The sequence below is a fragment of the Pseudomonas sp. S2_C11 genome (genome assembly GCF_054668395.1).
In genome coordinates, this window is record NZ_CP162765.1 from 452,501 (window position 1) to 508,395 (window position 55,895).

The window sequence follows — 55,895 nt, forward strand, 5'->3', positions numbered from 1 at the left end:
ATCCATGGGCAGGTTGAAGGTTAGGTAACACTGACTGGAGGACCGAACCGACTACCGTTGAAAAGTTAGCGGATGACCTGTGGATCGGAGTGAAAGGCTAATCAAGCTCGGAGATAGCTGGTTCTCCTCGAAAGCTATTTAGGTAGCGCCTCATGTATCACTGTAGGGGGTAGAGCACTGTTTCGGCTAGGGGGTCATCCCGACTTACCAAACCGATGCAAACTCCGAATACCTACAAGTGCCGAGCATGGGAGACACACGGCGGGTGCTAACGTCCGTCGTGAAAAGGGAAACAACCCAGACCGTCAGCTAAGGTCCCAAAGTTATGGTTAAGTGGGAAACGATGTGGGAAGGCTTAGACAGCTAGGAGGTTGGCTTAGAAGCAGCCACCCTTTAAAGAAAGCGTAATAGCTCACTAGTCGAGTCGGCCTGCGCGGAAGATGTAACGGGGCTCAAACCATACACCGAAGCTACGGGTATCACCTTCGGGTGATGCGGTAGAGGAGCGTTCTGTAAGCCTGTGAAGGTGAGTTGAGAAGCTTGCTGGAGGTATCAGAAGTGCGAATGCTGACATGAGTAACGACAATGGGTGTGAAAAACACCCACGCCGAAAGACCAAGGTTTCCTGCGCAACGTTAATCGACGCAGGGTTAGTCGGTCCCTAAGGCGAGGCTGAAAAGCGTAGTCGATGGAAAACAGGTTAATATTCCTGTACTTCTGGTTATTGCGATGGAGGGACGGAGAAGGCTAGGCCAGCTTGGCGTTGGTTGTCCAAGTTTAAGGTGGTAGGCTGAGATCTTAGGTAAATCCGGGATCTTAAGGCCGAGAGCTGATGACGAGTGTTCTTTTAGAACACGAAGTGGTTGATGCCATGCTTCCAAGAAAAGCTTCTAAGCTTCAGGTAACCAGGAACCGTACCCCAAACCGACACAGGTGGTTGGGTAGAGAATACCAAGGCGCTTGAGAGAACTCGGGTGAAGGAACTAGGCAAAATGGCACCGTAACTTCGGGAGAAGGTGCGCCGGTGAGGGTGAAGGACTTGCTCCGTAAGCTCATGCCGGTCGAAGATACCAGGCCGCTGCGACTGTTTATTAAAAACACAGCACTCTGCAAACACGAAAGTGGACGTATAGGGTGTGACGCCTGCCCGGTGCCGGAAGGTTAATTGATGGGGTTAGCTAACGCGAAGCTCTTGATCGAAGCCCCGGTAAACGGCGGCCGTAACTATAACGGTCCTAAGGTAGCGAAATTCCTTGTCGGGTAAGTTCCGACCTGCACGAATGGCGTAACGATGGCGGCGCTGTCTCCACCCGAGACTCAGTGAAATTGAAATCGCTGTGAAGATGCAGTGTATCCGCGGCTAGACGGAAAGACCCCGTGAACCTTTACTATAGCTTTGCACTGGACTTTGAATTTGCTTGTGTAGGATAGGTGGGAGGCTTTGAAGCGTGGACGCCAGTTCGCGTGGAGCCATCCTTGAAATACCACCCTGGCAACTTTGAGGTTCTAACTCAGGTCCGTTATCCGGATCGAGGACAGTGTATGGTGGGTAGTTTGACTGGGGCGGTCTCCTCCTAAAGAGTAACGGAGGAGTACGAAGGTGCGCTCAGACCGGTCGGAAATCGGTCGTAGAGTATAAAGGCAAAAGCGCGCTTGACTGCGAGACAGACACGTCGAGCAGGTACGAAAGTAGGTCTTAGTGATCCGGTGGTTCTGTATGGAAGGGCCATCGCTCAACGGATAAAAGGTACTCCGGGGATAACAGGCTGATACCGCCCAAGAGTTCATATCGACGGCGGTGTTTGGCACCTCGATGTCGGCTCATCACATCCTGGGGCTGAAGCCGGTCCCAAGGGTATGGCTGTTCGCCATTTAAAGTGGTACGCGAGCTGGGTTTAGAACGTCGTGAGACAGTTCGGTCCCTATCTGCCGTGGACGTTTGAGATTTGAGAGGGGCTGCTCCTAGTACGAGAGGACCGGAGTGGACGAACCTCTGGTGTTCCGGTTGTCACGCCAGTGGCATTGCCGGGTAGCTATGTTCGGGAAAGATAACCGCTGAAAGCATCTAAGCGGGAAACTTGCCTCAAGATGAGATCTCACTGGAACCTTGAGTTCCCTGAAGGGCCGTCGAAGACTACGACGTTGATAGGTTGGGTGTGTAAGCGCTGTGAGGCGTTGAGCTAACCAATACTAATTGCCCGTGAGGCTTGACCATATAACACCCAAGCAATTTGCTGACCTGAAAAGGCACCAGATTGCGGTGTGTGAAGACGAAACGAACCGAAAGTTCGAAACTCACAAACACCTAGCTGTCACATACCCAATTTGCTGAAGCGAGGCCATCCGGTCCCGAGTCAGTACCCGAATTTCTTGACGACCATAGAGCGTTGGAACCACCTGATCCCATCCCGAACTCAGCAGTGAAACGATGCATCGCCGATGGTAGTGTGGGGTTTCCCCATGTGAGAGTAGGTCATCGTCAAGATTAAATTCCGAAACCCCAATTGCGAAAGCAGTTGGGGTTTTGTTTTGCCTGCGAGAAAGTTTTTCAGAGCTATGGCGAACAAAATTGCACAGTTATTTTCGAAGCAGAACACTAGAATAGCCCCATCTTTATCGGAGCCAGAGCCTGTATGTCAGAATCGGTTGACGCCCCCGGGCTGTCAGATTTACCGCTGGAAGACTTGATAGCCTGCCACGAGTGCGACCTGCTGATGCGCAAGCCGACACTTGCCCATGGTGAGAAAGCGCTCTGCCCGCGCTGCGGTTACGAACTGTATGCCCATCGCCATAACGTGGTGCAGCGTAGCCTCGCCCTGGTAATTGCCGCGTTATTACTTTACGTGCCGGCAAACTTTTTACCCATCATGCAACTCAATATCCTCGGGCAATCCTCGCAGGATACGGTCTGGAGTGGCGTAGTCGGCCTGTTCAGCACCGACATGCAAGGTGTGTCGATCGTCGTCTTCCTTTGCAGCATGGCCATACCGTTACTGAAGTTGTTGTGCCAGCTGTTTGTCCTACTGACGATCCGCTTCAATGTCGGCCGCAGTTATGGCTTGTTGCTCTATCGTATTTACCACCACCTCAGAGACTGGGGCATGCTCGAGGTCTACCTCATGGGCGTGCTTGTCGCGATCGTGAAGCTGGCGGATATGGCAGCAATCACCGTCGGCCTCGGGCTGGCATGTTTCATTGGCTTGTTATTGGTGCAAGTCTGGCTGGAGGTGGTGATGTCACCGCATCAGATCTGGCAGGCATTATCAGGAGAGGATGCCCATGCGGGCGATTGATGCGGGCATTCTGGTGTGCACCGAATGCCACGAACTGAACAAGCAGGAAGCTGACGTCGATGAGCAGAGCTGTACCCGCTGCGGCGCGCAGGTTCACGCTCGCCGCCCCAACAGCCTGACCCGCACCTGGGCGCTGTTGATCACGGCAGCCATTATCTATGTTCCGGCGAATGTCTTGCCGATCATGACGGTCAGTTCTCTGGGCCAGGGTGAACCGAGCACCATCATGTCCGGCGTGATTGAACTGGTTCAGCACGGCATGATCCCGATCGCCACCGTGGTGTTCATCGCCAGCATTCTGGTGCCCACGTTCAAGCTGGTCGGCATCGCGCTGCTGCTGTTTTCCGTGCAGCGTCGGCAGCCATTGTCGGCCCGTCAGCGTATCTGGATGTACCGTTTCATCGAGTTCATCGGCCGCTGGTCGATGCTCGATATTTTTGTGATCGCCATTCTCGTGGCGGTCGTCAACTTCGGCCGGATAGCCAGTGTCGAAGCAAATCTGGGCGCCGTCGCCTTCGCCACCGTGGTGATTCTGACGATGCTCGCCGCAGTAACTTTCGATCCCCGACTGATTTGGGATAACACGGAGTCGGACGACGACCATGACTGATTTGCCTGTAGCGAAAACCCGACCGGCTTCGAACTGGTCGGCCATTTGGGTGCTGCCTCTGATCGCGCTGATCATCGGCGGCTGGCTCGGCTGGCGTGCTTATTCCGAGACCGGTATCGAGATTCAGGTGCGCTTTGAAAGCGGCGAAGGCATCCAGGCCAACAAGACTGAAGTGGTCTACAAAGGCATGCCGGTCGGCAAGGTCAAGACGCTCAAGCTCGACGATGAGGGCAACTCGAAAGGGGTGATCGCCACCATCGAGATGAACAAGGATGTTGAGCAGTACCTGAAGACCAGCACGCGGTTCTGGCTGGTCAAACCGAGCGTGACCCTGGCCGGTATCACCGGTCTGGAAACATTGGTCTCGGGTAACTATGTCGCCATCAGTCCCGGTGAAGGCGAGCCGGTTCGCAAGTTTAAGGCTTTGGCCGAAGAGCCGCCGCTGTCCGACGCCAAGCCCGGTCTGCACCTGACCATCAAGGCCGATCGCCTCGGCTCGTTGAATCGCGGCAGCCCGGTGTTCTACAAGCAGATCAAGGTCGGTCAGGTCAAAAGCTACGTGCTGTCCGAGGATCAGAGCACCGTTGAACTGAAAGTGTTCATCGAGCCGACCTATGCCAAACTGGTGCGCAAACATACTCGTTTCTGGAACGCCAGCGGCATCAGCATCGACGCTAACCTGTCCGGCGTGAAAGTGCGCAGCGAATCCCTGGCTAGTATCGTCGCCGGTGGTATCGCGTTCGCGACGCCGGAGAATCGCAAGGACAGTCCGGCGACCGATCCGAGCCTGCCATTCCGTCTCTATGAAGACTTCGACGCTGCCGCTGCCGGGATTCGCGTGAAGGTCAAACTCAGCGATTTCGAGGGCCTGCAGGCCGGTCGCACGCCGGTGATGTACAAAGGTATTCAGGTCGGCAACCTGAAAGCGCTCAAAGTCGATCCGGACCTGAACAGCGCCACAGCCGAGCTGACCCTCGATCCGTTGGCCGAAGACTATCTGGTTGAGGGCACGCAGTTCTGGGTGGTCAAACCGTCGATATCCCTTGCCGGTATTACCGGCCTGGAAGCGCTGGTGAAAGGTAACTACATCGCCGTGCGTCCGGGCGACAAAGGCGCTGCGCCGAAACGCGAGTTCGAAGCGCGACCGAAAGCTCCGCCGCTGGATCTGCGTTCGCCGGGCCTGCATCTGGTGTTGTTTACCGATTCGCTGGGTTCGATCGATGTCGGCAGTCCGATTCTGTACAAGCAGGTCAAGGTCGGTTCGGTGCAGAGCTACCAGTTCTCCAGAACCAAGAAGCAGCTGGTCATCGGCGTGCACATCGAGAAGGAATATGAAAACCTGGTCAACGCTTCGACGCGCTTCTGGAATGTCAGCGGCATTACCCTCACGGGTGGCTTGACCGGCGGCATTCAGGTCAAAAGTGAATCTTTGCAAACCCTGATGGCCGGTGGTATTGCCTTCGAAACCCCACAAGCCAATGCGCCGTTGAAGAAACGTATCCCGCGCTTCCGTCTGTTCGCCGATCACGATGAGGCGAACAAGAAAGGTGCAGTCGTTACCATCAAAGTCGATCGCGCCGACGGTTTGAGCAGCGGTACGCCAGTGCGTTTCAAGGGGTTGGACGTAGGCAAGATTGAAAGCGTCGATCTGACCGACGACATGCAGTCGGTGATCCTCACCGCTCGCATCACCGAAGTGCCGGAGAAGATTGCGCGAGTCGGCAGTCAATTCTGGGTGGTCGAGCCGGAACTGGGTCTGATCAAGACGCAGAATCTGGAAACGCTGGTCACCGGCAAATACATCGAAGTCCAGCCGGCGGCGAAGAATCTCGGCCCGCAGAAGAACTTCGTTGCCTTGGCCGAAGCGCCGGAAGTCACCAGGCAGGAAGCGGGTCTGAGTCTGGTGTTGAGCGCCGCACGTCGCGGTTCCTTGAAGCCCGGCGTTCCAGTGACTTACCGTGAGATCACCGTCGGAAAGGTGACCGGTTATGAATTGGGCCAGACAGCTGACCGTGTGTTGGTGCACATCCTGATCGAGCCGAAGTACGCGCCACTGGTGCGTAGTGGCAGCCGCTTCTGGAACACCAGCGGCGTGGGCTTCGATTATGGGTTGTTCAAGGGCGTGACGGTGCGCACCGAGTCGCTGGAGACACTGATTCAGGGCGGGATTGCCTTCGCCACGCCGGATGGCGAGCGCATGGGCAATCCGGCGCGAGCCGAGCAGACGTTCCCGTTGTTCGACAAGTTCGAGGATGAATGGCTGACCTGGGCGCCGAAGATTCAGCTGGGTAAGTAGTGGCGCCTATTGAATAGCCTTCGCGAGCAGGCTCGCTCCCACAGGGGAACGCATTCCAATTGTGGGAGCGAGCCTGCTCGCGAAGGGGCCAGCCACATCAACACAAAATCCAGACCATAAAAAAGGGCCGCGATCTCATCAGATCGCGGCCCTTTTTTTGCTTCAGCTACCGCCGATCAAACCGCATCCAGCTCCGGCTCATCCGCCTGCACATTCAGCGTGGCCTTGACCACATCATGGCGGCGGATGTACTTCCAGTCCGCTTCATCGATGTAGATCCCGGCCGGGCCGCTGCCGCCTTCCAGGTCGATTGCGACACTGGCGCAGACCTGCGGCTTCACACTTGCGAGAATCGGCACGAAGCCCAGTTGCAGACTGGTTTCCAGCAGCGCCGCCTGGTTCTTCTCATCGATGTCCGCCGCCTCGTCGAGGTAGTACGGCAGACGCACGCGGCCGGCCAGATCGCGATCCATCAAGTGCAGCAACAAGTACATGTTGGTCAGCGCCTTGATGGTCATGGTCGTACCGTTGGAGGCCGCGCCGTCGATGTCGGTGTGGATGACTGGTTGACCGTTGACCTTGGTGATCTCGAAGGCCAGTTCGAACAAGTCCTTGAGGCCGAGCTGGTTGTGGTTCGCTGCCACCAGCCGCGCCAGATATTCCTTGGCCTCTTCGTTCTTGTTGTCCTGCTCGGCGCTCTGGCTGAGGTCGAACACCGACAGGGTTTCGCCTTCCTCATATTGCCCGGCGCTGTGGATGATCTGGTCGATGTGCTTGAGCGCTTCCTTGTTCGGTGCGAGGACGATGCGGAAGCTCTGCAGGTTGGAAACCTGCCGCTTGTTGATCTCGCGGTTGAACAGCGCCAGTTGATGCTCGAGGCTGTCGTAATCGCTGCGGATGTTGCGCAGAGTGCGGGCGATGTCGGTGACCGCCGCGCGCCGCGCCTTGCCGAGGGTCAGGGCTTCATCGGTGCGGTGCGCGTAAGCGTTGATCAGCAGCGATAGACGCCGCTCCATATCATCTTCGCTGTCGAACTTGGCCACACCTTTCAGACGCACCTGCGCATACAGCGCTTCGATCTGGCCATCGGCACGCAGGAGGCCCTGCCAGCTGTCCTGATAATCGTTGAGCAGCGGCAGCAGGTTGTCCATCGAATCATCGACCGGATCCATGAACGGCGTGCCGAACGGCAGATCCGCTGGCAGCAACTGACGACGACGTAGCGCGTCGTCGAGGGTGCGTTGCTTGGCCTCCATATCGGCGATCTGCCGGCCGACCAGTTGCAGCTTGGCCGACAGTTGCTGGACGCGCTCGGTGAACGCATCGCTGGAGCGCTTGAGTTCGTCCTGCGCGGCTTCCATCTGCGCCAGTTGCTCAAGCTTGTCGCTTTCTTCGGCGCTCAGCGTCTGGGTGCGACGGAAATCTTCCAGCGCCTTCTGTGCGTCCAGCACCTGCTGGTACAGCGCTTCGGTCTGGGTCTTGCTCGCGGCGCGGTCGGCGGCCACGGCCTGCTGGGTTTTCAGTTGCTTGAGCTCTTTTTCCAGACGCTCTTTCTGATCGCGCAACGCGGCGCGGTCAGCCAGAGCCTGCAAGGCAGGCGGCTCAATGTGCGAGATGTCGATCGACAGGCCCGGCACTTCGAAGCGCTCGCCCTTGAAGCCATCAAGAATCAGCTCGACCGATTTGACCCACTCACCGTTCTCGTCGAGGGTGATGCCGTGTTCACCCAGCGGCAGGCTGAAGAGCGCGCTGTTGAACAGGCGCATCAGGCGCTCGACGTCCTGCTGCGAGAACTCTTCGCGCAGGCGGGCGTAGCTGTTGTTGTCGGCGTGATCGAGTTGTTGCTTCACCGACTTCAGGCGTTTTTCCAGATCGCGCAGACGCTCTTCGAGATCTTCGGCGCTGAACTGACGCGACTGCGCCAAGGCACCGGCCAGTTCGTCGTGTGCATCCTTGGCCGCGAGCAATTGTTGCTCGAGCACTTTGACGTCATCGACCAGGGCGAAGCGGTTCTTCAGCACCGACAACTCGCCGAGCCAGCGCTGAATACCGGAAATTTCCCGTTCCAGACGCATCAGTTCCTGAGTACCACCGCGTTGATCGTTCTGCAGGTCGTCCTGCTCGCGACGGTAGTGCTCGGCCTGGATGGTCAGCTCTTCCTTGCGCGCCGTGGCGTAGTCCGACCAGGTGCCGAGCAAGGAGTCGAGCAGCGGCGACAGGCGATGCAGTTTGCCGCGCAGCACATCGCGCTGTTTCACGCCGTTGGCCAGCGCTTCAACCAACGGGCCGGCAGCGACCAGCGAGTTGTAGTCCTGCTCCATGCGCCGCACATCGCGGAAGGCTTCTTCGCAGGCAGCAATGTAGTCGACGCTGCCGGAACGCAAGCTGTGTTCGAAAGCATCGAGGAACAGTTGCTTGAGCTTGGCCGCGGTGATTTCGCGCATGTGCAGCAGGTTGATGAACAGCGCGCGGAAGGTCTTCAGGCTCTGCTCGCTGGTGGAGCGCAGCGGGATCAGCGTTAGGTCGAGCGGGATCGACGTATGGCCGCCAACCAGCAAGCGGCGCAGTTCATCCGGCTTGAGTTCGTAGGCTTTCAGGCCTTCTTTTTCGAGATTGCTGAACAGTTCTTTCTGGCGCAGGCAGGTGTCGTTTTTCTGGTAATGCGCCAGATCGAGCTTGCCGGCGTAAGCGAAGAACTGGTGACCGAAACCGCCGCCCGGGCCGCGACCGACCACGCCGATCACGTGCGGGCCGTGGGGCAGGTTGACTTCGACGAGGATGTAACTGGTGTCGGAGGCGAAGTAGAAGCGCCGCGATTGTTCGAGGCTGTACTTGCCGAAACTCATGTCCGACATGCGCGCCAGAATCGGGAACTGCAAGGCGTTGATCGACGCTGATTTACCGAGGTTGTTCGCGCCGTAAACCGACAACGGTTCTTCCAGCGGGAACAGACCGAGGCTGTAACCGGCGGTGTTCAAAAGGGCAAAGCGGCGGATGCCGTAGCGTTCCTGGCTCATGCATCGGACTCCTGTTCTTCGGCAATGGCGCGGGCCAGTGCGTCTTCTTCGCTTTCTTCTTCAAATTCGGAAAGATCGAGCGGATCGTCGGTTTCGAGGAATTTCGCTTCGGCTTCTTCGTCGATCAGCACCGGCGCCGGCAGCGGCAGAACGCTGTGGACGCTGGCTGCCAGGTCGCGGTCCTGCTGCACCGACAGGCACACGTCGAGGAAACGGTGCATCGGCGGCAGGAAGCGGTAGACGCCGTTTTCTTCGCCGGCAAAACCAAGCTGGGTCATGCGGCGCATGATTTTTTCTTCGAGTTCTTCAACAGTCTGCACTTCGGCCTGAATGAACAGGTCGCGGTACTTGTCGAGCAGCGACGGCAATTCTTCGCGGCCGAGGCTGCCGCCGTCGAGCACGGCAATCGGGTCGCGGCCCTGATCGGCCAGGTGCTCGACGAGGATGAAGGTGAACAGCGCCAGACGCTGGGCGGTCTTGTTCACCGCTGCGGCGGCCATGTCCGGCACGAAATAGTAGAAGCCACGGGTGTCGCAGACCAGTTCAAAGCCCAGCGCCTTGAACAGCGTGCGGTACTGATCCTGGAAGTTTGACAGTTGTGCGTACAGCTCAGGATCACGGCGGCTGACGTGGTAACCCTTGAACAACTCGCGGAAGATCGGCGCCAGTTGCGACAGTTCGGAAAGATCAAGATGCATTTGGGATGCTCGCAGAATCCTCGGCGGCGGTATCGCTGGCCGAGAGCAGGGCGAAGGAGCGCAGGCTGACCTGGTGCTCGTGAGTATGGTATTCGCGGCGTTCCAGACGCTCGCGCTTGAAACGTTTTTCCCGCGACAGGCGCGAGAACCAGTAAAGCAATTCGTCGGTGGCGCCGTCCGGTTCCTGCTCCAGCAGCCAGGTCATCAGGTCCGGCATCGGCAGGGACTCTTCGCAACGATCGACCATCTCGCGCACGGTGCGCGGCGCTCGTGGAGCGTCGCCCGCCTTCTGGGTTTTGTGCGCCTTGGGGAAGCGCGCCGGTTTCGGCTCGAAACGCGCCAGGGCATACACGTAGGCTTCGACCTGACTGGCGCTGCCGAGGAAGGTGCTCTGTGGGCGGGTGAACAGCGGCATCGCCGCTTGCGGCACGGCGTCGATGCCTTTACGCCGGATCGCCGCCAGCGCCAGTGCGGCGCCACGGGTCACGGCGTTATGCCGACGCGCTTCTTCACGCAATGGCAGCAGCAGTTCGCGGGCATGGCGCAGGGTCAGTTGCGCGCTGGTCTGCATTTCGAGGATGCGCGCGTGGGTGCGCAGGAGCATGTCGTCATCGACCAGATGGCCGAGGCGCTGCTGTTCGCTGAGCATCTTCAGCAGCACGGTTTCGACCTTGCGCACGCCTTGCTCGAAGGCACCATCGGCGTTGACCAGATCGATCATCGGCTCGACGTATTCGTCCCACGTCGCCAGGACTTCGGCGTAACGCTGACGCAGCGGAATCTGCCGGTCGCTGGTCTTCGCGCGCTCGGCCACGGCCACCAGCGCCTGTTCGTCGTTGTCGAGTTTCTTCAGTACGTCGCGCACGCGCATGTCGAGCAAGCGCAGCTGGCGCGCCAGATCGTTGCCGTCACGAACGTCGAAAGCGTCCTGGATATAACCGGCCAGACGCTCAAGGTGACGCAAATAGGCTTCGATTTCCAGGCACAGACCGAGGCGGTGTTCGCGGCGCAGGTAGGCGAGGAAGTCGTGGATCTGCGCGTTGAGCTCGAAACGGTTCGGGCTTTTCGCCACCGGAACCAGAATATCGAGGCGAATCCACACATCGAGCAGGCTGGTGATGTCCTGCGGCGTGCTGTCGAGTTGTTGGGCGGCCAGTTGCGTGCGCAGTTCGTTGAGGCTCAGGGTGCCTTGGTCGAAGTGCTCGCACAGTGGCTCCAGAAGTGCCCAGTGTTCAGCGAGGGCGCGCAAGACGCGCTTGGGTTCGATCATCGGAATGGCCGGCTGGTTGGCGATTAAAAGCGGCGATTGTACTGCATCACAGGCGCGGCGATTCACTCTCGGGACGGGCTGTCGCATTCTTTGCCCAAAGGGCAGCGGCGCAGCGCAGCGCGGGGTATCGATCAACAGCGAGCGATCTTGTGCGAAGGGCGGTAGAATCAGCGCACTTTCCGTTATCCACAAGTGGCCGACCTTTGCTTATCGAGTCCCGCCGCCGCGCCTATTTGAACGCCATGCAGGTGGTCAACTGGCTGCCGCGCACCGAACTGCCTTTCGCCGCACCGTCGCGGCCCGAGCTGCTGGAGATGCCCGAGCCTGAGCTTGAGGTGCCGGTTGCACCGGCGCCTCAGGCCGAAGCACCGGCGCAGCCTGCCGCGCGTCAGGTCGAGCGACCGAAAATCGAGGTGCCGCGTCCGTCGCTGGCCAGTACCCGCAACGGCGCCAAACCGGTGGAGGAAGTCGATGACACGCCGGTGGTGGTCAAGCCTGCGCCAGTGCCGCCGCCTCGGTTCGCCCTGCAACTGCTGCGCGCCGGGCGCTGCCTGCTGCTGGTCGAGTTACCCACAGGCGAAGCGTTTCAAAGTCGCGATCCGGCCTACCTGCTGCTCAAGGACATGCTGCGCGCCGCCGGTCTGCCGGATGCGCCGCAGATCGTCGGCGAGCCGGTGCGCTGGCCGTGGCTCAATCGCGGCACGCTGGATCAAGGCCCGGAAGCGGCGCGCGACTTCGTGCAAGGCTTCCTCTCAGTGCAGATGGAAGCAGCACCCTGCGCCTGTCTGTGGCTGATCGGCCTGCCGGCGCTGAAGTTTGCCGGGGAAGCGGACGCCGAAGCGTTCAATAGTGAATTGCAGATCGAAGGTCTGGGCCTGGCCTGGGCGATTCCCGGTCTGGAACTGTTAATGGAAGAGCCACAGCGCAAGGCCGCTGTGTGGCAAGCCATGCGTCGGCTGATGGCGCGCTGGAAACAATCCGATGAGTGAGGCTGTAACCTTTCGCCCGATGACCGAGGCGGACCTGGACGCTGTGTTGAAGATCGAATACGCCGCGTACAGCCATCCGTGGACCCGGGGGATTTTTCTCGATGGCCTGGGCAAATACCAGATCTGGCTGATGTTCGAAGGCCAGCAACAGGTTGGCCATGGCGTGGTGCAGATCATTCTTGATGAGGCGCACCTGCTCAATATCACCGTCAAGCCGGAAAATCAGGGGCGGGGGTTGGGCCTGACGTTGCTCGAGCATCTGATGTCGCGAGCGTACGCGGCTGAGGCTCGCGAGTGTTTTCTCGAAGTGCGCGACAGCAATACTGCTGCTTTCAAGTTGTATGAGCGGTATGGCTTCAACGAGATCGGCCGGCGTCGCGATTATTATCCGGCGGTGGGTGGGCGTGAAGATGCGGTGGTGATGGCCTGTACCTTGGTGGATTAGGCTCTGTAGGAGCTGCCGAAGGCTGCGATCTTTTGATCCTGTTTTTGTAAGATCCAAAGCAAAATCAAAAGATCGCAGCCTTCGGCAGCTCCTACAGGGGGCAAAATTTCAAGTCAGCGGGTCAGCGCTTGCCATCCAGCGGATCCAGATCCGCCAGTTCCGCTTCATCCAGCCCGTCACCGCCGCCGATGTCGGTTTCACTGACCTCGCTCAAATCCCAATCCGCCGGATTGCCCTCGCCGAGTTCATCGGCATCGCGCGCGCCATCCTCGCGAATCAACGTTTCCGGGCTCAGGTCATCGTCGGTCGGCTGATGATCATCCACCGAAGCCCCGGTCATACCCGCCTCACGCACTCGCTCAGCCGGCATCAATTTTTCGCGTTCACGCTCGGGCAGCTCATCTCCGATTTTCGCGCTGGGCTCTTCGTCGTCGAAATCCAGCTCGTGCACCGAGCCCATGCGGTCTTCGTTATCGTCGATGGGTTCCGGTTGCACCGCATCATAAGGGCGTCGTGAATCAGTCATGGCAATTCCTCATACTGTGGGCCTTACTGAGTGGACTCACCGGGCGCGCGAGAATTCCAACGAAAACACTTTGCGCTGGCGGCGTGACTTCGACGGGTGGTCGTCTATCAAACCTGCGCATCTTTCTTGAGGCCTTATCCATGCACGATCTACAAGACCTGATTGATAACAACGAGCGTTGGGCTGACGCGATCACCAAGGAAGACCCGGACTTCTTCGCCAAACTGGCGCGCCAGCAGACCCCGGAATATCTATGGATCGGCTGCTCCGACGCGCGCGTGCCGGCCAACGAAATCGTCGGCATGCTGCCGGGCGATCTGTTCGTACACCGCAACGTCGCCAACGTCGTGCTGCACACCGACCTCAACTGCCTCTCGGTGATCCAGTACGCGGTGGATGTGCTCAAGGTCAAACACATCCTCGTCACCGGCCACTACGGCTGCGGCGGCGTGCGCGCGTCGATGCAGGATCGCCAGTTCGGCCTGATCGATGGCTGGCTGCGGTCGATCCGCGATCTTTATTACGAAAAGCGCGAAGAGCTGGCCAAGCTGGCGACCGAAGAAGAGCAGGTCGATCGCATGTGCGAACTCAACGTGATCCAGCAAGTGGCCAACGTCGCGCATACCAGCATCATCCAGAACGCTTGGCATCGCGGACAGCCGCTGTCGATCCACGGCTGCATCTACGGGATCAAGGACGGCCGCTGGAAAAGTCTCAATACCACCATAAGCGGTTTCGAACAGTTGCCGCCGCAATACCGCTTACGTCCGGTCGGCGCCCCGTAACCACGGCGTTCAGTTACGGCCTGGATGCCGCCAGCGCTGTAAAAAGCGCTGGCCTTCAGGCGTGGGTGGATCGTCGTAACCGGTGATCCACCCACGGCAGCGCGACGAGCCGCAATCGCAGGCGAACTGGCGTAGCAGTTTGTCTTCGGTCGATGCGTAATCGATGCTCAGATGTTCGCCGCTATGGATATCTTTCAAGGCCCACAGCCACAACTCGCTCATGTCGAGAAATACATTCGGATCGCAGGCGTGCTCGAGCACACCGCAAAAGCGCGGATCGTAAACGTGGATGCCGGTTTGCAACTGACGGGTCTGTCGACAGCGATAGGGCAGCAATTGCCCGGAAACCCGGCACATTCGGCTAATGCGCAGAAACTCGCGGCGCGCGACCACCGCCGTGGCCATGCCACGTTCGTCGTGGATAATCTGAAAGTCCTGGCAGGATGGAAAGCCCAGTCGCACCGGAAGTCCGGCGAACGGATAGATGCCTTCTGTATCGCGTGGAAGGTGCCGGCCCATGGCTTGATTGTTCATAACGATCCTTGTTGTTGAGTGTTGCCTCCGGGTTGTGCCCATGCCCCGCCAGGCGAGGCATGATTGGATCCAAGCGTCGCGCAATTGAAGGTAGCGGTCTACTGTCAAACCTGACAGGCGCGATCACCGCTGGCCCGCGTCAGCATTGGCTGACACGGGGGACTCCAGTAGCGATTACAGAGTTGGTGCGGGCACGGCGGCCGCAGGCAGTGGCGCTTTCAGCTGTTGCAGCTGTGTCTTGATGCGTGGCGTGGCGCACTTGGCAGCCGCTTGTTCAGCGCTGAGGTTGCGGATCGAGGTATAGAACAACTCGCAGGTTTTGACCTTTTGCGTCACCTGCCATGTTTGCGTGCAACTGTTCAGCGTGGCCTGCGCATCGCTGCCCGGTTTGCTGCCCATTGCCGCCTGCCAGCAGGCAGCACTCAAATCCTGGCCCATGACTTTCAAGCCCGCCGCGTCTGCCTTCGCCTGGGCATCGTCGCCGGTATAGCTTTTCGGATCGGCGGCGTACCAGATATAGCTCGGATGATTCGAGCCGAGCACCGGCACATTCACTCCTTCGGCCGGACTGATGCTCGCCAGCCCCAGCACCCCCAAGGTCGGCCCGTATTGTTCCTTGATCCAGTTGCGCACCGGCGCCCCGAACGCAACCATCGGCAGCGTCGCGCCGCTGGCGGTCTGGCTGAACTGCTTGACCAGCGTGGTCTGGTAATCCTTGAAGTAGTCGTAGACATCCTCCAGATCCCCGCCGGCATTGGACGGCGCGGCGATCGGCGCGATGTCGATGATGGTCTGGTAAGCCGGCGTCTGCCCGGCGGGGATGCCGTTATCGGTCAGCAACGTCGCCCAGCGATCGGTGGTGTTCGAGCGCAGATAGTTCTGCGCCTGGGTCAGCGAGTAGTCAGGCGGGAAGTGCAGCAACTCGACGCTCTTGCGATTTTCCAAGGCCATGCCCAACGGCAGGAACAGATACCAGCTGTAGGCCCATTTGCCATCGGCATTCAGCTTGCTGGCGCCGGCATAAGCCAGGTCGCCGGCGTCGAGCAACGCCGACAGCGGCTTGTCATAGCCGTCCGGCACTCCGGTGATCTCGGCGTAAAGCTGATCGTTGTCGGTTTTCACCAGCACCTTGGCATCGGCGTAACCGTCGCGCTGGACGCTCTGGCTCAGGTAGTGAGCAACGGTCTGCTCCAGCGTCCAATTGCGAAAGCAGATCACGCTGCAATTGTTGGGGTAGGCGAAGAGGCGGGTGACGCGCTCGGTGCTGCCCAGTTTTACGTCGACATCGGCGTGGACGGCGGCGCTTAGCGTCAGTGCAACGAGGGTAAGTCCTGCGAGTTTGAACATGCTCAGATCCTTTTCAGCGTGGGTTCCCCTCGATTTGGGGGCGCTTCATAGTGGATCAGTGGTGTTTGACAGAAAAGCGGTTGAGTGTGGATTCTTGCCCGAATGCGGTATTACCCAAGCAGCGCACGTATTGTTACGGCTGTGCCAACAAGCACGCTGCCTGGTGCGCGTCCGCACTGCTAGACTGCAGCGACATCGAATTTTCCAAGGGTGAGTCATGAAGCCTTCTACTGCTCTCGACATGCAAAGGTCCGCCGTCCGCGAAGTGATCGGGCGCTTTCGCGTGGCCAACCCGCGTGTATTTGGTTCAGCATTGCTGGGGACGGATCTGGACGGCAGCGATCTCGATCTGCTGGTTGACCCACTGCCCGGCACGACGCTTTTTGATCTGGGCGGACTTCAGGTTGAGCTTGAAGACCTGCTGGGTGTTGCGGTCGAGGTGCTGACCCCCGGCGACCTGCCAGTGAAATTTCGTCAGCAGGTGCTTGATCAGGCGCGACCCGTCTAAAGCAGCGATCAAACCAAGTTTTGAGAGCACCTGCCCTTGAGCAGGTGCGTTTTTATCGACTTACGGCATCACCGGCGGCGTATACGCCAATGTCGTCCCCAGCGCCCACAACAACAGCAGCACCAGCGGCGTGTGCACCAGCAGTTGCACAAACGAGAAGCCTATCAAATCCCGCGCCTTCAACCCGAGCACGCCCAGCAGCGGCAGCATATAGAACGGATTGATCAGGTTCGGCAGGGCTTCGGCGGCGTTGTAGATCTGCACCGCCCAGCCGAGGTGGTACTGCAGGTCATTGGCGACTTGCATCACGTAGGGCGCTTCGATGATCCATTTGCCGCCGCCGGACGGGATGAAGAAACCGAGAATCGCCGAATACACGCCCATCAGCAGCGCATAGGTGTCGTGGGAGGCGATGCTGACAAAGAAAGTCGAGATGTGATGCGCGAGGGTTTGCGCGTCGGCGCCTTTGACCGTGGTCATCAGCGCGGCGATCGAGCCGTACAGCGGAAACTGGATCAACACGCCAGTGGTGGTCGGCACCGCACGGGCCACCGCATCGAGGAAGCTGCGCGGGCGCCAGTGCAGCAGCGCGCCGAGCATGATGAACAGGAAGTTATAGGTGTTCAGGCCGGAAATCGCAGTGATCGCCGGTTTGGTCGAAAACTCGTGGAATAGCCAGCCCGCCGCCAGAAGCACCAGCACAATGATCAGCAACGGGCTGTGTTCCAGCCATTCACCGGGGCGAGTGCGCGGTTGCAGCGGCGGCAGGTTGAACGCCGGGTCGATGCCGCAGGCCTTGGCGTCGCGTGCCGAGTTCGGCCCGGGCGCGGTGGCGTAGGCGATGATGATCGAGATCACGATCAGCGCCAGCAGCATGACCCCGGATTGCCAGAGAAAAATGGTTTCGGTGAACGGGATTACGCCAGTGATCGACAGGATCGACGGCGGCAGGCTGCCCGGGTTGGCCTGCAACTGTGCGGCCGACGATGACAAGCCCAGCGCCCACACCGCGCCGAGGCCCAGGTAAGCAGCGGCACCGGCGGCGCGGTAATCCATCTTCAGATCGGTGCGGCGGGCGAGGGCGCGTACCAGCAGCCCGCCAAATACCAGCGACAGACCCCAATTGAGCAGGGAGGCGACCATCGAGATCAATGCCACCCAGGCCACGGCGGAGCGGCCGTTTTTCGGGATGCGTGCCAGTTTGTCGATCAGTTTGACTGCGGGCGGAGAGCTGGCGACGACGTAGCCGCCGATCACCACGAAGGCCATCTGCATGGTGAACGGGATCAGGCTCCAGAAGCCGTCGCCGAAGGCCATCGCTGCAGCGGTGGGTTTGGCGCCCATGGCCAGGGTGGCCAGCGCAACGATGATCACGGCCAACGCGGCGAATACCCAGGAGTCGGGAAACCAGCGTTCGGCAAAACTGGAACAGCGCAGGGCAAAGCGCGCGGAGCGGCTATCTTCGATATCAACGGCCACGGGAAGTACCTCGGATTTTTTATGGTTATTTTGATCCGTGGGAGCAGTCGCCCGGCTCGACAGCCACAGAGACCCCTGTGGGAGCGAGCCTGCTCGCGAAGACGTCGGCACATTCAGCATCAGGTTGTCTGAACTGACGCTTTCGCGAGCAGGCTCGCTCCCATATGGGCGGCTGGTCGGTGTTGGCGTGGTCCCTTGGACAGGCGCTAACAGTAAATCAAGCGCCGCCCTTTTGTTGAGCAGGTTTTCGCAAACCGAGACTATGGTCTGACGGGTTGTCGATCCGCGCATTTGCGTAGACCATGAGCGCCTTGGTTTTTGCCGATGCCTGAGTTCTTTGTCATGACTGCCAACTCCCCAGCCCGACCGGCGCCGTTCAGCCGTGCCGACTACAAGACCCTCGGCCTTGCGGCGCTTGGCGGGGCGCTTGAAATCTACGATTTCATTATCTTCGTATTCTTCGCGCTGACCCTGAGTCAGTTGTTCTTCCCGCCGGAAATGCCGGAGTGGCTGCGTCTGCTGCAAAGCTTCGGCATCTTCGTCACCGGTTATCTGGCGCGGCCGTTGGGCGGGATTCTGATGGCGCATTTCGCCGATCGTCTGGGCCGCAAAAAGGTGTTCAGCCTGAGCATCCTGATGATGGCGCTGCCGTGTCTGCTGATCGGGATCATGCCGACCTACGCACAGATCGGCTATTTCGCGCCCTTGCTGTTGCTGGCGCTGCGCATCCTGCAAGGCGCTGCGGTGGGGGGAGGTGCCGAGTGCCTGGGTGTTCGTCGCCGAGCATGCGCCGACCGGCCATCGCGGTTACGCCTTGGGCTTTCTGCAGGCCGGCCTGACGTTCGGTTACTTGATCGGCGCACTCACTGCGACCTTCCTGGCACAGGTTTTCACGCCTGCCGAAATTCTCGATTACGCCTGGCGCTATCCGTTTCTGCTCGGCGGAGTGTTCGGCGTGGTGGGCGTTTACCTGCGCCGCTGGCTCAGCGAAACCCCGGTGTTCATGGCCATGGAAGCGCAGCGCGAGGCGCGGGTCGAACTGCCGTTGCGCACGGTGCTGCGTGAACATCGTCTGGCCATGCTGCCGGCCATGTTGCTCACGTGTGTGCTGACCTCGGCGGTGGTGGTGTTCGTGGTCATCACCCCGACGATGATGCAGAAAACCTTCGGCATGACCGCCAGCCACACTTTCGGCCTCAGTGCCTTGGGCATCGTTTTTCTGAATATCGGCTGCGTGATCGCTGGGCTGCTGGTCGACCGCATCGGCGCCTGGCGCACGGTCATGCTCTACAGCTTGTTGCTGCCGCTGGGCATTGGCGTGTTGTATGGCTGTCTGATCATGGGCGGCCATTGGATCGGCATGGCCTATGCGGTCGCCGGCCTGGCTTGTGGGGTAGTAGGTGCGGTGCCTTCGGTGATGGTCGGGTTGTTCCCGGCGCGGATTCGCGTGTCGGGCATTTCCTTCACCTACAACATTGCCTACGCCGCCTGGGCAAGTATCACACCGCTGTTGCTGATTGGTCTGATGCCGTGGAGTCCATGGATCTGCGTGATCTTTTGTGCCGTGATGGGCGCTGTGGGGATTGTGACGGCGGCGTATTTCGGTGCGCGCATGCCACGTACCGGACCGTGTCAGGCGGCCGGCGCTGCCTGATCCGCAAGCGCCGGATTATTTTCGACTGACGGGTCTGGAGCTGGCTTAAGAAAAGCTGCGCAAGGCCGATGGCTAGGTTGTATCCGCTAACTACCCTGCCATCGGTGCTTTCCCATGTTCAATAAACGCTTGAAGCAAGAGCTGGCCGCTCTCCGCGAAGAACTCTCCAGCCTTGTACAAGTGAAGGAAAGCCTGGAAAGCGAAATGCTCGCGCTGACCCTTGAGCCCGACGGGCGGATTCGTTCGGTCAACCAGAATTTTCTCGATGAAATGTTCTACAAGAGCCAGGACCTGATCGGCCGGGCAATCGAAGACATCGTCCCGGCCCACGTCAAAACCGACGAATTCCATCAGCGCTTCAAGAACTCGATGAGCCGTGGCGAGCATTTTGCCGGCGCCGTGCGCCTGTTGCGCGGCAATGGCGACGAGGCGTGGCTGCGTTCCATCGTGCAACCGGTACGCTCGTCCGATGGCCGGATCAGACACATTTCCTTCTACGCCAGCGACCTGACCCGCACCATCGAGGCCTCCCGCGAGCATGAGAACCTGATCGGTGCGCTGGTGCGTTCCACCGCCGTGATTGAATTCGACCTCAACGGCAATGTGCTCAGCGCCAATGATCGCTTCCTCAACGGCATGGGTTACAGCCTGGCGCAGATCAAGGGTAAACATCACCGCACGTTCTGCGCCCCGGAAGAGTACAACAGCGCCGAGTACCAGAACTTCTGGCGGCGCTTGAACAGTGGCGAATTCGTCGCAGGCCGCTTCAAGCGTATCGACAGCCATGGTCGTACGGTGTGGCTGGAAGCGTCCTACAACCCGGTGGTCGATGCCAACGACAAACTGTACAAAGTGGTGAAGTTCGCCACGGTGATTACCGATCAGGTCAACCGCGAGCAGGCGGTTGCCGACGCAGCGAGCATCGCTTACAGCACCTCGCAACAAACCGACAGCACCGCGCAACGGGGCACCACGGTGGTCACCGAAGCGGTCAACGTGATGCGTGATTTGTCGCGGCACATGCAAGCCGCTGGCGAAGGTATCGAGGCGCTGAACGAGCAGTCGCTGGTGATCGGCACGATCGTCAAAACCATCAGCGGCATTGCCGAACAGACCAACCTGCTGGCGCTCAACGCCGCGATCGAAGCCGCCCGGGCCGGCGAGCAGGGCCGTGGTTTTGCCGTGGTCGCGGACGAGGTCCGGCAACTGGCCTCGCGCACCAGCCAGGCGACGGACGAAATCGTCGGCGTGGTACGGCAGAACCAGGAAATGGCCCGCAATGCCGTGGCTCTGATGACCGACGGCAAGCTTCAGGCCGAACAGGGCCTGGCGCTGGCGGCGGAGGCGGGCACGGTGATCGTCGAGATTCAGGACGGTGCGCAGAAAGTGGTGGATGCGGTGGGGCAGTTTGCCAATCAGCTCTCTCACTGACACCGCACTGATCCCTCCCACGCTCTGCGTGGGAATGCCGCCCGGGACGCTCCGCGTTCCTTCGCTGGCGTGACGCAGAGCGTCACAGGATGCATTCCCGCGCAGAGCGTGGGAACGATCACCGAGGGGCAGCGCCGCATCTGCTCGCTCCCACAGGTTCTGTGATTCTCCAGTGACAGCGCTACAATCGGCTCCTTTTCCTCCGGAGCAGATCCCATGAGCGTTTCCCACCGCCGTCCGGTGCCTCTGAACAAAGCATACCGCCTGCTCAACCACGGGCCGACCGTGCTGGTCAGCGCCGCTCACGACGGCCAGCGCAACATCATGGCCGCCGCCTGGGCCATGCCGCTGGATTTCGAACCGCCGAAAGTCGCCGTCGTCCTCGACAAATCCACCTGGACCCGCCAGTTGCTTGAAGCCTCCGGGACCTTTGTGCTGAACGTGCCTTGCGTCAATCAGGCCGATATCGTGCAAACCGTCGGCAACACCTCCGGCCTGGAAATCACCCGCGACCAAGGTCAGGACAAGTTTCAGGCGTACGGTCTGCAAACCTTCGCTGGCGAACAGGTTGAAGCGCCGCTGCTCGAGGGCTGTGTCGCCTGGCTCGAATGCCGCCTGCTGCCGGAGCCGCGCAATCACGAGCAATACGACCTGTTCCTTGCCGAAGTCATCGCCGCCCAGGCCGACGAGCGTGTGTTCAGCGATGGGCGCTGGCATTTCGAAGGGCAGGATGGATTGCGTACCTTGCACCACGTGGCGGGGGGGCATTTCCTGAAGATTGGGGACGGGGTGGATGGCAAGACGTTGGCGGTCTGATTTACTCCCGGGAGAAGGCCTGCTGCTCGGCAGGCCTTTTTCAATGCGGTGTTTCAGTCCCCCAACGCTTCTCCCTCACGCCGAGGATCGGCACCCCCGTCAAGGTCGCTTTGCCCTGCGCATCCTTCACCCGCACGATCGCTTGGGTGCCGCTGGTCATGTCGATTTCACTGACCGTGTGGCCTTTGTCTTTCAACGCCTGAATCAGCACCGGGCTGAACTGTCCCTGTTCCAGTTCGGTGGGACCGTTGCGGCTGCCGAAGTTGGGCAGGTTGATTGCACTTTGTGCATCGAGGTTCCAGTCGAGCAGGCCGATGGTGGTTTTCGCCACGTATTCGATGATTTGCGAGCCGCCGGGCGAGCCGACCGTGGCGACAAATTCACCAGTGTTGCGATCAAAGATCAGCGTCGGCGCCATCGACGAACGTGGGCGTTTTCCGGGTTCGACGCGGTTGGCGACTTTCTGCCCGTTCTCTTCGGGGATGAACGAGAAGTCGGTCATCTGGTTGTTCAGCAGAAAACCCTGAACCATCAGGTGCGAGCCGAACGCGGCTTCGATGGTGGTGGTCATCGATACTGCGCCGCCGAGATCATCCACCGCCACCACTTGCGAGGTCGAGATGCGCAACGGCGAGCGGTCCGGTGCGTAGGCAACCTGCACGCCCGGCGGTGTGCCCGGTTTGGCGCTGCCCATGCTGCGCTCGCCGATCAGGCTGGCGCGGCTGGCCAGGTAGGCCGGATCGAGCAGACCTTTGACCGGTACCGGGACGAAGTCGGTGTCGGCCACGTATTGCGCACGATCGGCATAGGCCAGACGTTCAGCCTCGGCGATCAGGTGCACTGCTTGCGGCACCGGTTCCATGCCGGCCGGCCTATTGGTGTTCACTGGTTTGAGTGGAGTCAGCGACAGGCGGGGATCGCGAGTCTCCAGCGCCTGCAACGTGCCGAGAATCTGCGCCACGGCGATCCCGCCCGACGACGGTGGCGGCATGCCGCAGACCTGCCAACGCTTGTAGTCGGTACACAGCGGCGCGCGCTCCTTGGCCTGATAACGCTGCAAATCGTTCAGCGACAGGCTGCCGGGGTTGGCGTGCTGTTGAACCCTGGCGACGATCTCTTCGGCGATCGGACCTTTGTACAGCGCATCGGCACCTTCGCTGGCGATACGTTTGAACACGGCCGCCAACTTCGGGTTCTGCAGGCGCGTGCCGACAGCTTTGACGCTGCCATCGTCATTCAGGAAGTACGCAGCCATGTCTGGCGACTGGCGTATCAGTGGATCGGCAGTCAGCAGCGAATGCAGACGCGGGGAAATCGCAAAGCCTTGCTCGGCCAGTTTGATCGCTGGCTCAAACAGCTTCGCCCATGGCAAGCGACCGTGTTGTCGATGCGCCAGCTCCAGCGCCCGCAATACCCCGGGCGTACCGACCGAGCGCCCGCCGATCTGCGCTTGCGTAAAGGCCATCGGTTTACCGTCAGCCTTCAGGAACAGCTTCTCGGTGGCCCCGGCCGGCGCCGTTTCGCGGCCGTCATAGGTGCGCACCTGCTTGCCATCCCACAACACAATCATCGCCCCGCCACCGATCCCGGAAGACTGCGGCTCAACCAGCGTCAACACCGCCTGCATCGCAATCGCCGCATCAATCGCCGAACCACCCTGACGCAACATCTCCCGCCCGGCTTCGGCCGCGAGTGGATTGGCAGCAGCGGCCATGTGTTTATTGGCATGACGGGTTTGCAGATCAGTGCGATAACCGGAAGCGGCTTCCGGTGCCAGCGGCAACGAAGAAGAGGGCGGGGCGTTGCATGCGGTGAGGGTCAGAGCGCTGACAAGCAGTGTCAGGGCTGGCAGGCGAAAGCGCTTCAAGGGCTGGGCTGGAAACACGCGGGCTCTCCGTCCGTGGGGTAAAAGTCTTCGGGGACTTTATCGAGCGGGCCGGCGGGGTGCAAACTGCGTGAGGATTACAGCCCTCCCGCTCAGCGGCCGCGCCAATCGATTGGCCGAAAACGATGCCCTTGCGGGAGCGAGCCTGCTCGCGAAAGCGGTAGCTCAGGCGGTGCGATCTTCTTGAGAATGATGCTGGGTTAGTGAGTCAGAAACTTATTGCTTGAAGCCGGGTAGATCATGGGTAGAGCGCCACTTTTTCACGATTTCGGTAATGCTCTCGGCTGTTTGTTGTTTCATATCCTCGGGCCAATAGATAAGGTCAGTGCCCGCTGGGTGCTCACACAAACGTTCAAATTCAAACAACAGCGGATCGAGAATCTCGTCTGGGCTTGTGTTGGCTGCAAGAACAGATTGCACAAATTTCAAGAATTCTGCTTCGGTGTAGTCGGATATGTTAGTCATAACGTTCTCAAGTTGAAGTTCCACAGTTCAAATGAAACGGGCGGCAGGATTCATGTCTTGAACCCAGGTAGTCGATTCGCTTCGCGCCATGCCATGACTGTACGAGCTATTCCGGCAGATGTTGTATCTGCTCCGGGCTCGGGGTAGAAGATCAGGTCTGTTCCAGCGGGGTGGCCGGTCAAAGCCCTGAATTCCGCCAGCAATCTGCCAAGCTCCTTGTCAGACCCACTTCTGTTGACTGCTCTTATATTTTTCACGAAACAGATGAATTCTGATTCTGTGTAGTCAGCTATGCTTTGCTTGGTGCGTTTTCTTATCATTGCTTGAAGCCCGACAGCCCATGGTCACTACGCCATTTCTTCAATGACTCAATGATTCCCTGTGCCGAGTCATCGGCGCCATCTTCAGGGTAAAAAATCAAATCGGATCCTGTTGGGTGTCCACAAATCAAATTGAAGTGAAGAACGAGCTTGCTTTCTTCTTCTTCGCTCCCCTCATTTCCGATAATGCCCTCAAGGATGTTGATGAATTCTTGCTCGGTGTAATCTGACAAATCGTCTTTAATAAGGAATTCCGTTGCCATTGCCTATCTCATGCACGAATCTTGGATGTGTTGAGACGCAATAAATCGTGACAGCCAAAGTTAACTCGACGGCTCGAACCCTCAACGACACGATTTATCAAGAGCCTTTGAACCCCGGCAATCCCTGTGCTTCTCGCCAGTCCCTGACACTTTGCATTACCCCCACAGGGGAGTTATCAGCACCAGGCTCCGGGTAGTAGATCAAGTCCGATCCTGCTGGATGCTCGCTGATTGTCTCGAAGTGCGCCAACAGTAAATCAGCACGATCATCGTTTTCAGCTTCTTCATCCTCTTTCGCGAGCTCTTGTAGTAGCGCGACGAATTCGGCCTCTGTGTATTCAGAAATGCTGGCTTTTAATAAGGTGTCTTTCATATTTGCCTATTCACGCCGGTGTATATCGATATGGTTCCGAGGAGTATTTACTCGAAGGTTATCTAGGTCATATACGCCACCACCCTTGGATATTTTTTCGAGATGGTGAATTTCATAAGACTTTCTACCGCCGACTCTATCGGCTTTACGCACACGTGGCGCCTTACCCTTACGCATGCGACCAACATTCTGTTCAATCAACTCCCCCCCGATGTTGACTCTGCAACAGTTTTCCAAAAGGTTGCTCTGAATGAGTCGAAGTTTTTGAATTCTCGTCCTCGTAGAGAGTTGGCAACGTCTGTTGGAATCGGAACCCCCACGTCCGAATCAGCCCCCGCAAGCCATATCCCCGCCACATCCTCTCCCACCCCCGTAACGATCCCAGGCGTCTGCCTCGCCGGCCTTGAATAAACCACATACAACGACTTCAGCCCGGTGTCCGCCGGGAACACCAGAATACAATCCTCGGCCGTTACATCCTCGCCCGGCAGACCCTCAATCTGGCTATCGGTGTTGTCCGGGATCGGGTGGACGAGGATCGGGTCGAGTGCCTCACCGTGGTCGGGATAAACCAGCGGAGGCATCGACCCCAACGGCCCGCGTTGCGGCGTCCAGAGAATGGTGATGCCGTTGAGCTTGGCCTCCATGGCGGTCTTGTCGGCGTTCCACTTGACGTTCACCGTGCGTACGGCGTCGTCGCCAGAGGCGCCGGAGTGGATGCCGTAGACCCGCAGAACACCTTCGGCATCACGACGAAACTGGAAGCGCACGCGCGTGGTGGCGCGGCTCATGCGGCGTAGTTCTTCGTCGGTGTGAAGCGTGCCGTCGGCCATTTTGCTCGGCAGCATTCCCAGCACAAAGACGCTGGCCGGCCCGCCGGCGCCACGGATGGCCCAGTTCAGGCGCTGTTGCAAAATCCCGCCGCCGGCCAGACGCCCCAAAGCCAGGTCAGCACCTATCGCCGTCGCGACCGCGGTACTGGCGGAGGGCATGAGCATGGCGCCGGCGACCATGATCTTGCCGAAGTTGCTGGCTGGCTCCTCGGCAGTGCCAGCGTCCGTGCGACACCAGTTGTCCGGCGTGCAGGACTTGGCAAAGACCCTGTCTTCGCGTGGCTTGGGCGCAGGCCACTCATCCTTCTCGATGTACACCGGCTCCGGCGCTTTCGGTGGAAGCAAAGTAAACCAGGCCCTGCCACCGCTATACGGATTTAATAACCAGTCATCGTCGAGAAGGTATTTGTATTGAGGCATGCCAACTCCCTGTATGGCGCTGAATCGAGCCAGGGGAGCTTGTCGGTATAGGAGCGATTCGGGGAGAGAGCGACAGGTGGCTGATGCTACGAAAGATCCGTTTCGTACCAGAGATCTACTTTTTTCTTACGGAGGCATCTGAATTGCATGCAGGGAGCGGGAGGAAAAGGACTTTTCTCGAGGCATAAAAAAACGGCCTACCTTTCGGTAAGCCGTTTTTAGTACTTGGTGGCTACACAGGGACTTGAACCCCGGACCCCAGCATTATGAATGCTATGCTCTAACCAACTGAGCTATGTAGCCAAGTGGCGCGCATTATTCCCCTGAAATGGCAAAGCGTCAAGCGTAAATCGAAAATATTTCTTCCTGTTTTCAACTGCTTATCCTCCAGCCCCGAAAATCGGGGCCGGGGAGGGCGTCAGCGCAGTTGGAATCTGGCGGTATTGGCGCTCAGGGCCTCGCTACCCTGGCTCAAGGTGTCCGCCGCGAGGTTTACGGCGCGTGCGCCTTCGAGCAAACGCACCGCCGCTTGATCGACCTGCTGGATATTGCCGCTGACTTCGTCGGCAGTGCTGGCCTGTTCTTCAACCGCTGTGGCGATTTGCGCCAGGGTGTCGGTGACACTCTGTACGGCGCTGGCGATTTCTCCCAGGCGTTCGCCGAGTCCGGTGACTGCCTCGGCATCCGATTGCGCCTGACCACAGGCGGCTTCCATCAGGCTCACCGCTTCGTTGACCGTGGCGCGCAGGCTGTCGACGGTGCCGGCGATCTGCGCGGTGGACGATTGCGTGCGTTGCGAGAGGCTGCGCACCTCGTCGGCGACCACGGCAAAGCCGCGACCCTGTTCGCCGGCGCGGGCGGCCTCGATGGCGGCGTTGAGCGCGAGCAGGTTGGTCTGCTCGGCGACGCCGCGAATGGTGTCCACGACCAGTTGAATCTGCTGGCCTTGCTCGCTGACCCGGCCGAGCGCGGCGGCGGTGTCGTTCAGGCGCTGATTGAGCTGCTGAATGCTCGCCGTGGTGCGCTGGCTGTCGCGGCTGCTGTCGGCGGCGATGCGCCGGGTTTGCTGGGCGCTGCCGGAGGCCTGTTCGCAACTTTGCGCGACGCCTTGCGAGGTGGCGGCCAATTGCGTGGCGGCAGCGGCGATCTGGCTGATCTGCAACTGCTGCGCCTCGACTTCGCTCAGGGCGCCGCTGGAGTGTTGGTTGAGGCTGCGCACCGCGTTGCTCAACTGCGAGGTCTCGTGGTCGACGCCAAGCATGCTGCTGCGCAATTGCACCACAGCGACGTTGAGCGCGGTGCTGATCGCTGCCAGCTCATCGCGCCCCACCACCGGCACTTGCAGGCTCAGGTTACCGTCGCGCAAGGCTTCGGCGAGCAAGGTGATGCCGCTGGCGCTACGGCGGATCGAGGCTTGCAGGCAAACGAACAGGTATAACGCGGCCAACAGCAGGCAACCGAAGATTGCGGCGACAACAATGAACTGGCGGATCGCCGAGCTGTAATACGCATCGAGCCGCTGATCCAGCGCGACCAGGGATTGCTGGCGCAGGGAAGCGAGGTCGGTGAGCAGCGCGTCGAGGCTGCGTTCGAAGTCCTCTGGCTTGAGGTTGATGCTGCCGCCAAACACACCGTCGTCGAGGACTTTCAGGCCGCTGTCGAGGTGTTTCAGGCTGTCGTGATACTGGCCGGCCCAAGCTTGCAGCTCGGCTGGCAGACGCGCCTCCAGCAGGCCGGCGGTTTTCACCAGTTGCTCGCGGGCGTCACCAATGCGGCTGCGCAGGTCGCGCAACTGCAGGCGGCTCTGCAGGGTGAACTGACCGGAGACGACCGAAGCCTGGCCGACTGCGGCGAGACGGCCGACCCGCTCGATCAGGTCCGGCGCGTGCTGCGTGGAAATCTGCGTCAGCAGGTAGGTTTCCAGCCACGGTGCAAGGGTCAGGCGATTGTCCATGACGATCTGCTCGCGCAAGGCTTGCAGCGCGCCCAAGGCATTGGTGAAGCGGTCATAACCGTCCGGCCACCAGCCGACACTGCTCAAGCTTTTCGAATCAAGGCCATTGAGTGCGGTTTGCAGCGCCTGAAAGCGTTCGAGGATTGCGCCGTCGGCGCCTTGCTGGTTCAGGGCATTGCCCAGCTCCGTGGTGGCTTGCAGCACCGCCGGTTGCACGCCGTCGAAGGCGGCCATGGCGGCGAGGGTGGCCGGTGTAGGCTGACGATTGGTCTCGGTGGCGCGCCAGCGGGCGGCGCGGTCGCGTTGAGCGGCGAGCAGGTTGTCCAGCGCATCCAGCGCGAGCAGCTGACGCACGCCGGCACGTTCGCCCGAGATCAGATTGAGCTTCTCGCGATAGTCATGGCCGATCATCAACAGGCTGCCGGCCAGCGGCAGAATGAACAGCAGAAACAACAATTGGAATTTACCTGCGAAGCCAAACCGCCCCAGCAAATTGATCCCCGGTGAAAGGAAAGCCTGCATGCCTCATGACTCCTCTGGACACCACGCACCATTGGCGTGCATCGCGAACCTTTCGGCTGCGACCTGTGCCCTCTAAAAGGCCTCGAAAGTTCACCCTCGCCCGCTCTGTAGGCCGGCTCTGTAGCGAAACTTCCCATTGTCGAGCGCCTTTGTAAGGCGATCGTGTTCAAGGGCAGAAGCAAGGCAAGATTCAGACCATGGCGTTGAGCTATCACCTTCGCCACCAGCTCCTACGCGAGATAGGAATGTTGGTTAGTTAGCTGGCTAAGGGGATAGCGCGAGCGCACCGAAAAATGGCACATTGACGCACCTGCCTGCGGGCACCCATCTGCTGTCCGGAATTTTCCATGGCTATCAGCAACGTTCAGACCGCCGCTGCCTCGGCGACCGCTGCTCCGCAAAGCAGCCCCTTGGTGATGCGCATCATCGGCGCGGTGGCGCTGGCGCATCTGATCAATGACCTGATCCAGTCGGTCCTGCCGTCGATCTACCCGATGCTCAAAGCCAACTATGGCCTGACCTTCACCCAGGTCGGCCTGATCACCTTGACCTTCCAGTTGACCGCGTCGCTGTTGCAGCCGTGGGTCGGTTACCACACTGATCGCCACCCCAAACCGTGGCTGTTGCCGGCGGGCACGGTGTGTACGTTGATCGGCATTCTGATGATGTCGGTGGTCGGCAGCTTCCCATTGATTCTGCTGGCGGCGGCGCTGATCGGCATTGGCTCGTCGACTTTTCATCCGGAAGCCTCGCGTGTTGCCCGGCTGGCCTCGGGCGGCCGGTTTGGTCTGGCGCAATCGACCTTTCAGGTCGGCGGCAATGCCGGCTCCGCGTTCGGCCCATTGCTGGCGGCGGCGATCATCATTCCCTTCGGCCAGGGCAATGTGGCGTGGTTCGGGCTGTTCGCGGTGTTTGCGCTGTTCGTGCTGTACCGCATCAGCCGCTGGTACGCCAATCACCTCAACTTGTTCAAGCTCAAGGCCGGCCAAGCCGCGACGCACGGCTTATCGAAGGGCAGGGTGACCAGTGCCTTGGTGGTCCTGGGGCTGCTGGTGTTCTCCAAATATTTCTACATGGCCAGTTTCACCAGCTACTTCACCTTCTACCTGATCGAGAAGTTCGACCTGTCGGTGGCGAGTTCACAATTGCACTTGTTCCTGTTTTTGGGCGCAGTGGCGGCGGGGACGTTCTTCGGCGGGCCTATCGGCGACAAGATCGGGCGCAAGGCAGTGATCTGGTTTTCCATCCTGGGGGTGGCGCCATTCACCCTGATCCTGCCGCATGTCGATCTGTTCTGGACCAGCATTCTCAGCGTGGTGATCGGCTTCATTCTGGCGTCGGCATTCTCGGCGATCGTGGTGTACGCGCAGGAACTGGTGCCGGGTAATGTCGGGATGATTGCCGGGATTTTCTTCGGCCTGATGTTCGGTTTCGGCGGGATTGGCGCGGCGCTGCTCGGGCATCTGGCGGATGTGCACGGGATTGAGTACGTGTATTTCCTTTGCTCATTCCTGCCGTTGTTTGGTGTGTTGGCGATCTTTCTCCCGCGTACTAAAAAAGCTTGAGATCAAAAGATCGCAGCCTTCGGCAGCTCCTGCATGGGATAGATGTACATCTGTAGGAGCTGCCGAAGGCTGCGATCTTTTAACAATCTTTCGGGCACAAAAAAGCCGCGTATCAAACGCGGCTTTTTCTTGTGCGGCTGTTGCTTAGACGTTGAAGCGGAAGTGCATCACGTCGCCGTCCTTGACGATGTAATCCTTGCCTTCCAGGCGCCATTTGCCGGCTTCTTTGGCGCCGGCTTCGCCCTTGTACTGGATGAAGTCGTTGTAGGCGATGACTTCGGCACGGATGAAGCCTTTTTCGAAGTCGGTGTGGATCACGCCGGCGGCCTGTGGTGCGGTGGCACCGACCTTGACGGTCCAGGCGCGGACTTCTTCGACACCGGCGGTGAAGTAGGTCTGCAGGTGCAGCATTTCGTAACCGGCGCGGATCACGCGGTTCAGGCCAGGCTCTTCCAGGCCCAGCGCTTCGAGGAACATGTCCTTCTCTTCGCCGTCGTCGAGCTCGGCGATTTCCGCTTCGATCTTGTTGCACACCGGAACCACCATGGCGCCTTCTTCTTCGGCAATGGCCTTGACCACGTCCAGGTGCGGGTTGTTCTCGAAACCGTCTTCGGCAACGTTGGCGATGTACATGACCGGCTTGGTGGTCAGCAGGTGGAAGCCCTTGATCACGGCTTTCTCGTCCGCGCTCATGTTCTTCATCAGGCTGCGTGCCGGTTTGGCTTCGGTGAAGTGCGCGATCAGTTGCTCGAGCAGAGCCTTCTGAACCACGGCGTCCTTGTCACCGCCCTTGGCGTTGCGCGCGACTTTCTGCAGTTGTTTCTCGCAGCTGTCGAGGTCGGCGAAGATCAGTTCCAGGTCGATGATTTCGATGTCGCGTTTCGGGTCGACGCTGTTGGACACGTGGATCACGTTGTCGTCTTCGAAGCAGCGCACCACGTGAGCGATAGCGTCGGTTTCGCGGATGTTGGCCAGGAACTTGTTGCCCAGGCCTTCACCTTTCGAGGCACCGGCGACGAGGCCGGCGATGTCGACGAATTCCATGGTGGTCGGCAGGATGCGCTTGGGATTGACGATGGCCGCCAGCGCTTCCAGGCGCGGATCCGGCATCGGCACGATGCCGCTGTTCGGCTCGATGGTGCAGAAGGGGAAGTTCTCCGCCGCGATACCGGATTTGGTCAGGGCGTTGAACAGGGTGGACTTGCCGACGTTAGGCAGGCCGACGATGCCGCAATTGAATCCCATGGTGTTTCCCCTCGGGTAAAAGTCAGGCCTTCTGGCTGTGCAGGTTTTTCATCGCGCGGTTCCATTCCCCGGCGAGGATATCCGGCAGCACGCCGAGGGCAAAGTCGATGCTGGCATCGAGTTTTTCCTGTTCGGCGCGTGGCGCACGACCCAGGACGAAATTTGAAACCATACTGGCAACGCCCGGGTGGCCGATGCCAAGCCGCAGGCGGTAGAACGTATTCTGATTGCCCAGTTGCGCAATGATGTCGCGCAACCCGTTGTGACCGCCATGGCCGCCGCCCTGCTTGAGCTTGGCAACGCCCGGAGGCAAGTCGAGTTCGTCATGCGCCACGAGGATTTCTTCAGGCTTGATGCGGAAGAAACCGGCGAGTGCCGCCACGGCCTGGCCGCTGCGGTTCATGTAGGTGGTGGGAATCAGCAGACGAACATCCTGACCCTGATGCGAGTAGCGCCCGGTCAGGCCGAAATATTTGCGATCGGCCACGAGATTCACATTCTGTGCGTGGGCGATGCGCTCAACAAAAAGGGCCCCTGCGTTATGCCGGGTCTGTTCGTATTCAGCGCCTGGATTTCCCAGGCCAACGATCAGTTTGATGGCAGTCACGATAGGGGCCCTTCCTTGGAGTGGTGGATAACATCGCCGCGATCGGGGAAAGCGGCGAAAGTGGACGAAAAATGCTCATTTACCATGGATGTAAACTCCGCGTTCTCGCCCGCTTTCTCGCTACGTTCCAGTCCGCGATGTTACTTGCTCACTCCCCGGCATGACAGAGTGAATTACTCTGCTTCGCCTTCTTCGGCAGGTTCTGCAGCAACACGTGGAGCGTGGACGTTGGCAACAGCCTTGTCATCGCCGTGTGCCAGAGCAACGAACTCAACACCTTTAGGAGCTTTGAGGTCCGACAGGTGAATGATGGTGCCGATTTCTGCTTTCGACAGATCGACTTCGATGAACTCAGGCAGATCTTTTGGCAGGCAGGTCACTTCGATTTCAGCAACAACGTGCGAAACTTCGCCGCCTTTCTTCACTGGAGCTTCTTCGCCAACAAAGTGTACAGGCACGATGGCGGTCAGTTTCTGGCCGGCAACAACGCGTACGAAGTCAGCGTGCATCACGTGGCCTTTGGCCGGGTGACGCTGCAGCGCCTTGATGATGACGTTCTGCTTGGTGCCACCAACGTTCAGCTCGATGATGTGGCTGTAAGCCGCTTCGTTTTCGAGCAGTTTGGCAACTTCTTTGGCCAGCATGCTGATGGATTCAGGGGCTTTGTCGCCACCGTAAACAACAGCTGGAACCAGAGCGGCGAGACGACGCAGGCGGCGGCTCGCACCTTTCCCCAGGTCGGAACGCACTTCAGCATTCAGAGTAAAATCGTTCATTTTGTATCTCCAAAATAGCCATGACCGAGTGGCGTTTGCGACCAGCGCCGAACACGGTATGGGCAAAAAAGCCCCGCCCCGACAGGAATGCCGGGGCGGGGCGCTTTTCGTCAACGAGACATTTCGCGAAGGGCAGGGCCCTTAACGGAACATCGCGCTGATCGATTCTTCATTGCTGATGCGGCGAACCGCTTCGGCAACAACCGGTGCGATATCCAGTTGACGGATACGTGCACAGGCTTGTGCTGCAGCGGACAGCGGGATGGTGTTAGTGACCACCAGCTCGTCCAGCACGGAATTTTCGATATTCTCGATGGCCCGGCCCGACAGCACAGGGTGTGTGCAGTAGGCAAAGACCTTGGCTGCGCCATGCTCTTTCAGGGCCTTGGCCGCGTGGCACAGGGTGCCGGCGGTATCGACCATGTCATCGACCAGAATACAGGTACGCCCTTCGACATCACCGATGATATGCATCACTTCAGAGTGATTGGCTTTCTCACGGCGTTTGTCGATGATCCCGAGATCGACGCCCAGCGACTTGGCAACAGCCCGTGCACGCACGACGCCACCAATATCCGGGGACACGATCATCAGGTTTTCGAAGCGCTGATCTTCGATGTCATCCACCAGAACCGGGGAGCCGTAGATGTTATCTACCGGAATATCGAAGAAGCCCTGAATCTGGTCAGCATGCAGATCAACCGTGAGAACACGGTCGATGCCGACTACGGTAAGCATGTCAGCAACGACTTTCGCGCTGATAGCCACACGTGCGGAACGCGGACGGCGATCCTGACGGGCATAACCAAAATAAGGAATAACAGCAGTGATACGAGTAGCTGAGGAGCGGCGGAAGGCATCAGCCATCACTACCAGTTCCATCAGGTTATCGTTGGTCGGAGCGCAGGTCGGCTGAATAATGAAGACGTCTTTACCGCGAACGTTTTCATTGATCTCGGCTGTGATTTCGCCGTCGGAAAACTTGCCGACAGAGATGTCACCGAGAGGGATATGCAGCTGACGTACGACACGCCGAGCCAGATCGGGGTTGGCATTCCCCGTAAAGACCATCATCTTGGACACGCGCAGTACCTAGAGGCTGAGGGTAACCTGGATGAGTAGAGAAAATGGCAGGGGCGGCTGGATTCGAACCAACGCATGGCAGGATCAAAACCTGCTGCCTTACCGCTTGGCGACGCCCCTGTATCTGTTGCTTTCAAGTGCCGGGCACTTGATTCCTTTAGAGCAGACTTTGCAGCTTGCGATGCAACATCGAAACGTTGCTTCCTTTCGCTACAAACCCTGTAAGGGTCTCTGTCAGAAGGGCCGAGACTTTATCAGCTTCAGCTTTGCTTGGGAAGCCCCCAAACACACAACTTCCAGTTCCGGTGAGCTTTGCTTCGGTAAATTTACCTAACAAATCCAATGCGTTACGTACCTCTGGATAACGCCTTGCGACCACCGGCAAGCAGTCATTTCGACTGTTTCCCTCGGGAACGGGGCGCACTTTAATGGGCGGTGTGTTACGTGTCAACAAAGGATCGGAAAAAATTTCTGCCGTACTAACAGCGACTTGCGGCACGAGCACCAGATACCACGGTTCTTCGGGGTCGACCGGGGTCAGTTTCTCGCCGACGCCCTCGGCAAATGCCGCATGGCCACGGACGAACACTGGTACGTCGGCACCGAGTGACAGGCCCAGTTGCGCCAGACGATCTTCATCCCAGCCCAACTGCCAGAGATGGTTGAGGCCGAGCAAAGTCGTCGCCGCATTCGAACTGCCGCCACCGATGCCGCCGCCCATGGGCAGCACCTTGTCGATCCAGATGTCGATACCGAGCGCGCAGCCGGACTGTTGCTGCAACATCTTCGCCGCGCGCACGATCAGGTTGCTGTCGTGGGGCACGCCGGCGAACTCGGTGTGCAGCTGAATCACGCCGTCATCGCGCACGGCGAAAGTGATTTCATCGCCATAATCGAGGAACTGAAACAGCGTCTGCAATTCGTGATAACCGTCTTCACGGCGACCGAGAATGTGCAGCATCAAGTTGAGTTTGGCCGGCGAGGGCAGGGTCAGGCGTGCAGCGGTCATGCTTTATTGCCCCAACTTGCGCGGTTGCCAGGTCTTGATCACCAGCGTCACGTCGAGGTCGGTGCCGTGCAGCTTGATGCGCTCGGGGAGCCAGTAACCATTCTGTTCGGTGTAGGCGGTGTATTCGACTTTCCAGCCGTCCTGCTCAAGGCTGGCCAGACGACTGTCGGCGTCCAGGTTCAAGCGACTTTTGCTTTCCGGAGCGGGCAGGCCACGAACCCACCAGGCCAGATTCGACACCGGCAGTTTCCAGCCCAGCTGTTCTTCGAGCAGAGCTTCGGGTGATTGCGATTCGTAGCGGCCCTGGTTGGCGACTTCCAGCGACACCTTGCCCGGGCGCCCGGTCAGACGTGCCGCACCACGACCCAGCGGGCCGGACAGGCGAATGTCGTAGTAGTCCTGACGCTGCAGCCAGAACAGCGTGCCGCTGCCGGAATCTTTCGGCGCGCGGATGCCGATCTTGCCGTCGATCTGCCAGCCATCGAGGCCGGTCAGTTGCTGTTTGTTTGCCGCCCATTGGGCCGGGCTGCCGTGGCCCTCGACCGATTCGCGAGTGCCGAAGCCCGAGCAGCCGGCGAGGAGGGCGATGAAGCTGAAAACAATAACGTGGCGCAAAAGCATGGTTTAAAGATTCTCGGATCCGGTCAGGCGCTTGATGGTGCTGCGCAGAATGGTGCTGTCGGGCTGATCCTTGAGGAACTTGCCCCACACTTGTTTGGCTTCGCGCTGATTGCCCTTGGCCCAGAGGACTTCGCCCAGGTGCGCGGCGACTTCGTGGTCAGGGAAACGCTCGAGCGCCTGGCGCAGGTATTTCTCCGCGTCGTCCAGATTGCCCAGGCGATAGTTCACCCAGCCGAGGCTGTCGAGTACCGCCGGGTCTTCCGGGTTGATCTGGTGCGCCTGCTCGATCAGCGTTTTCGCTTCAGCGTAGCGGGTGGTGCGATCGGACAAGGTGTAGCCCAGCGCATTGAGCGCCATGGCGTTGTCCGGGTCGCGCTTGATGATCAGGCGCAGGTCTTTCTCCATTTGCGCCAGATCATTGCGTTTTTCCGCGAGCATGGCGCGGGTGTAAAGCAGATTGAGATCGTCCGGGTATTTCTGCAGCGCTTGTTGCAGAACTTTCCAGGCCTTGTCGTCCTGTTTATTGGCCGACAGGGTTTCCGATTCGATCAGATACAACTGGATCGCGTAGTCGGGTTGCTCGTCACGCTCGGCCGCCAGCTTGCTCTGCGCTTCGGCGGTTTTGCCGTTGCTCATCAGGATATCGGCCTGACGCAGCTGTGCCGGCAGATAGTCATTGCCCGGGCCGACCTGGGCGTATTCGATGAGCGCGCCTTGTGGGTCGTTGCGCTCTTCGGCAATCCGGCCGAGATTCAGATGCGCTGAATCGACGTGGCTTTCGCGAGCGATCAGGTCTTCCAGATAGCCCTTGGCCTCATCCCACGCCTTGGCTTCCAGGCACACCAGTGCCAGCGAGTAACGCAGTTCATCGTCTTCCGGGTATTGCTGAACGAGCGTGGAGAATTCGGCCTTGGCGTCGTCCATGCGGTCCTGTTCAACCAGCATGCGCGCGTAAGTCAGGCGCAGGCGTTTGTCTTCCGGGTATTTCCTGATGCTTTTCTGCAACAGCGGCAGCGCTTCGTCGCCACGGTTGAGCAATTGAAGCAGGCGCGCGCGCAGCAGGATCGGTGCGATCTCGCCATCTTCCGGTGGGTTGTCTTCGAGCAGAGTCAGTGCGCCTTGATTGTCGCCGTCCTGCTGCAACAGCAGAGCCTTGCCGAAAATCAGCTGATTGTTGTTCGGGTGGCGCTGGAGCAAACGGTCGAAGCTTTTCATCAGGCCGTTGCGGGTTTCCTGATCGGTGTCGGCGGCCGACAGCGCGAGGAAATCGAAATGGGTGTCGCCCTTGCCCTGCAGGACTTTCTCCATGTAGACCATGGAGTCGTCGTAACGCCCGGCGCGGGCCAGTTGCACGGCGGCGGCGCGTTGCGCTTCGAGATCGTCCGGGGCATTGCGCGCCCAGATCAGCGCGGTGTCGAGGGCCGGTTGATCGGCGCCCAGATATTCGGCGATGCGGAACGCACGCTCGGAAACGCCCGGATCCTGGGTGTTGATGGCCTGGGTCACGTAATTGTCCAGGGCAATGTCGAAACGATTGCGCTGGCCGGCGAGTTCGGCGCTCAGCAGACTGAACACGGTTTCCTCGCTGAACGAGCCGTAAACCTTGGGCTTTTCAGGTGCGGGCGTGGTGTCTTCGACCGGCGGGGTGCCGTCCGGCGCAACGGGCGCCATGGCCTGGCAGCCGCTGAGGAAGACAAAAGCGAGGAGCAACGCGGAAGATCTATTCATATAGGAAGAGGACGACTAACCTGCGGTCGGATCATCATGACACAAGCCTTCGGCCAAACATAACCGAGACTCAATTGTGGCCATTATAGGGGCTGACGATTGGGACAATAGTCAGCGGTAGTTGTTCTGAATCTTTCGAAGTAGGACAATTGCCGGCTTCACGTCACCACCAGCGACCTTGAATGGCCTTCCTTGCACTCGGTATTAACCACAAGACTGCTTCAGTAGACGTCCGCGAGCGCGTGGCCTTTACCCCTGAGCAGCTGGTGGAGGCCTTGCAGCAGCTCTGCCGACTGACCGACAGCCGCGAAGCCGCGATCCTCTCCACCTGCAATCGCAGTGAGCTTTATATAGAACAGGATCAGCTGTCGGCCGATGTCGTGCTGCGCTGGCTGGCCGATTATCACCATCTGAGTCTCGACGAGCTGCGCGCCAGTGCTTATGTGCATGAAGACGATGCGGCTGTTCGTCACATGATGCGCGTCGCTTCCGGGCTCGACTCGCTGGTGCTGGGCGAACCGCAGATTCTCGGCCAGATGAAATCGGCCTACGCCGTGGCCCGCGAGGCCGGCACCATCGGTCCGCTGCTGGGGCGGCTGTTTCAGGCGACGTTCAATGCTGCCAAGCAAGTGCGTACCGATACTGCGATCGGCGAGAACCCGGTGTCGGTGGCGTTTGCTGCGGTGAGCCTGGCGAAACAGATTTTCAGCGATCTGCAACGCAGCCAGGCGCTGCTGATCGGTGCCGGCGAGACGATTACGCTGGTCGCGCGCCATTTGCATGAGCTGGGGGTCAAGCGCATCGTCGTTGCCAACCGCACGCTGGAGCGCGCCAGCCAGTTGGCCGAGCAATTCGGCGCTCACGCCGTGCTGCTCTCGGACATTCCGGCGGAGCTGGTGCGCAGCGATATCGTCATCAGTTCGACCGCCAGCCAGTTACCGATTCTTGGCAAGGGTGCGGTGGAAAGTGCGCTGAAGCTGCGCAAGCACAAGCCGATCTTCATGGTCGACATCGCCGTACCGCGCGATATCGAGCCGGAAGTCGGCGAGCTCGATGACGTTTACCTGTACAGCGTCGACGATCTCCACGAAGTGGTCGCCGAGAACCTCAAGAGCCGTCAGGGCGCTGCGCAAGCGGCGGAGGAAATGGTCTCGGTCGGCGCCGACGATTTCATGGTGCGCCTGCGCGAACTGGCGGCAGTCGATGTGCTCAAGGCCTATCGTCAACAGAGCGAACGCCTGCGGGACGAGGAATTGCAGAAGGCCCTGCGTCTGCTGGCCAACGGCGGCAACGCCGAAGACGTGCTCGGGCAACTGGCCCGTGGCCTGACCAACAAACTCTTGCATGCGCCCAGCGTGCAGTTGAAAAAGCTGTCTGCCGAAGGCCGCCTCGATGCGCTGGCCATGGCCCAGGAACTCTTTGCCCTTGAGGGCTCACCGGATAGTTTTTCGGATAAAAAACCGCAATGAAAGCGTCACTGCTCAACAAGCTGGACATTCTCCAGGACCGTTTCGAGGAACTGACCGCGCTGCTCGGCGACGGTGAAGTCATTGCCGATCAGGCCAAGTTCCGCGCCTATTCCAAGGAGTACGCCGAACTCGAGCCGGTAGTGGCCGCCTATAAAAAGCTGCTCGGCGTACAAAGCGATCTTGAAGGCGCGCAGGCGCTGCTCAAGGACAACGACCCGGACATGCGCGAAATGGCCGTGGAAGAAGTTCGCGAAGCCAAGGAGTTGCTGGTCACGCTGGAATCCGATCTGCAGCGCATGCTGCTGCCTAAAGATCCGAATGACGGGCGTAACGTGTTCCTCGAAATACGCGCCGGCACCGGTGGCGACGAGGCGGCGATCTTCTCCGGCGACCTGTTCCGCATGTACTCGCGTTATGCCGAGCGGCGTGGCTGGCGCGTAGAGATCCTCTCGGAAAACGAAGGCGAACACGGTGGCTATAAAGAAGTCATCGCGCGCATTGAAGGCGACAACGTTTACGGCAAGTTGAAATTCGAGTCCGGCGCACACCGCGTCCAGCGCGTACCCGCCACCGAATCCCAGGGCCGGATCCACACCTCGGCCTGCACCGTGGCGGTGTTGCCTGAGCCGGATGAGCGCGAAGCCGTCGAGATCAACCCGGCGGATCTGCGCGTCGACACTTACCGTTCCTCCGGGGCCGGTGGTCAGCACGTCAACACCACCGATTCGGCGATCCGCATCACCCACATCCCGACCGGCACCGTCGTCGAGTGTCAGGAAGAACGTTCCCAGCACAAGAACCGTGCCCGGGCGATGGCGTGGCTGTCGGCAAAACTCAACGATCAGCAGAACGCAGCGGCAGCCAACGCGATTGCCAGTGAGCGCAAGTTGCTGGTCGGCTCCGGCGATCGTTCCGAGCGTATCCGCACCTACAATTACGCCCAGGGCCGGGTCACCGACCATCGCGTCAACCTGACCCTGTATTCCCTGGATGAAATTCTCGCCGGTGGCGTCGAAGCCGTGATCGAGCCCTTGCTGGCCGAATATCAGGCTGACCAACTCGCAGCGATAGGTGAATAAATGACCATCATCGCCAGCCTGTTGCGCGCCGCCGAGCTGCCGGACTCGCCCACAGCGCGTTTGGACGCGGAACTGCTGCTCGCCGCCGCACTGGGCAAGTCGCGCAGCTTCCTGCACACCTGGCCCGAGCGCATCGTGCCAAGCGAGGCTGCGCTGACCTTTGCCGAGTACTTGCAACGGCGGCGCAGCGGTGAACCGGTAGCTTATATTCTCGGCCAGCAGGGCTTCTGGAAACTCGATCTGGAAGTCGCGCCGCACACGCTGATTCCGCGTCCCGACACCGAATTGCTGGTGGAGGCAGCCCTTGAGCTGCTGCCGGCAACTCCGGCCAAGGTTCTTGATCTGGGCACCGGCAGTGGCGCGATTGCTTTGGCCTTGGCCAGCGAGCGCCCGGCGTGGAAAGTCACCGCCGTGGATCGTGTGCTTGAAGCCGTGGCCCTGGCCGAACGCAATCGCCAGCGTCTGCACCTGAACAACGCTACGGTGCTGAGCAGCCATTGGTTCAGCGCCCTTGAAGGCCAGCGCTTTCAACTGATCATCAGCAACCCGCCGTACATTGCCGCCGCCGATCCGCATCTGGTCGAGGGTGATGTGCGTTTCGAACCGGCCAGTGCGCTGGTCGCCGGTGAAGATGGCCTCGATGATCTGCGCCTGATTGTTGCGCAGGCGCCGGATCATCTTGAAACCGGCGGCTGGCTGATGCTCGAACACGGCTATGATCAGGCCGAAGCCGTGCGTGATCTGCTGCTCACTCGTGGCTTTGAAGAAGTCCACAGCCGCACCGATCTGGGCGGCCATCAACGCATCAGTCTGGGGCGCCTGCCGTGCTGAATGATCAGGAATTGCTGCGCTACAGCCGGCAGATTCTGCTGCAACACATCGACATCGACGGGCAGCTGAAGCTCAAGGCCAGCCGCGTGCTGATCGTCGGCCTCGGCGGTCTCGGCGCGCCAGTGGCGCTGTATCTGGCAGCAGCGGGCGTCGGCGAATTGCATCTGGCGGATTTCGACACGGTCGATCTGACCAATCTGCAACGACAGATCATTCACGACACCGACAGTGTCGGCATGTCCAAGGTCGACTCGGCGCTCAAGCGCCTGGGCGCGATCAATCCGGAAATTCAACTGGTCGCCCATCGCCAGGCGCTGGACGAGGATTCTCTCGGTGCAGCGGTGGCGGCGGTGGATCTGGTGCTCGATTGCTCGGACAACTTCTCTACCCGCGAGTCGGTTAACGCCGCCTGTGTTGCCGCGTGCAAGCCACTGGTCAGTGGCGCGGCGATTCGTCTAGAAGGGCAGTTGTCGGTGTTCGATCCACGACGTGCCGACAGCCCTTGCTATCACTGCCTGTACGGTCACGGCAGTGAAGCCGAACTGACCTGCAGCGAGGCCGGCGTGGTCGGGCCATTGGTCGGTCTGGTCGGCAGCTTGCAGGCGCTCGAAGCGTTGAAGGTTCTGGTCGGCTTTGGTGAACCATTGGTGGGGCGACTGTTGTTGATCGACGCCTTGGGCTCGCGATTCCGTGAGCTTCGCGTCAAGCGCGATCCGGGCTGCAGCGTCTGTGGCGCCCGCCATGCGTGAAGCGCCGATCGGCGTGTTCGATTCCGGGGTCGGCGGCTTGTCGGTCCTCGGCGAAATCCAGCGCTTGCTGCCCAACGAATCGCTGCTTTATGTCGCCGATTGCGGGAACATTCCTTACGGCGAGAAAACCCCGGAATTCATCCGCGAGCGTTGCAGCGTGATGGCCAGGTTTTTTCGCGAGCAGGGGGCCAAAGCTTTGGTGCTGGCGTGCAATACCGCGACCGTGGCGGGGGTTGCCGATCTGCGTCGCGATTTCCCCGACTGGCCGATTGTCGGCATGGAACCGGCGGTCAAACCGGCCGCAGCGGCCACACGAAGCGGCGTGGTTGGCGTCCTGGCCACGACCGGCACGTTGCAGAGCGCGAAGTTTGCCGCGTTGCTCGATCGCTTCGCGGCTGACATAAAAGTCATCACCCAGCCCTGTCCGGGACTGGTCGAACTGATCGAAACGGGTGATCTGCACAGCGCCGAATTACGCACTTTATTGCAAGGTTACGTCGCTCCATTGCTGGCGCAAAACTGCGACACGATCATTCTTGGCTGTACCCATTATCCCTTCCTCAAGCCGCTACTCAGGTCGATGATCGCCGACGATGTCAGCCTGATCGATACCGGAGCTGCCGTGGCCCGGCAGTTGCAACGCTTGCTCGCCGAGCGTGATCTGCTGGCGCAACGTCCGAGCCAGCCGGTGAAGTTCTGGACCAGCGGCGATCCGCAATCTCTCAGAAAAATCCTACCGTTGCTGGGCCAAACTGCGTCGAATGTGCAAAACTTCGACTTGTAAAAAAAATGTGAAATAACTAAAAAAACGCTGAACTTCTGACCAAGCGCGGATTTCTATAGCGACAGCAGCAACTAAAAACCAAACGATCGTTCCGGAAAAGGAAGTTTCAAAGTGAAGCGACTATTCTGCTTGGCCGCGATTGCGGCCGCACTGATGGGGCAAAGCATTTCTGCACAAGCCGCTGGCGTTGAATTCGCCGTCGGCGGTACCAGCGATTCGACAATGACGTATCGCTTAGGCATGAATTTCGACTGGGACAAGAGCTGGCTGCAGAGCGACGTCGGTCGCCTGACCGGCTACTGGAGCGGTGCCTACACGTACTGGGAAGGTGACAAGACTTCCAGCAACAACAGCCTATCGTTCTCACCTGTATTCGTTTACGAGTTTGCCGGCCAGTCGGTCAAGCCATACGTGGAAGCGGGTATCGGCGTGGCGTTCTTCTCCAACACCGAATACGAAAGCAACAACCTGGGCGGCTCCTTCCAGTTTGAAGACCGCATCGGTGTCGGCCTGCGTTTCAACGGCGGCCACGAAGTCGGAATCCGCGCCACGCACTACTCCAACGCCGGCCTGTCCAGCGACAACGATGGTGTAGAAAGCTACGCGCTGCATTACACAATGCCGCTGTAATCCGCCTACGCGGAACCAACGTGGGAGCGAGCCTGCTCGCGAAAGCAGAGTGTCAGCCAATTCAAATGGTGGCTGACACACCGCCTTCGCGAGCAGGCTCGCTCCCACAGTTGTTTCTGCGCCGTCAAAGAAATCAGCGGTAGGCTGTAGCAATTCCCCGGCGCTCTTCGATGCACTCCGGCGCGCCCATTTCAAACTCGCGGCAAATCAGCGGGCGTCGTTCATAGATCGTGCACATCATGCTGTCGCGATCCAGTGCCGCGCACCAGCCGTCGTCCAGACGCAGCATCACTTCGCCGCCCCATTCATCGGTATCGATAAAGCGATCAGGCACGCCGGTGTCGGTGATCAGCATCACTTCGAGCTGGCAGCAGCACGCCGCACAGGTCGAGCAGGTGACCGCCGGTTCGGCGATTTGTGTGTGAGGGATGGTTTTCATCGTGGCAGTGTAAGGCAGTGATCGCGGTGGGTGTGAAAGCGCTGACGGACGCTCACGGCGCCAGACGCCGTGCCATCAAGTGCAACAGCGGGAACAGCCCTGCCCAGAGCAGCCCGATAACGATCAGCGTCGACACTTCGCCGTAAGGGAAATGCACGCCGGCCAGGCGTCCGCCACCGTAGTACGACAATGCCCCGCCCACCGCGCCAAGTGCGCTGGCCAGCCACCATGGCCGCGCGCTCCAGGCCAGGCAGTGGCGCAACGTGGTGGCGAGCAGTGCCCATAGCAGCATCAGCCACAACGGAATCAGCGGTGACGCGTCTGCAAAGCGGAACACGTCGAGGTAACGCAAGACGCTGTCCACCGCCGTGCCGACAATCACCACGCACAGAATCAAACGACCTTCTGCCGCCCAACTGCTGATCCAGCGCAGATGAATCACCAGCGCCGCCAGTGCCAGCAACAGCCATAAACTGTTGCCGCCGAGCACGCAGGCCAGCCAGCCGAGCTGAAACAGCACGGCATTGGCGATTCGCTCACGCATCGAAGCGTCCGAGCAGGGGAGCGGTCATCGCCGCCGGTTTGGCCAGCAGCAATTGCGCGGTGCCGATGGTGCGTTCGAGGAATCCGCCCTCGCAATAGCACAGGTAAAACTCCCACAAACGCAGGAAATAATCGTCGTAGCCCAGCTCGCTCAGGCGACCATGGGCGAGGCGAAAGTTCTCGTGCCACAGGCGCAGTGTCTTGGCGTAATGCAGGCCGAAATCTTCCATGTGCAGCAGGTTCATGTCGGTTTCGCGGCCGACCACATCGAGCATCTTGTGCACCGAGGGCAGGGCGCCGCCGGGGAAGATGTAGCGCTGGATGAAGTCTACGCTGCGCTTGGCCTGTTCGTAGCGTTGTTCGCGAATGGTGATCGCCTGGAGCAGCATCAGGCCGTTGCTTTTGAGCAACTGCGCGCATTGCTTGAAGTAGGTCGGCAGGAACCGATGGCCGACCGCCTCGATCATCTCGATCGACACCAGTTTGTCGTACTCGCCGCTGAGGTCGCGGTAGTCCTTGAGCAGCAGGGTGACGCGATCCTGCAAGCCGAGTTGTTCGATGCGCTTGGCAGTGAACGCGAACTGCTCTTTCGACAGCGTCGTGGTGGTCACGCGGCAACCGTAATGCTGCGCTGCGTACAGGGCCATGCTGCCCCAACCGGTGCCGATTTCCAGCAGGTGGTCGCTGGGTTTGAGCGCGAGTTTCTGGCAGATGCGCTCGAGTTTGTTCAGTTGCGCCTGTTCCAGGGTGTCGCTCGGCGAAAGGAACTGGGCGGCGGAATACATCATGGTCGGGTCGAGAAACTGTTCGAACAGTTCATTGCCGAGGTCGTAGTGCGCGGCGATGTTTTTCTGCGACCCCTTGCGCGTGTTGCGATTGAGCCAGTGCAGGCCTTGCACGAAGGGCCGGCCCAGACGCGCCAGGCCACCTTCCATGGCATCGAGTACATCGAGATTGCTGACGAACACGCGCACCACAGCAGTCAGGTCCGGCGAACTCCAATAGCCGTGGATGAATGCTTCGCCGGCGCCGATCGAGCCGCTACTGGCGACCATGCCCCACAGGGCCGGGTCGAGTACATGGACTTCGCCGAGCAGAGCACTGCCCGGGGTGCCGAAAAGCATTTGTTCGCCATCCTCGACGACCATCAATTGTCCGTGTTTGAGCTGGGCCAATTGGCGCAACACGCCACGGCGCAGCAGCGAGCCGGTCAAACCGTTGGTGCTGAAGCGACCGAGCGGCAGGCTAGAGGATTTCATGGTGCGGCTCCTTCGGAGGCACAGTGGCGGTTTTAAAGCTGCCGTCGGCAGCCTGGTGAGGGAAGATCGGCGCGCGCTTGAGCAGCAGTCGCAGTGCTTGCCAATAAATCGCCAAAGCGGTTTTTGCGGTCATCCACGGGAAGCGCCGCAGATAGCGATGCAGGCTGCGACGATCGAGCGGTTCGCGGCGCAGATTCAGTGTGGCGTCGAACAGTTTCTCGTTGCCCTGCCAATCGGCCATGTGCACGCCAAGGCTTTGCGCAGCCGGGCTGAAGCTCATGCGGTATTCGAGGTCGCGGGGCAGAAACGGCGAGACGTGAAACGCCTTGGCTACAGCAAAATGTTGGTGGAAATCCACCAGACTGGTCGGCGTCTGCGCCGGCAACACGTAATGAAAACGCTCGCGCCATGGCGTATTGGTGACTTCACAAACGATCGCCGCCAGTTGTCCGTCGGCTTCATGGCAGTAGAAGAAGCTCACCGGATTGAACGACAGGCCCCAACTGCGCGGCTGAGTCAGCAGGCACACCGCGCCTTGTGGTTCATGACCGATGGCTGCACCGACCTGCTGGCGCACCGCGTCGATCAGGCGTATGCCCTTGCCGGTGAAGGCTTTGAGGTAATCGGTTTCGCGAAACGAGAACGGCGCAAAGCGGCTGCGCCCCGCCAGCGGCGACAAGGCCTGCACGGCGTCCTGTTCGCTCAGGTCGAGATAGAGCAGGCCAATGCGGTAGCGGAATTCGTGGCGGCGCGGCGCAAAACGTCGGTGGCCAATCACGCCGCTATACAGTGCGCTGTTCACAGGGTTTCACCGAACGCGGCGGCCACACGCAAACCGCTGACCACGCCATCTTCATGAAAGCCGTTGGCCCAGTAGGCGCCGCAATAATGCGTGTGCTGCTCGCCATCGAGTTCGCCCCAACGGTTTTGCGCGGCCGCTGCGGCGAGGGTGTATTGCGGGTGCGCGTAGGTATAGCGGGCCAGCACTTTGTCCGGGCTGATGCCGGCGGTCTGGTTGAGGCTGACGCAGAACGTGGTGTCGCTTTCGATGCCCTGCAGGATGTTCATGTTGTAGGTGACCGCCGCGCGGGTATGGCCGGCGCCGCCGAGGCGATAGTTCCAGCTGGCCCAGGCCAGTTTGCGCGTCGGCAGCAGGCGCGTGTCGGTGTGCAGCACGACGTCGTTGTCGGCGTAGAGCAGGGCACCGAGAATCGAACGCTCGGCGTCGCTCGGGTTGGCCAACAGCTTCAGTGCCTGATCGCTGTGACAGGCGAACACCACCTTGTCGAAATGTTCGAGGCCGGCCGGGCTGTGGATAACCACGCCATGCTGATTGCGCTCGACGCGGCTGACCGGGCAGTTCAGGCGAATCCTGTCGCTGAACGAAGCGGTCAGCGGCGCGACGTAGGCACTGGAACCGCCTTCGATGACCTGCCACTGCGGCCGATCACTGACCGACAACAGGCCATGATTCTTGAAAAAACGCAGGAAGAATTGCAGCGGGAAATTGAGCATTTCCGCCATTGGCATCGACCAGATCGCCGCGCCCATCGGCACGATGTAGTGCAGGATGAAGCGCTCGCCGTAGCCGCCGGCCTTGAGGTAATCATCGAGCGTGGTATCGGCGGCGATGCGCAGTTCCACCAGGTCGCGCTGGGCTTCTTTGTTGAAGCGCAGAATGTCGCGCAGCATCCCCCAGAACCCGGGCGACAACAGATTGCTGCGCTGGGCGAACAGGCTGTTGAGGTTGTTGCCGTTGTACTCCACGCCAGTGTCCGGGTCGGTTACCGAAAAGCTCATTTCGGTCGGCTTGAACGCCACGCCGAGCTGGTTGAGCAAGCGAATGAAGTTCGGGTAGGTCCAGTCGTTAAACACGATGAAACCGGTGTCGATGGCGAACGATTGCCCAGCCACGCTGACCGGTACGGTGTGGGTGTGGCCGCCGACCCAGTCACTCGCTTCGAACACGGTGATGTCGTGGCGGCGGTTCAGCAGGTAGGCGCAGGTGAGCCCGGCGATACCGCTGCCAATTACGGCGATTTTCATATCGGGTCCCGCTGCGGAGGGTTCTTGCGCACCATGCGTTTGCCGATCGCCAGTTGCGCGCGGGCGGGCAGCTTGGACAGCGGCCACAGCGCGGCCATGAACAGCCCCGGGAAGGCAATTTCCAGCGGACGGTCCTTGAGTTTGGCGAAGATGTGCCGCGCCGCTTTATCTGCGGGCCAGCTCAGCGGCATCGGGAAATCGTTCCTCTCGGTCAGCGGCGTTTCGACAAAACCAGGGCTGATGATGGTGACTTCAATACCTTCATCCGCCAGATCGATGCGCAGCGATTCGAACAGGTAACGCAGCCCGGCCTTCGATGCGCCATAGGCTTCGGCCCGTGGCAGCGGCAGGTAAGTCACCGAGCTGGCCATGCCGACCAGATGCGGCGCGGTGCCTTTGCGCAACAGCGGCAGGGCGGCTTCGATGCAATAGCTGCTGGCGAGCAGATTGGTGCGCACCACGTGCTCGATGATCGACGAATCGAACTGGCGCGCGTCGACATATTCACAGGTGCCGGCGTTGAGAATCACGCTGTCCAGCGAACCCCAGGCCTCGGTGATCTGCTCACCGATTTCGCGCACGGTCTGACTGTTGGTCAGATCGCCGGGCACCACCAGCACCTGGCCCGGGTAGCGCTGGGACAAAACCTTGAGCGGCGCGGCCGAGCGCGAGCTGACCGCCAGGTGTGCGCCGCTTTTCAGAATGTCCTCACACAAGGCTGCACCGATGCCACTGCTGGCGCCGGTCAACCAATACCGCCGTGGAGGTGTACGACTCATCCCATTCTCCTTTTCAGCCAGGCAATCACCCGGCCCAATATTGGCAAGTGTTCATACAGCAGCGCCCCGGCATCGAAATAATCCCGATGGCGATAAACCTTGTCGCGCCAGAGCAGGTGCGAGCAGCCACCGACCCTGATTTCCCGACCGTTGGCCAGGCGCGGATGGCGATAACTCATGACCCAGCGCAGGTAACCCTCACCTTCGCGGATCTGGTCGAAACCATGAAAATCGAAACGCAGATCGCTGACGTTGGCGTACAGCTCACTGAAGTAATCCCGCAGTTGTGCCAGGCCCTGAACTTCGTGCAGCGGATCGGTGAAATGAATGTCGTCGCTGTACAGCTCGCCGAGGCGATGCAGGTTGTCTTTGTTCAACCCGCAAAACTCGCGGGCGAAGCTGCGCAGGAATTCACTCATCGCTGCCGCCCACAGGCTGGCGCGACGGCAGGTTCTTGAACGCCGTCAGCGCACGCTCGCGTGAAGTGCTGAGATTAACGATCGGCGCCGGATAACCGGACACGCCGAACAGTCCTCCGGCTGCCGCCGGATTGTGCACTTCCTTCTTGTTGAGCCCGGCCAGTTCCGGCAACCAGTGCTTGATGAACACGCCTTCGGCATCGAATTTTTCCGACTGGCTCAACGGGTTGAAGATACGGAAGTACGGCGCCGAGTCGGTGCCGGTCGATGAGCTCCACTGCCAGCCACCGTTGTTGGCCGCCAGGTCGCCGTCGATCAGGTGGCGCATGAAAAAGCGTTCGCCCTCGCGCCAGTCGATCAGCAGGTTTTTGGTCAGGAACATCGCTACGACCATGCGCAGGCGATTGTGCATCCAGCCGGTTTCCAGCAGTTGACGCATCGCCGCGTCGATGATCGGCAGCCCGGTGCGTGCCTCCTGCCAGGCCTTGAGTTCTTCCGGCGCATCGCGCCAGGCCAGCGCTTCGGTTTCCGGGCGGAAGGCGCGATGCCGGGAGACGCGTGGATAGCCGACCAGAATGTGTTTATAGAACTCGCGCCACAGCAGCTCGTTGATCCAGGTCACCGCGCCGACCTTGCCGCTTTCGAACTCGCCCTGATTGCTTTGCAGTGCAGCGTGCAGGCACTGGCGTGGCGAGATCACGCCGGCGGCGAGATACGCCGACAATTGGCTGGTGCCAGGTTTGGCCGGGAAGTCGCGTTCGCTGCGGTAGTAGTCGATCTGCGCGTCGGTGAAGGTATCGAGGCGGCGTCGCGCCTCTTGCTCGCCGGCCGGCCACAGGGCGCGCAGGGATTCGCTCGGTGTGGCGAAACCTTTTACCGCCTCCGGAATTGCATCGCTGGCGATATCCAGCGCGGCCTGCTTGCCGGGTGCCTTGACCAGTGCCGGCATCGAGCGATGCAGGCGTTCGTAGCAGACTTTGCGAAACTGACTGAACACCTGGAAGTAGGTGCCGGTCTTGGTCAGCACTGTGCCGGGTTTGAACAGCAACTGATCCAGGTAACTGTGGAATTCGATGCCTTCGGCTCGCAACGTTTCGGCCACGGCTTCATCACGGCGGCTTTCGTGAACGCCGTATTCCTCGTTGGCGTGCACCGCCTCGACCTTCAATTGCCGGCACAGCTTGAGCAATTCTGCCGGTGCCTGATCCCAGTGCGGTGCGCTGCGAATCAACAACGGGATGTTCAGCGCGCCGAGGCTCTGGCTCAGTTCGCGCAAATTGCGCAGCCAGAAATCCACTTTGCACGGCGCATCGTCGTGCGCCAGCCATTGCTGCGGACTCAACAGATACACCGCCACGGTCGGGCCGCGAGCTGCGGCGGCCGCGAGGGCTGTGTTGTCACGTTGGCGCAAGTCGCTGCGCAGCCAGATCAGTTGCATGTGATTAAACCCATCATCAAATCAATCCGCGCTCGAGCAGCGCCTGGTGTGCGGCAAGCGGATCTTCAGCCAGGAACAGGTCGGCAGTCTGGGCGGTGCGTGCGGACAATTCGGTGTGGTGAATGTGCACCGTGGGGCCAGCAATCAAGGTCGGGCAATTGACGTTCGCCAGCAGCTTGGGCAGCTGCGCCAGTTGCATGGCTTTGCTCGAATACAGCAGCACGCCACGGGCTTGCAGATGCTCGACGGTCAGCGCCAGCTCACCGGCCGGCAGTGGCCAGTCGAACACTTGCACCGGGCAATCGGCACTGCTGATCAGCCATGCGCACAGCCACAGATGCGGCTCCAGCGGCAGGTCGGAATGATTGATCAACAGCAGCGGCGCCGAATGCAGCTGACGGTTGTTATGGTAGATGCGTGCGCCGAATTTGCTGCGCAACCAGGAAAAGAAAAACGTCCGTTCCATCTGCGCGCCGAACTGGCCCTGCCAGCGCTGTTCGAGCTCGGCCAGCAGCGGCATCAGCAATTGCTCGCACAACGTCCGTGGCGGATACAAGGCGATGGCCTGATTGACGCTGTCATCCAGCGCGCGCTCATTGAGCGAGGTGACCGCCGACAGCAACGTCTGATGCAGACGCTGCCAATCGTTTTCCACGGTTTCCGTGAAGGCCTGCGGCGCGTCGAGGAGAGGCTTGACCTGACTGACCGCAACGCCACGGTTGAGCCAGGTAAGGATGGCCATGATCCGCTGCACATGTTCAGCGCTATACAGTCGATGGCCCTTGGGCGTGCGCTGGGGCACCACCAACCCATAGCGACGTTCCCACGCGCGCAGGGTGATGGCGTTGACGCCCGTCTGCCGCGCGACTTCGCGAATCGGCAACCAGCCCTCGTCGAGGGCTTTCTTGAAGTCGGCGCCGAGGTCTTCCCGGGCGCTGCTGTCGGTTTTATCGTTCATTAGATCGCGTTTCGCAGACTGAGGTTTTCCGGATGCGGCTGCAGGTAAACCTGCTGCGCGATGTACGGGTCCGGATGGAGTCGAAAGTGATGTTTGAGCAGCGTCAACGGCACCACGAGCGGCACGATGCCCTGGCGGTACTGGCCGATGATCTGCTGCATTTCCTGTTTGTCTTCGGCGCTCAGCGATTGTTTCAAATAACCGCTGAGGTGCAGCAGCACGTTGCAATGGGTGCCGCGAGTGGCGCATTTCTTCAGCGCGGCCATCAGCTCGCTGAAATAGCGCGGGCCGAGTTCGGCGGGATCGCTGTCGGCCATGTTGCCGAGCATCTTGCCGAGGTTTTTGTATTGCAGCGGGTTGTGCGCCATCAGCAGGTACTTGTAGCGCGAATGGAACTCGGTAAGGGCGCGGCGGCTCAGACCCTCGGCGAGCACTTGCTGCCAGGCGCTGTAGGCCAGGACGCGGGTGATGAAGTTTTCCCGCAGCACCGGATCGTTGAGGCGTCCGGCTTCTTCCACCGGCAGATCCGGATGCTGTGCACAGAATGCCTGCGCATAGATCCCGCGTCCGCCACCATTCACTGGCGCGCCGTTGTCGTGATAGACCTTGACCCGTTCCAGCCCGCAGGAGGGCGACTGCTGCATGAAGATGTAGCCGGAAAGGTCCTGCAGCTCGGCGGCCATTTTCTCGCCGTACTCGGCCAGTGGCCTGGTTACGTTGATGGTCCGGTCAACGGTGCCGACTGCCTCGGGTTGTTCAGGGTCGCCGACCAGCCGAATCGGCTCACGGGGAATGCCCATGCCGATAGCAACTTCCGGGCACAGCGGGACGAAATCGAAATATTCGGTAAGGGTGCGGCTGCACAGCCGCGATTCCTTGTGCCCACCGTTGTAGCGCACTTCTTCGCCCAACAGGCAGGCGCTGATGGCGATCTTCGGCTTGGACAGGGAAGCAGTAGACATGAGCACCTCGAATCTATACCTGTACAGAGAGTTATCTCTGTACAACTTTTCCTCAGCATAGATCGATGGATGTACAAGTCAAATGATTTGTATAAGATTTTTCTACAGCGCTGAATATGTGGGAGCGAGCCTGCTCGCGAAAGCGGTGGGTCAGTCAGTGATTTCGTATCCGATACAGCGCTTTCGCGAGCAGGCTCGCTCCCACAAGGGAAATCTATTTCCAGCCCAGTAACCAGTGCTCGCTGTCTTTCAGCACCTGCCAATCCAGTCGCTCGCTACGCTGGGTCAGCACCGCCTGCAATTCAACTTCCAGCACCGTACCTTCCTCGTCGCGGATCAGTTCGGTGACCAGAAAATGTTTTTCGCGATTTTGCGGGTGGGCTGCTGTCCACTTCGACAGCAGCAATTTGCGCGGATTGATGCGATTCATTGCAGGTGTTCGTGCAAGCGACGTGCAGCCTCCTGACCGCTCAGCCAAGCGCCTTCAACGCGGCCCGACAGGCACCAGTCGCCGCAGGCGTACAAGCCCAGGTCGGCGTCGGCCAGCGTGGTCCACTCGTGGCCGGTAGCGGGGCGGGCGTAGAGCCAGCGGTGGGCGAGGCTGAAGGTCGGCGCAGGCATGGCGCTGTGCAGCAATTCGGCGAACGCACCGTGCAGATGTTCGATTACTGCTTCCTTGGAGAGGTCGATGTGTTGCCGGCTCCAGGCGCTGGTTGCATGCAGCACCCACGTGTCGAGAGTGCTGTCGCGCCCGGGTTTGCTGCGGTTGCGCGCCAGCCAGTCGAGCGGGCTGTCCTGCACGAAGCAGCCTTCGATCGGCGTATCGAGCGGGGTTTCAAATGCGAGGGCGACGGCCCAGGTCGGCTCCATTTTCACCCCGGCAGCGACGCCGGCAAGTTTCGGTGCGGCGGCCAGCAGCGCGGTGGCTTGCGGTGCCGGTGTGGCGATCACCACATGGCTGAAGGGGCCGTGGGTGCAGCCGTCGGCGTCCTGCAGATGCCAGTGTTCTTCGCCGCGATAGACCTCGGTGATGCGGCAGGCAAACTGCACGTCCAGGCCATCGAGCAGGCCACGGGTGATGGCGCTCATGCGCGGCGTGCCGACCCAGCGGGTCTGCTCGTCCGGCGACATGTTCAGTTGGCCGCCCTGGAAGGTGTACAGCTGCGGCGTCCACTCAGCGGCCCAGCCCCGGCTCTGCCAGCGCTGCACTTCGGTGACGAAGCGCCGGTCGCGCGCGGTGAAGTATTGAGCGCCCAAGTCCAGCGAGCCGGCGTCGCTGCGCTTGCTCGACATGCGCCCCCCGCTGCCGCGGCTTTTATCGAACAGTTGAACGGTATGCCCGGTCTCTGTCAGAGCCTGAGCGGCGGAGAGCCCGGCGATGCCGGTGCCGATGATTGCGATAGGTACAGTCATAGGGGCCTCGTTTACCTTTCTGTACAGACTACGCCGTCGATGAAACCTGTACAATTCTGTTTTTTGGTATAACTTCTAGCGTTCTCGTTCTGACAGCTTGGCCTATTGTTAAACCATAGAGCCTGCCCGATCGAAAAGATCCCTGCCTATAAAAATAGACTAGTGATCCGGGTTAAACGCCACGCGAGGAAGATGTCATGCACATATTGCTGACCGGCGGTACTGGTTTGATCGGACGTCAGCTCTGCCGGCACTGGCTGGAGCAGGGCCATCGGCTGACGGTGTGGAGTCGCCGCGCGGAAAAAGTCGCGCAGATCTGCGGCGCGCAGGTGCGCGGGATTGCCCGTCTGGAGGACCTCGGCGAAGAGCCGCTGGATGCGATCGTCAATCTCGCCGGCGCGCCGATTGCCGACCGCCCCTGGACCCATCGTCGCAAGGCGTTGCTGTGGAGCAGCCGCATCACCCTGACGGAAACGCTGCTGGCGTGGCTGGAAACTCGCGCGCAGAAACCGTCGCTGCTGATTTCCGGCTCGGCGATCGGCTGGTACGGCGACGGTGGCGAACGCGAGTTGACTGAAGAATCACCGCCGGGCATCGACGACTTCGCCAGTCAGTTGTGCATCGCCTGGGAAGAAACCGCCCTGCGCGCCGAAAACCTCGGCATCCGCGTGGTACTGGTGCGAACCGGTCTGGTGCTGTCGGCTGAGGGCGGCTTTTTGTCGCGGCTGTTGCTGCCGTTCAAGCTCGGGCTGGGCGGGCCTTTGGGCAATGGTCGGCAGTGGATGCCGTGGATTCACATCGACGATCAAATCGCCCTGATTGATTTTCTTCTGCACCGGAATCAGGCGAGCGGTCCTTATAATGCCTGCGCGCCGAAACCTGTGCGCAACCGCGAATTTGCCAAGACCCTGGGCAGTGTGTTGCACCGCCCGGCGTTCATGCCGATGCCGACCCTGGCGCTGAAAGTCATGCTCGGCGAGCTGTCACTGTTATTGCTCGGCGGCCAGCGTGCGACGCCGGCACGCCTGGTGGAAGCGGGGTTCAGCTTCCGCTTTACGGATTTACGCGCGGCTCTGGATGATCTCTCCAGCCGCCTCTGAAATAGGACGTTGCATGACCGATCACGCTTTGCTTCTGGTCAACCTGGGCTCTCCGGCCTCCACCTCGGTGGCCGATGTGCGCAGCTATCTCAATCAATTTCTGATGGACCCCTACGTGATCGACCTGCCATGGCCGCTGCGGCGGCTGCTGGTGTCGCTGATCCTGATCAAGCGTCCCGAGCAATCGGCCCATGCCTATGCCTCGATCTGGTGGGAAGAGGGCTCGCCGCTGGTGGTGCTCAGCCGCCGTTTGCAAGAGCAGATGACCCGCACGTGGAAACACGGCCCGGTAGATCTGGCGATGCGTTATGGCGAGCCGTCGATCGAAACCTGTCTGCTGCGTCTGGTCAAAGCGGGACATAAGAAGATCACTTTGGCGCCGCTGTACCCACAGTTCGCCGACAGCACCACGACCACCGTGATCGAAGAAGCCCGGCGCGTGCTGCGCGAGAAGAAACTCGACGTGCAGTTGTCGATCCTGCAACCGTTCTACGATCAGCCGGAATACATCGAGGCACTGGCCGCCAGCGCTCGACCACATCTGCAGCAGGACTACGATCATCTGCTGCTGAGCTTTCACGGCTTGCCTGAGCGGCATCTGAGCAAACTCGACCCGACGGGCAATCACTGCCTCAAGGGCGCCGATTGCTGCCAGACCGCCTCGCCGGAGGTATTGGCGACCTGTTATCGCGCGCAGTGTTTCCGTACCGCCGCCGCCTTCGCCAAAAGTATGGGCCTGGCGGACGGCAAATGGTCGGTGTCGTTTCAGTCGCGCCTGGGCCGGGCGAAATGGATCGAGCCGTACACCGAAGTGCGGCTGGATGAACTGGCCAAAAGCGGGGTGAAAAAGATTCTGGTGATGTGCCCGGCGTTCGTCGCCGATTGCATCGAGACACTGGAAGAGATCGGCGATCGCGGTAGGGAACAGTTCCGCGAAGCGGGGGGCGAGGAGTTGGTGCTGGTGCCGTGCCTGAACGACGACCCGCAATGGGCCAAGGCGTTGGCGACCCTCTGCGAACGAGCGCCGCTGGCCCTTTAAAAACTTCGCGAGCAGGCTCGCTCCCACAGGGGAAATACATTCCAACCTGTGGAAGCGAGCCTGCTCGCGAATGCTATCTGTCAGGCGATGAAGATCTGAAAGCCTTAGATCAGCGGCTCATCCGCCTTCTTCTGCTTCCAGCCATCATTGCCCGGCAGGATCAGGTTCAGCGCAATCGCCACCACCGCGCACAGCGCGATGCCTTTGAGGCCGAAGTCATCAGGACCGGTGCCGGTGCCAACCAGCACGCCGCCGATACCGAACACCAGCGTCACCGAAACAATCACCAGGTTGCGCGCTTCGCCCAGGTCGATCTTGTGGCGGATCAGGGTGTTCATGCCCACTGCCGCGATCGAACCGAACAGCAAGCACAGAATCCCGCCCATTACCGGCACCGGAATGCTTTGCAGCAGCGCGCCGAACTTGCCGATGAACGCCAGGGTGATGGCGAAGATCGCCGCCCAGGTCATGATTTTCGGGTTGTAGTTCTTGGTCAGCATCACCGCGCCGGTCACTTCGGCGTAAGTGGTGTTGGGCGGGCCACCGAACAGGCCGGCGGCCGTGGTGGCGATGCCGTCACCGAGCAGGGTG

At 60.1% G+C, this 55,895-nt stretch carries 51 protein-coding genes, 2 tRNA genes, 2 rRNA genes and 4 pseudogenes (2 of these 59 running past the window's edge); 22 read left to right on the forward strand and 37 right to left on the reverse strand.

Annotated features, from left to right (window positions below; genetic code table 11):
• The 5 genes from AB4N48_RS02160 to AB4N48_RS02180 form a co-directional block, all read left to right on the forward strand.
• Positions 1–2,215, forward strand: a 23S ribosomal RNA gene (locus AB4N48_RS02160) (it extends 679 nt beyond the left edge of the window).
• Between the two features lie 154 nt (positions 2,216–2,369).
• Positions 2,370–2,485 (forward strand): 5S ribosomal RNA (gene rrf, locus AB4N48_RS02165).
• Positions 2,486–2,633: 148 nt separating this feature from the next.
• Positions 2,634–3,293, forward strand: coding sequence for a paraquat-inducible protein A (locus AB4N48_RS02170; protein ID WP_024014315.1), 660 nt, complete (start codon positions 2,634–2,636; stop codon positions 3,291–3,293).
• Positions 3,280–3,903: a paraquat-inducible protein A gene (locus tag AB4N48_RS02175; protein WP_095181639.1), complete on the forward strand. Its 624-nt coding sequence runs from the start codon at positions 3,280–3,282 to the stop codon at positions 3,901–3,903. The genes AB4N48_RS02170 and AB4N48_RS02175 overlap by 14 nt, the downstream gene beginning before the upstream one ends.
• Entirely contained in the window at positions 3,896–6,199 is a 2,304-nt protein-coding gene (locus AB4N48_RS02180) for a PqiB family protein (RefSeq protein WP_095181640.1), read from the forward strand. Before AB4N48_RS02175 ends, AB4N48_RS02180 begins: the two co-directional genes overlap by 8 nt.
• Positions 6,200–6,375: 176 nt before the next feature.
• Here the strand turns inward: AB4N48_RS02180 and mksF are convergent, their stop codons facing one another.
• The 3 genes from mksF to mksB are packed head-to-tail and all read right to left on the reverse strand — an operon-like array spanning position 6,376 to position 11,184.
• The gene (gene mksF, locus AB4N48_RS02185) at positions 6,376–9,216 is read right to left on the reverse strand and encodes an Mks condensin complex protein MksF (protein WP_041480021.1); all 2,841 of its coding nucleotides are present in this window, start codon (positions 9,214–9,216) and stop codon (positions 6,376–6,378) included.
• Positions 9,213–9,914, reverse strand: a complete 702-nt coding sequence (gene mksE, locus AB4N48_RS02190; RefSeq protein WP_016773189.1) for an Mks condensin complex protein MksE — start codon at positions 9,912–9,914, stop codon at positions 9,213–9,215. Before mksE ends, mksF begins: the two co-directional genes overlap by 4 nt.
• On the reverse strand, positions 9,904–11,184 hold the full coding sequence (gene mksB, locus AB4N48_RS02195) for an Mks condensin complex protein MksB (protein ID WP_160768349.1): 1,281 nt from the start codon (positions 11,182–11,184) through the stop codon (positions 9,904–9,906). The genes mksE and mksB overlap by 11 nt, the downstream gene beginning before the upstream one ends.
• A gap of 242 nt (positions 11,185–11,426) precedes the next feature.
• On the opposite strand from mksB, the gene AB4N48_RS02200 reads away from it, so the two are divergent.
• Together AB4N48_RS02200 and rimI are read left to right on the forward strand one after the other, a co-directional pair.
• Positions 11,427–12,173: an energy transducer TonB gene (locus tag AB4N48_RS02200; RefSeq protein WP_095181642.1), complete on the forward strand. Its 747-nt coding sequence runs from the start codon at positions 11,427–11,429 to the stop codon at positions 12,171–12,173.
• The gene (rimI, locus tag AB4N48_RS02205; protein WP_039761243.1) at positions 12,166–12,618 is read left to right on the forward strand and encodes a ribosomal protein S18-alanine N-acetyltransferase; all 453 of its coding nucleotides are present in this window, start codon (positions 12,166–12,168) and stop codon (positions 12,616–12,618) included. The genes AB4N48_RS02200 and rimI overlap by 8 nt, the downstream gene beginning before the upstream one ends.
• A gap of 121 nt (positions 12,619–12,739) precedes the next feature.
• On the opposite strand, the gene AB4N48_RS02210 is transcribed toward rimI, so the two are convergent.
• Positions 12,740–13,144 (reverse strand): serine kinase/phosphatase, encoded by a 405-nt coding sequence (locus AB4N48_RS02210; RefSeq protein ID WP_095181643.1) that lies wholly within the window; start codon positions 13,142–13,144, stop codon positions 12,740–12,742.
• Positions 13,145–13,284: 140 nt separating this feature from the next.
• On the opposite strand from AB4N48_RS02210, the gene can reads away from it, so the two are divergent.
• Positions 13,285–13,929: a carbonate dehydratase gene (gene can, locus AB4N48_RS02215; RefSeq protein WP_039761245.1), complete on the forward strand. Its 645-nt coding sequence runs from the start codon at positions 13,285–13,287 to the stop codon at positions 13,927–13,929.
• Between the two features lie 9 nt (positions 13,930–13,938).
• Here can and AB4N48_RS02220 read toward each other — a convergent pair whose 3' ends face one another.
• Complete coding sequence (locus AB4N48_RS02220; protein WP_095181644.1) at positions 13,939–14,463, reverse strand: SET domain-containing protein; 525 nt, start codon at positions 14,461–14,463, stop codon at positions 13,939–13,941.
• 174 nt (positions 14,464–14,637) lie between these two features.
• Positions 14,638–15,810: a hypothetical protein gene (locus AB4N48_RS02225; protein ID WP_460094726.1), complete on the reverse strand. Its 1,173-nt coding sequence runs from the start codon at positions 15,808–15,810 to the stop codon at positions 14,638–14,640.
• A 217-nt stretch (positions 15,811–16,027) separates the two neighbouring features.
• Here AB4N48_RS02225 and AB4N48_RS02230 point away from each other — a divergent pair, with 217 nt between their 5' ends.
• Entirely contained in the window at positions 16,028–16,318 is a 291-nt protein-coding gene (locus tag AB4N48_RS02230) for a nucleotidyltransferase family protein (protein WP_042609686.1), read from the forward strand.
• A 60-nt stretch (positions 16,319–16,378) separates the two neighbouring features.
• Here AB4N48_RS02230 and AB4N48_RS02235 read toward each other — a convergent pair whose 3' ends face one another.
• Positions 16,379–17,797 carry a short-chain fatty acid transporter gene (locus tag AB4N48_RS02235; RefSeq protein ID WP_016773194.1) on the reverse strand — a complete coding sequence of 473 codons (1,419 nt, stop codon included), beginning with the start codon at positions 17,795–17,797 and terminating at the stop codon, positions 16,379–16,381.
• 342 nt (positions 17,798–18,139) lie between these two features.
• Between AB4N48_RS02235 and AB4N48_RS02240 the strand changes: the two are divergent.
• The 4 genes and pseudogenes from AB4N48_RS02240 (at position 18,140) to AB4N48_RS02255 (ending at position 21,698) form a co-directional block, all read left to right on the forward strand.
• A pseudogene (locus AB4N48_RS02240) lies at positions 18,140–19,451 on the forward strand (MFS transporter).
• Positions 19,452–19,655: 204 nt separating this feature from the next.
• Positions 19,656–20,294, forward strand: a pseudogene (locus tag AB4N48_RS02245) (PAS domain-containing protein); the annotation flags it as partial.
• Positions 20,295–20,444: 150 nt separating this feature from the next.
• Positions 20,445–20,882 (forward strand): annotated as a pseudogene (locus AB4N48_RS02250) (methyl-accepting chemotaxis protein); the annotation flags it as partial.
• A gap of 216 nt (positions 20,883–21,098) precedes the next feature.
• Entirely contained in the window at positions 21,099–21,698 is a 600-nt protein-coding gene (locus tag AB4N48_RS02255; protein ID WP_460059168.1) for a flavin reductase family protein, read from the forward strand.
• A 53-nt stretch (positions 21,699–21,751) separates the two neighbouring features.
• On the opposite strand, the pseudogene ggt reads toward AB4N48_RS02255, so the two are convergent.
• From ggt to AB4N48_RS02300, 9 genes and pseudogenes are all read right to left on the reverse strand, one after another.
• A pseudogene (ggt, locus tag AB4N48_RS02260) lies at positions 21,752–23,583 on the reverse strand (gamma-glutamyltransferase).
• A 216-nt stretch (positions 23,584–23,799) separates the two neighbouring features.
• Entirely contained in the window at positions 23,800–24,048 is a 249-nt protein-coding gene (locus AB4N48_RS02265) for a bacteriocin immunity protein (protein WP_460094729.1), read from the reverse strand.
• 50 nt (positions 24,049–24,098) lie between these two features.
• Positions 24,099–24,368 (reverse strand): bacteriocin immunity protein, encoded by a 270-nt coding sequence (locus tag AB4N48_RS02270; RefSeq protein WP_076564114.1) that lies wholly within the window; start codon positions 24,366–24,368, stop codon positions 24,099–24,101.
• The gene (locus AB4N48_RS02275) at positions 24,365–24,631 is read right to left on the reverse strand and encodes a bacteriocin immunity protein (RefSeq protein ID WP_252876894.1); all 267 of its coding nucleotides are present in this window, start codon (positions 24,629–24,631) and stop codon (positions 24,365–24,367) included. The genes AB4N48_RS02270 and AB4N48_RS02275 overlap by 4 nt, the downstream gene beginning before the upstream one ends.
• A gap of 97 nt (positions 24,632–24,728) precedes the next feature.
• The gene (locus AB4N48_RS02280; RefSeq protein WP_076564112.1) at positions 24,729–25,004 is read right to left on the reverse strand and encodes a bacteriocin immunity protein; all 276 of its coding nucleotides are present in this window, start codon (positions 25,002–25,004) and stop codon (positions 24,729–24,731) included.
• Between the two features lie 6 nt (positions 25,005–25,010).
• Positions 25,011–25,181, reverse strand: coding sequence for a hypothetical protein (locus tag AB4N48_RS02285; RefSeq protein WP_330221322.1), 171 nt, complete (start codon positions 25,179–25,181; stop codon positions 25,011–25,013).
• 20 nt (positions 25,182–25,201) lie between these two features.
• Complete coding sequence (locus tag AB4N48_RS02290) at positions 25,202–26,257, reverse strand: S-type pyocin domain-containing protein (protein WP_375122684.1); 1,056 nt, start codon at positions 26,255–26,257, stop codon at positions 25,202–25,204.
• 226 nt (positions 26,258–26,483) lie between these two features.
• A tRNA-Met gene (locus AB4N48_RS02295) sits at positions 26,484–26,560 on the reverse strand.
• 115 nt (positions 26,561–26,675) lie between these two features.
• Entirely contained in the window at positions 26,676–28,733 is a 2,058-nt protein-coding gene (locus AB4N48_RS02300; protein ID WP_460094730.1) for a methyl-accepting chemotaxis protein, read from the reverse strand.
• 347 nt (positions 28,734–29,080) lie between these two features.
• Here AB4N48_RS02300 and AB4N48_RS02305 point away from each other — a divergent pair, with 347 nt between their 5' ends.
• The gene (locus AB4N48_RS02305) at positions 29,081–30,298 is read left to right on the forward strand and encodes an MFS transporter (protein WP_039761258.1); all 1,218 of its coding nucleotides are present in this window, start codon (positions 29,081–29,083) and stop codon (positions 30,296–30,298) included.
• A 144-nt stretch (positions 30,299–30,442) separates the two neighbouring features.
• Here AB4N48_RS02305 and ychF read toward each other — a convergent pair whose 3' ends face one another.
• The 8 genes from ychF to AB4N48_RS02345 form a co-directional block, all read right to left on the reverse strand.
• The gene (gene ychF, locus AB4N48_RS02310; protein WP_016773202.1) at positions 30,443–31,543 is read right to left on the reverse strand and encodes a redox-regulated ATPase YchF; all 1,101 of its coding nucleotides are present in this window, start codon (positions 31,541–31,543) and stop codon (positions 30,443–30,445) included.
• Between the two features lie 22 nt (positions 31,544–31,565).
• The gene (pth, locus tag AB4N48_RS02315; protein WP_016773203.1) at positions 31,566–32,150 is read right to left on the reverse strand and encodes an aminoacyl-tRNA hydrolase; all 585 of its coding nucleotides are present in this window, start codon (positions 32,148–32,150) and stop codon (positions 31,566–31,568) included.
• Positions 32,151–32,323: 173 nt separating this feature from the next.
• Complete coding sequence (locus tag AB4N48_RS02320; RefSeq protein WP_056790308.1) at positions 32,324–32,926, reverse strand: 50S ribosomal protein L25/general stress protein Ctc; 603 nt, start codon at positions 32,924–32,926, stop codon at positions 32,324–32,326.
• Positions 32,927–33,067: 141 nt separating this feature from the next.
• Positions 33,068–34,009 (reverse strand): ribose-phosphate pyrophosphokinase, encoded by a 942-nt coding sequence (locus AB4N48_RS02325; RefSeq protein WP_003171603.1) that lies wholly within the window; start codon positions 34,007–34,009, stop codon positions 33,068–33,070.
• A gap of 45 nt (positions 34,010–34,054) precedes the next feature.
• A tRNA-Gln gene (locus AB4N48_RS02330) sits at positions 34,055–34,129 on the reverse strand.
• A gap of 37 nt (positions 34,130–34,166) precedes the next feature.
• Complete coding sequence (gene ispE, locus AB4N48_RS02335; RefSeq protein WP_122706695.1) at positions 34,167–35,018, reverse strand: 4-(cytidine 5'-diphospho)-2-C-methyl-D-erythritol kinase; 852 nt, start codon at positions 35,016–35,018, stop codon at positions 34,167–34,169.
• A gap of 3 nt (positions 35,019–35,021) precedes the next feature.
• Positions 35,022–35,639: a lipoprotein insertase outer membrane protein LolB gene (gene lolB / locus AB4N48_RS02340; protein WP_016773207.1), complete on the reverse strand. Its 618-nt coding sequence runs from the start codon at positions 35,637–35,639 to the stop codon at positions 35,022–35,024.
• Between the two features lie 3 nt (positions 35,640–35,642).
• A complete protein-coding gene (locus AB4N48_RS02345) occupies positions 35,643–37,367 on the reverse strand; it encodes a tetratricopeptide repeat protein (RefSeq protein WP_056790302.1) in 1,725 nt (574 codons plus the stop codon).
• A 182-nt stretch (positions 37,368–37,549) separates the two neighbouring features.
• Here AB4N48_RS02345 and hemA point away from each other — a divergent pair, with 182 nt between their 5' ends.
• From hemA to AB4N48_RS02375, 6 genes are all read left to right on the forward strand, one after another.
• Entirely contained in the window at positions 37,550–38,836 is a 1,287-nt protein-coding gene (gene hemA, locus AB4N48_RS02350) for a glutamyl-tRNA reductase (RefSeq protein WP_016773209.1), read from the forward strand.
• Positions 38,833–39,915, forward strand: a complete 1,083-nt coding sequence (gene prfA / locus AB4N48_RS02355; protein ID WP_460094733.1) for a peptide chain release factor 1 — start codon at positions 38,833–38,835, stop codon at positions 39,913–39,915. Before hemA ends, prfA begins: the two co-directional genes overlap by 4 nt.
• A complete protein-coding gene (gene prmC, locus AB4N48_RS02360) occupies positions 39,916–40,746 on the forward strand; it encodes a peptide chain release factor N(5)-glutamine methyltransferase (protein ID WP_122693167.1) in 831 nt (276 codons plus the stop codon).
• Positions 40,740–41,495, forward strand: coding sequence for a molybdopterin-synthase adenylyltransferase MoeB (locus tag AB4N48_RS02365; RefSeq protein WP_375122681.1), 756 nt, complete (start codon positions 40,740–40,742; stop codon positions 41,493–41,495). The genes prmC and AB4N48_RS02365 overlap by 7 nt, the downstream gene beginning before the upstream one ends.
• Positions 41,488–42,279 (forward strand): glutamate racemase, encoded by a 792-nt coding sequence (gene murI / locus AB4N48_RS02370; protein WP_406227446.1) that lies wholly within the window; start codon positions 41,488–41,490, stop codon positions 42,277–42,279. The genes AB4N48_RS02365 and murI overlap by 8 nt, the downstream gene beginning before the upstream one ends.
• 111 nt (positions 42,280–42,390) lie before the next feature.
• A complete protein-coding gene (locus AB4N48_RS02375) occupies positions 42,391–42,909 on the forward strand; it encodes an acyloxyacyl hydrolase (RefSeq protein ID WP_016773213.1) in 519 nt (172 codons plus the stop codon).
• A 133-nt stretch (positions 42,910–43,042) separates the two neighbouring features.
• Here the strand turns inward: AB4N48_RS02375 and AB4N48_RS02380 are convergent, their stop codons facing one another.
• The 12 genes from AB4N48_RS02380 to AB4N48_RS02435 all read right to left on the reverse strand — a co-directional run bounded on the left by AB4N48_RS02380 (position 43,043) and on the right by AB4N48_RS02435 (position 53,165).
• Positions 43,043–43,348: a YkgJ family cysteine cluster protein gene (locus AB4N48_RS02380; RefSeq protein ID WP_024014290.1), complete on the reverse strand. Its 306-nt coding sequence runs from the start codon at positions 43,346–43,348 to the stop codon at positions 43,043–43,045.
• A 52-nt stretch (positions 43,349–43,400) separates the two neighbouring features.
• Positions 43,401–43,892, reverse strand: coding sequence for a DUF2878 domain-containing protein (locus AB4N48_RS02385; protein ID WP_151551149.1), 492 nt, complete (start codon positions 43,890–43,892; stop codon positions 43,401–43,403).
• Positions 43,885–45,150 carry an SAM-dependent methyltransferase gene (locus AB4N48_RS02390; protein WP_236168897.1) on the reverse strand — a complete coding sequence of 422 codons (1,266 nt, stop codon included), beginning with the start codon at positions 45,148–45,150 and terminating at the stop codon, positions 43,885–43,887. The genes AB4N48_RS02385 and AB4N48_RS02390 overlap by 8 nt, the downstream gene beginning before the upstream one ends.
• Positions 45,137–45,952 (reverse strand): DUF1365 domain-containing protein, encoded by an 816-nt coding sequence (locus AB4N48_RS02395; RefSeq protein WP_460094734.1) that lies wholly within the window; start codon positions 45,950–45,952, stop codon positions 45,137–45,139. The genes AB4N48_RS02390 and AB4N48_RS02395 overlap by 14 nt, the downstream gene beginning before the upstream one ends.
• The gene (locus tag AB4N48_RS02400; RefSeq protein WP_252868281.1) at positions 45,949–47,196 is read right to left on the reverse strand and encodes an NAD(P)/FAD-dependent oxidoreductase; all 1,248 of its coding nucleotides are present in this window, start codon (positions 47,194–47,196) and stop codon (positions 45,949–45,951) included. The genes AB4N48_RS02395 and AB4N48_RS02400 overlap by 4 nt, the downstream gene beginning before the upstream one ends.
• Positions 47,193–47,975, reverse strand: a complete 783-nt coding sequence (locus tag AB4N48_RS02405; protein ID WP_041479996.1) for an SDR family NAD(P)-dependent oxidoreductase — start codon at positions 47,973–47,975, stop codon at positions 47,193–47,195. The genes AB4N48_RS02400 and AB4N48_RS02405 overlap by 4 nt, the downstream gene beginning before the upstream one ends.
• The gene (locus tag AB4N48_RS02410) at positions 47,972–48,394 is read right to left on the reverse strand and encodes a nuclear transport factor 2 family protein (RefSeq protein ID WP_071173575.1); all 423 of its coding nucleotides are present in this window, start codon (positions 48,392–48,394) and stop codon (positions 47,972–47,974) included. Before AB4N48_RS02410 ends, AB4N48_RS02405 begins: the two co-directional genes overlap by 4 nt.
• Positions 48,387–49,832, reverse strand: a complete 1,446-nt coding sequence (phrB, locus tag AB4N48_RS02415) for a deoxyribodipyrimidine photo-lyase (protein ID WP_460094735.1) — start codon at positions 49,830–49,832, stop codon at positions 48,387–48,389. Before phrB ends, AB4N48_RS02410 begins: the two co-directional genes overlap by 8 nt.
• Positions 49,833–49,848: 16 nt before the next feature.
• The gene (locus AB4N48_RS02420) at positions 49,849–50,790 is read right to left on the reverse strand and encodes a MerR family transcriptional regulator (protein WP_016773222.1); all 942 of its coding nucleotides are present in this window, start codon (positions 50,788–50,790) and stop codon (positions 49,849–49,851) included.
• Positions 50,790–51,752: a YbgA family protein gene (locus AB4N48_RS02425; protein WP_041479992.1), complete on the reverse strand. Its 963-nt coding sequence runs from the start codon at positions 51,750–51,752 to the stop codon at positions 50,790–50,792. Before AB4N48_RS02425 ends, AB4N48_RS02420 begins: the two co-directional genes overlap by 1 nt.
• Positions 51,753–51,966: 214 nt before the next feature.
• On the reverse strand, positions 51,967–52,182 hold the full coding sequence (locus tag AB4N48_RS02430) for a TIGR02450 family Trp-rich protein (RefSeq protein WP_076564097.1): 216 nt from the start codon (positions 52,180–52,182) through the stop codon (positions 51,967–51,969).
• Positions 52,179–53,165 (reverse strand): NAD(P)/FAD-dependent oxidoreductase, encoded by a 987-nt coding sequence (locus AB4N48_RS02435; protein WP_041479990.1) that lies wholly within the window; start codon positions 53,163–53,165, stop codon positions 52,179–52,181. The genes AB4N48_RS02430 and AB4N48_RS02435 overlap by 4 nt, the downstream gene beginning before the upstream one ends.
• 197 nt (positions 53,166–53,362) lie before the next feature.
• Here AB4N48_RS02435 and AB4N48_RS02440 point away from each other — a divergent pair, with 197 nt between their 5' ends.
• Both AB4N48_RS02440 and hemH read left to right on the forward strand, forming a co-directional pair.
• A complete protein-coding gene (locus AB4N48_RS02440) occupies positions 53,363–54,265 on the forward strand; it encodes a TIGR01777 family oxidoreductase (protein ID WP_236168901.1) in 903 nt (300 codons plus the stop codon).
• A gap of 13 nt (positions 54,266–54,278) precedes the next feature.
• The gene (gene hemH, locus AB4N48_RS02445; RefSeq protein WP_460143625.1) at positions 54,279–55,304 is read left to right on the forward strand and encodes a ferrochelatase; all 1,026 of its coding nucleotides are present in this window, start codon (positions 54,279–54,281) and stop codon (positions 55,302–55,304) included.
• Positions 55,305–55,408: 104 nt separating this feature from the next.
• Here the strand turns inward: hemH and AB4N48_RS02450 are convergent, their stop codons facing one another.
• A protein-coding gene (locus AB4N48_RS02450) for a uracil-xanthine permease family protein (protein WP_016773229.1) crosses the window boundary here: on the reverse strand, positions 55,409–55,895 show its 3' portion. 788 nt of this gene lie beyond the right edge of the window; the window shows 487 of its 1,275 coding nt (coding positions 789–1,275); its start codon lies off the right edge, out of view — the gene reads right to left on this strand; its stop codon occupies positions 55,409–55,411.

Excerpts from the sequence above, each read along its gene's own strand:
- hemH (WP_460143625.1), top strand. The coding sequence starts at position 54,279 with ATGACCGATCACGCTTTGCTTCTGGTCAACCTGGGCTCTCCGGCCTCC.
- murI (WP_406227446.1), top strand. The coding sequence starts at position 41,488 with ATGCGTGAAGCGCCGATCGGCGTGTTCGATTCCGGGGTCGGCGGCTTG.
- AB4N48_RS02390 (WP_236168897.1), bottom strand. The coding sequence starts at position 45,150 with ATGAAATCCTCTAGCCTGCCGCTCGGTCGCTTCAGCACCAACGGTTTG.
- AB4N48_RS02400 (WP_252868281.1), bottom strand. The coding sequence starts at position 47,196 with ATGAAAATCGCCGTAATTGGCAGCGGTATCGCCGGGCTCACCTGCGCC.
- AB4N48_RS02220 (WP_095181644.1), bottom strand. The coding sequence starts at position 14,463 with ATGAACAATCAAGCCATGGGCCGGCACCTTCCACGCGATACAGAAGGC.
- rimI (WP_039761243.1), top strand. The coding sequence starts at position 12,166 with ATGAGTGAGGCTGTAACCTTTCGCCCGATGACCGAGGCGGACCTGGAC.
- AB4N48_RS02410 (WP_071173575.1), bottom strand. The coding sequence starts at position 48,394 with ATGAGTGAATTCCTGCGCAGCTTCGCCCGCGAGTTTTGCGGGTTGAAC.
- AB4N48_RS02255 (WP_460059168.1), top strand. The coding sequence starts at position 21,099 with ATGAGCGTTTCCCACCGCCGTCCGGTGCCTCTGAACAAAGCATACCGC.
- AB4N48_RS02270 (WP_076564114.1), bottom strand. The coding sequence starts at position 24,368 with ATGATAAGAAAACGCACCAAGCAAAGCATAGCTGACTACACAGAATCA.
- AB4N48_RS02305 (WP_039761258.1), top strand. The coding sequence starts at position 29,081 with ATGGCTATCAGCAACGTTCAGACCGCCGCTGCCTCGGCGACCGCTGCT.
- AB4N48_RS02175 (WP_095181639.1), top strand. The coding sequence starts at position 3,280 with ATGCGGGCGATTGATGCGGGCATTCTGGTGTGCACCGAATGCCACGAA.
- prfA (WP_460094733.1), top strand. The coding sequence starts at position 38,833 with ATGAAAGCGTCACTGCTCAACAAGCTGGACATTCTCCAGGACCGTTTC.
- AB4N48_RS02285 (WP_330221322.1), bottom strand. The coding sequence starts at position 25,181 with ATGCGTAAGGGTAAGGCGCCACGTGTGCGTAAAGCCGATAGAGTCGGC.
- mksB (WP_160768349.1), bottom strand. The coding sequence starts at position 11,184 with ATGATCGAACCCAAGCGCGTCTTGCGCGCCCTCGCTGAACACTGGGCA.
- AB4N48_RS02230 (WP_042609686.1), top strand. The coding sequence starts at position 16,028 with ATGAAGCCTTCTACTGCTCTCGACATGCAAAGGTCCGCCGTCCGCGAA.
- AB4N48_RS02265 (WP_460094729.1), bottom strand. The coding sequence starts at position 24,048 with ATGACTAACATATCCGACTACACCGAAGCAGAATTCTTGAAATTTGTG.
- can (WP_039761245.1), top strand. The coding sequence starts at position 13,285 with ATGCACGATCTACAAGACCTGATTGATAACAACGAGCGTTGGGCTGAC.
- AB4N48_RS02435 (WP_041479990.1), bottom strand. The coding sequence starts at position 53,165 with ATGACTGTACCTATCGCAATCATCGGCACCGGCATCGCCGGGCTCTCC.
- AB4N48_RS02300 (WP_460094730.1), bottom strand. The coding sequence starts at position 28,733 with ATGCAGGCTTTCCTTTCACCGGGGATCAATTTGCTGGGGCGGTTTGGC.
- AB4N48_RS02345 (WP_056790302.1), bottom strand. The coding sequence starts at position 37,367 with ATGAATAGATCTTCCGCGTTGCTCCTCGCTTTTGTCTTCCTCAGCGGC.
- AB4N48_RS02280 (WP_076564112.1), bottom strand. The coding sequence starts at position 25,004 with ATGAAAGACACCTTATTAAAAGCCAGCATTTCTGAATACACAGAGGCC.
- AB4N48_RS02210 (WP_095181643.1), bottom strand. The coding sequence starts at position 13,144 with ATGACTGATTCACGACGCCCTTATGATGCGGTGCAACCGGAACCCATC.
- AB4N48_RS02290 (WP_375122684.1), bottom strand. The coding sequence starts at position 26,257 with ATGCCTCAATACAAATACCTTCTCGACGATGACTGGTTATTAAATCCG.
- prmC (WP_122693167.1), top strand. The coding sequence starts at position 39,916 with ATGACCATCATCGCCAGCCTGTTGCGCGCCGCCGAGCTGCCGGACTCG.
- ychF (WP_016773202.1), bottom strand. The coding sequence starts at position 31,543 with ATGGGATTCAATTGCGGCATCGTCGGCCTGCCTAACGTCGGCAAGTCC.
- AB4N48_RS02430 (WP_076564097.1), bottom strand. The coding sequence starts at position 52,182 with ATGAATCGCATCAATCCGCGCAAATTGCTGCTGTCGAAGTGGACAGCA.
- AB4N48_RS02385 (WP_151551149.1), bottom strand. The coding sequence starts at position 43,892 with ATGCGTGAGCGAATCGCCAATGCCGTGCTGTTTCAGCTCGGCTGGCTG.
- hemA (WP_016773209.1), top strand. The coding sequence starts at position 37,550 with ATGGCCTTCCTTGCACTCGGTATTAACCACAAGACTGCTTCAGTAGAC.
- AB4N48_RS02440 (WP_236168901.1), top strand. The coding sequence starts at position 53,363 with ATGCACATATTGCTGACCGGCGGTACTGGTTTGATCGGACGTCAGCTC.
- AB4N48_RS02170 (WP_024014315.1), top strand. The coding sequence starts at position 2,634 with ATGTCAGAATCGGTTGACGCCCCCGGGCTGTCAGATTTACCGCTGGAA.
- AB4N48_RS02420 (WP_016773222.1), bottom strand. The coding sequence starts at position 50,790 with ATGAACGATAAAACCGACAGCAGCGCCCGGGAAGACCTCGGCGCCGAC.
- AB4N48_RS02380 (WP_024014290.1), bottom strand. The coding sequence starts at position 43,348 with ATGAAAACCATCCCTCACACACAAATCGCCGAACCGGCGGTCACCTGC.
- AB4N48_RS02200 (WP_095181642.1), top strand. The coding sequence starts at position 11,427 with ATGCAGGTGGTCAACTGGCTGCCGCGCACCGAACTGCCTTTCGCCGCA.
- AB4N48_RS02425 (WP_041479992.1), bottom strand. The coding sequence starts at position 51,752 with ATGTCTACTGCTTCCCTGTCCAAGCCGAAGATCGCCATCAGCGCCTGC.
- AB4N48_RS02180 (WP_095181640.1), top strand. The coding sequence starts at position 3,896 with ATGACTGATTTGCCTGTAGCGAAAACCCGACCGGCTTCGAACTGGTCG.
- AB4N48_RS02275 (WP_252876894.1), bottom strand. The coding sequence starts at position 24,631 with ATGGCAACGGAATTCCTTATTAAAGACGATTTGTCAGATTACACCGAG.
- AB4N48_RS02225 (WP_460094726.1), bottom strand. The coding sequence starts at position 15,810 with ATGTTCAAACTCGCAGGACTTACCCTCGTTGCACTGACGCTAAGCGCC.
- mksF (WP_041480021.1), bottom strand. The coding sequence starts at position 9,216 with ATGAGCCAGGAACGCTACGGCATCCGCCGCTTTGCCCTTTTGAACACC.
- phrB (WP_460094735.1), bottom strand. The coding sequence starts at position 49,832 with ATGCAACTGATCTGGCTGCGCAGCGACTTGCGCCAACGTGACAACACA.
- mksE (WP_016773189.1), bottom strand. The coding sequence starts at position 9,914 with ATGCATCTTGATCTTTCCGAACTGTCGCAACTGGCGCCGATCTTCCGC.
- ispE (WP_122706695.1), bottom strand. The coding sequence starts at position 35,018 with ATGACCGCTGCACGCCTGACCCTGCCCTCGCCGGCCAAACTCAACTTG.
- AB4N48_RS02320 (WP_056790308.1), bottom strand. The coding sequence starts at position 32,926 with ATGAACGATTTTACTCTGAATGCTGAAGTGCGTTCCGACCTGGGGAAA.
- lolB (WP_016773207.1), bottom strand. The coding sequence starts at position 35,639 with ATGCTTTTGCGCCACGTTATTGTTTTCAGCTTCATCGCCCTCCTCGCC.
- AB4N48_RS02405 (WP_041479996.1), bottom strand. The coding sequence starts at position 47,975 with ATGAGTCGTACACCTCCACGGCGGTATTGGTTGACCGGCGCCAGCAGT.